This window comes from Halopenitus persicus, assembly GCF_900107205.1.
Taxonomy (GTDB): Archaea; Halobacteriota; Halobacteria; order Halobacteriales; family Haloferacaceae; genus Halopenitus; species Halopenitus persicus.
On the sequence record NZ_FNPC01000013.1, the window covers coordinates 1 to 43,525 of the forward strand.

56 protein-coding genes are annotated in these 43,525 nt (G+C 52.9%); 23 read left to right on the plus strand and 33 right to left on the minus strand.

The genetic code is table 11. From position 1 onward, the window contains the following. A partial coding sequence (locus BLV25_RS15145) for an SDR family oxidoreductase (RefSeq protein WP_143114481.1) occupies positions 1–708 on the plus strand: 708 nt, incomplete at its 5' end. 445 nt (positions 709–1,153) lie between these two features. Here BLV25_RS15145 and BLV25_RS15150 read toward each other — a convergent pair. The 3 genes from BLV25_RS15150 to BLV25_RS15160 form a co-directional block, all read right to left on the minus strand. Further along, positions 1,154–1,396, minus strand: coding sequence for an amphi-Trp domain-containing protein (locus tag BLV25_RS15150; RefSeq protein WP_092734891.1), 243 nt, complete (start codon positions 1,394–1,396; stop codon positions 1,154–1,156). 427 nt (positions 1,397–1,823) lie between these two features. After that, a complete protein-coding gene (locus tag BLV25_RS15155; RefSeq protein WP_143114482.1) occupies positions 1,824–2,594 on the minus strand; it encodes a hypothetical protein in 771 nt (256 codons plus the stop codon). Positions 2,595–2,612: 18 nt separating this feature from the next. Then, on the minus strand, positions 2,613–3,203 hold the full coding sequence (locus BLV25_RS15160; RefSeq protein WP_176819511.1) for an RNA polymerase sigma factor: 591 nt from the start codon (positions 3,201–3,203) through the stop codon (positions 2,613–2,615). Positions 3,204–3,451: 248 nt separating this feature from the next. On the opposite strand from BLV25_RS15160, the gene BLV25_RS15165 reads away from it, so the two are divergent. Both BLV25_RS15165 and BLV25_RS15170 read left to right on the plus strand, forming a co-directional pair. After that, positions 3,452–4,078 (plus strand): rhomboid family intramembrane serine protease, encoded by a 627-nt coding sequence (locus BLV25_RS15165; RefSeq protein WP_092734900.1) that lies wholly within the window; start codon positions 3,452–3,454, stop codon positions 4,076–4,078. A gap of 99 nt (positions 4,079–4,177) precedes the next feature. After that, on the plus strand, positions 4,178–4,507 hold the full coding sequence (locus BLV25_RS15170) for a hypothetical protein (RefSeq protein ID WP_092734903.1): 330 nt from the start codon (positions 4,178–4,180) through the stop codon (positions 4,505–4,507). Between the two features lie 239 nt (positions 4,508–4,746). On the opposite strand, the gene BLV25_RS15175 is transcribed toward BLV25_RS15170, so the two are convergent. Both BLV25_RS15175 and BLV25_RS15180 read right to left on the minus strand, forming a co-directional pair. Continuing rightward, positions 4,747–5,160 carry a hypothetical protein gene (locus BLV25_RS15175; protein WP_092734906.1) on the minus strand — a complete coding sequence of 138 codons (414 nt, stop codon included), beginning with the start codon at positions 5,158–5,160 and terminating at the stop codon, positions 4,747–4,749. Between the two features lie 141 nt (positions 5,161–5,301). Continuing rightward, entirely contained in the window at positions 5,302–5,562 is a 261-nt protein-coding gene (locus BLV25_RS15180; RefSeq protein ID WP_092734909.1) for a DUF7386 family protein, read from the minus strand. A gap of 910 nt (positions 5,563–6,472) precedes the next feature. Here BLV25_RS15180 and BLV25_RS17015 point away from each other — a divergent pair. Then, positions 6,473–7,537 carry a hypothetical protein gene (locus tag BLV25_RS17015; RefSeq protein WP_143114483.1) on the plus strand — a complete coding sequence of 355 codons (1,065 nt, stop codon included), beginning with the start codon at positions 6,473–6,475 and terminating at the stop codon, positions 7,535–7,537. Continuing rightward, complete coding sequence (locus BLV25_RS15185; RefSeq protein ID WP_092734912.1) at positions 7,534–8,238, plus strand: hypothetical protein; 705 nt, start codon at positions 7,534–7,536, stop codon at positions 8,236–8,238. The genes BLV25_RS17015 and BLV25_RS15185 overlap by 4 nt, the downstream gene beginning before the upstream one ends. A gap of 47 nt (positions 8,239–8,285) precedes the next feature. Here the strand turns inward: BLV25_RS15185 and BLV25_RS15190 are convergent, their stop codons facing one another. Together BLV25_RS15190 and BLV25_RS15195 are read right to left on the minus strand one after the other, a co-directional pair. Then, positions 8,286–8,813: a Cdc6/Cdc18 family protein gene (locus tag BLV25_RS15190; protein WP_394327133.1), complete on the minus strand. Its 528-nt coding sequence runs from the start codon at positions 8,811–8,813 to the stop codon at positions 8,286–8,288. A 162-nt stretch (positions 8,814–8,975) separates the two neighbouring features. Further along, complete coding sequence (locus BLV25_RS15195; protein ID WP_092734918.1) at positions 8,976–10,211, minus strand: Cdc6/Cdc18 family protein; 1,236 nt, start codon at positions 10,209–10,211, stop codon at positions 8,976–8,978. A 505-nt stretch (positions 10,212–10,716) separates the two neighbouring features. Between BLV25_RS15195 and BLV25_RS17020 the strand changes: the two genes are divergently transcribed. Beyond that, positions 10,717–10,965: a hypothetical protein gene (locus BLV25_RS17020; protein ID WP_143114484.1), complete on the plus strand. Its 249-nt coding sequence runs from the start codon at positions 10,717–10,719 to the stop codon at positions 10,963–10,965. Positions 10,966–11,015: 50 nt separating this feature from the next. Here the strand turns inward: BLV25_RS17020 and BLV25_RS15200 are convergent, their stop codons facing one another. Continuing rightward, the gene (locus BLV25_RS15200; protein WP_092734921.1) at positions 11,016–11,228 is read right to left on the minus strand and encodes a hypothetical protein; all 213 of its coding nucleotides are present in this window, start codon (positions 11,226–11,228) and stop codon (positions 11,016–11,018) included. Positions 11,229–11,284: 56 nt separating this feature from the next. Between BLV25_RS15200 and BLV25_RS18040 the strand changes: the two genes are divergently transcribed. Continuing rightward, entirely contained in the window at positions 11,285–11,695 is a 411-nt protein-coding gene (locus tag BLV25_RS18040) for a hypothetical protein (protein WP_092734924.1), read from the plus strand. Between the two features lie 714 nt (positions 11,696–12,409). Then, the gene (locus BLV25_RS15210) at positions 12,410–13,648 is read left to right on the plus strand and encodes an RNA-guided endonuclease TnpB family protein (protein ID WP_321166992.1); all 1,239 of its coding nucleotides are present in this window, start codon (positions 12,410–12,412) and stop codon (positions 13,646–13,648) included. 105 nt (positions 13,649–13,753) lie between these two features. Here BLV25_RS15210 and BLV25_RS15215 read toward each other — a convergent pair whose 3' ends face one another. The 3 genes from BLV25_RS15215 to BLV25_RS15225 all read right to left on the minus strand — a co-directional run bounded on the left by BLV25_RS15215 (position 13,754) and on the right by BLV25_RS15225 (position 17,265). Then, positions 13,754–14,584: a hypothetical protein gene (locus BLV25_RS15215; protein ID WP_218128654.1), complete on the minus strand. Its 831-nt coding sequence runs from the start codon at positions 14,582–14,584 to the stop codon at positions 13,754–13,756. A 300-nt stretch (positions 14,585–14,884) separates the two neighbouring features. Further along, entirely contained in the window at positions 14,885–15,979 is a 1,095-nt protein-coding gene (fni, locus tag BLV25_RS15220; RefSeq protein WP_092734930.1) for a type 2 isopentenyl-diphosphate Delta-isomerase, read from the minus strand. Positions 15,980–16,953: 974 nt separating this feature from the next. Further along, positions 16,954–17,265, minus strand: a complete 312-nt coding sequence (locus BLV25_RS15225; protein ID WP_092734933.1) for a hypothetical protein — start codon at positions 17,263–17,265, stop codon at positions 16,954–16,956. 409 nt (positions 17,266–17,674) lie between these two features. Between BLV25_RS15225 and BLV25_RS17030 the strand changes: the two genes are divergently transcribed. Next, complete coding sequence (locus tag BLV25_RS17030; RefSeq protein WP_143114486.1) at positions 17,675–17,935, plus strand: hypothetical protein; 261 nt, start codon at positions 17,675–17,677, stop codon at positions 17,933–17,935. An 84-nt stretch (positions 17,936–18,019) separates the two neighbouring features. On the opposite strand, the gene BLV25_RS15230 is transcribed toward BLV25_RS17030, so the two are convergent. Both BLV25_RS15230 and BLV25_RS15235 read right to left on the minus strand, forming a co-directional pair. After that, positions 18,020–18,355 (minus strand): hypothetical protein, encoded by a 336-nt coding sequence (locus BLV25_RS15230; protein WP_092734936.1) that lies wholly within the window; start codon positions 18,353–18,355, stop codon positions 18,020–18,022. A gap of 148 nt (positions 18,356–18,503) precedes the next feature. Then, positions 18,504–18,926: a hypothetical protein gene (locus BLV25_RS15235; RefSeq protein WP_256335756.1), complete on the minus strand. Its 423-nt coding sequence runs from the start codon at positions 18,924–18,926 to the stop codon at positions 18,504–18,506. Positions 18,927–18,981: 55 nt separating this feature from the next. On the opposite strand from BLV25_RS15235, the gene BLV25_RS17035 reads away from it, so the two are divergent. Next, positions 18,982–19,293, plus strand: coding sequence for a hypothetical protein (locus tag BLV25_RS17035; protein WP_143114487.1), 312 nt, complete (start codon positions 18,982–18,984; stop codon positions 19,291–19,293). A 167-nt stretch (positions 19,294–19,460) separates the two neighbouring features. On the opposite strand, the gene BLV25_RS17040 is transcribed toward BLV25_RS17035, so the two are convergent. From BLV25_RS17040 to BLV25_RS15245, 4 genes are all read right to left on the minus strand, one after another. After that, a complete protein-coding gene (locus BLV25_RS17040) occupies positions 19,461–19,820 on the minus strand; it encodes a hypothetical protein (RefSeq protein WP_143114488.1) in 360 nt (119 codons plus the stop codon). 202 nt (positions 19,821–20,022) lie between these two features. After that, on the minus strand, positions 20,023–20,379 hold the full coding sequence (locus BLV25_RS17045; protein ID WP_143114489.1) for a hypothetical protein: 357 nt from the start codon (positions 20,377–20,379) through the stop codon (positions 20,023–20,025). Positions 20,380–20,804: 425 nt separating this feature from the next. Then, positions 20,805–21,029: a hypothetical protein gene (locus BLV25_RS15240; RefSeq protein WP_256335757.1), complete on the minus strand. Its 225-nt coding sequence runs from the start codon at positions 21,027–21,029 to the stop codon at positions 20,805–20,807. 520 nt (positions 21,030–21,549) lie between these two features. Further along, entirely contained in the window at positions 21,550–22,275 is a 726-nt protein-coding gene (locus BLV25_RS15245; RefSeq protein ID WP_256335758.1) for a hypothetical protein, read from the minus strand. Positions 22,276–22,533: 258 nt separating this feature from the next. Between BLV25_RS15245 and BLV25_RS15250 the strand changes: the two genes are divergently transcribed. After that, complete coding sequence (locus BLV25_RS15250; RefSeq protein ID WP_092734942.1) at positions 22,534–22,824, plus strand: hypothetical protein; 291 nt, start codon at positions 22,534–22,536, stop codon at positions 22,822–22,824. Positions 22,825–22,895: 71 nt separating this feature from the next. On the opposite strand, the gene BLV25_RS15255 is transcribed toward BLV25_RS15250, so the two are convergent. The 8 genes from BLV25_RS15255 to BLV25_RS15285 form a co-directional block, all read right to left on the minus strand. Continuing rightward, complete coding sequence (locus BLV25_RS15255) at positions 22,896–23,879, minus strand: DUF3592 domain-containing protein (protein ID WP_092734945.1); 984 nt, start codon at positions 23,877–23,879, stop codon at positions 22,896–22,898. 71 nt (positions 23,880–23,950) lie between these two features. Next, on the minus strand, positions 23,951–24,124 hold the full coding sequence (locus tag BLV25_RS17565) for a hypothetical protein (protein WP_176819512.1): 174 nt from the start codon (positions 24,122–24,124) through the stop codon (positions 23,951–23,953). A gap of 110 nt (positions 24,125–24,234) precedes the next feature. Then, positions 24,235–25,008, minus strand: a complete 774-nt coding sequence (locus tag BLV25_RS15260; protein WP_092734948.1) for a hypothetical protein — start codon at positions 25,006–25,008, stop codon at positions 24,235–24,237. Between the two features lie 693 nt (positions 25,009–25,701). After that, the gene (locus BLV25_RS18045) at positions 25,702–26,148 is read right to left on the minus strand and encodes a hypothetical protein (RefSeq protein WP_256335759.1); all 447 of its coding nucleotides are present in this window, start codon (positions 26,146–26,148) and stop codon (positions 25,702–25,704) included. A 111-nt stretch (positions 26,149–26,259) separates the two neighbouring features. Beyond that, complete coding sequence (locus tag BLV25_RS15270; protein WP_092734951.1) at positions 26,260–26,808, minus strand: hypothetical protein; 549 nt, start codon at positions 26,806–26,808, stop codon at positions 26,260–26,262. Positions 26,809–26,855: 47 nt separating this feature from the next. Continuing rightward, a complete protein-coding gene (locus BLV25_RS15275) occupies positions 26,856–27,062 on the minus strand; it encodes a helix-turn-helix transcriptional regulator (protein ID WP_092734954.1) in 207 nt (68 codons plus the stop codon). 5 nt (positions 27,063–27,067) lie between these two features. Continuing rightward, entirely contained in the window at positions 27,068–27,496 is a 429-nt protein-coding gene (locus tag BLV25_RS15280) for a DUF2178 domain-containing protein (RefSeq protein WP_092734957.1), read from the minus strand. A 57-nt stretch (positions 27,497–27,553) separates the two neighbouring features. Further along, complete coding sequence (locus BLV25_RS15285) at positions 27,554–28,333, minus strand: hypothetical protein (RefSeq protein WP_256335760.1); 780 nt, start codon at positions 28,331–28,333, stop codon at positions 27,554–27,556. A 310-nt stretch (positions 28,334–28,643) separates the two neighbouring features. On the opposite strand from BLV25_RS15285, the gene BLV25_RS15290 reads away from it, so the two are divergent. Both BLV25_RS15290 and BLV25_RS15295 read left to right on the plus strand, forming a co-directional pair. After that, on the plus strand, positions 28,644–29,105 hold the full coding sequence (locus tag BLV25_RS15290) for a cupredoxin domain-containing protein (RefSeq protein ID WP_092734963.1): 462 nt from the start codon (positions 28,644–28,646) through the stop codon (positions 29,103–29,105). Between the two features lie 240 nt (positions 29,106–29,345). Further along, on the plus strand, positions 29,346–29,774 hold the full coding sequence (locus tag BLV25_RS15295) for a DUF5518 domain-containing protein (protein ID WP_092734966.1): 429 nt from the start codon (positions 29,346–29,348) through the stop codon (positions 29,772–29,774). A gap of 4 nt (positions 29,775–29,778) precedes the next feature. On the opposite strand, the gene BLV25_RS17050 is transcribed toward BLV25_RS15295, so the two are convergent. Together BLV25_RS17050 and BLV25_RS15300 are read right to left on the minus strand one after the other, a co-directional pair. After that, the gene (locus BLV25_RS17050) at positions 29,779–29,958 is read right to left on the minus strand and encodes a hypothetical protein (protein WP_143114490.1); all 180 of its coding nucleotides are present in this window, start codon (positions 29,956–29,958) and stop codon (positions 29,779–29,781) included. Between the two features lie 127 nt (positions 29,959–30,085). Then, positions 30,086–31,198 carry a peptidase gene (locus BLV25_RS15300; protein WP_176819513.1) on the minus strand — a complete coding sequence of 371 codons (1,113 nt, stop codon included), beginning with the start codon at positions 31,196–31,198 and terminating at the stop codon, positions 30,086–30,088. A 120-nt stretch (positions 31,199–31,318) separates the two neighbouring features. Between BLV25_RS15300 and BLV25_RS15305 the strand changes: the two genes are divergently transcribed. From BLV25_RS15305 to BLV25_RS15320, 4 genes are all read left to right on the plus strand, one after another. Continuing rightward, on the plus strand, positions 31,319–31,831 hold the full coding sequence (locus tag BLV25_RS15305) for a hypothetical protein (protein WP_256335761.1): 513 nt from the start codon (positions 31,319–31,321) through the stop codon (positions 31,829–31,831). 115 nt (positions 31,832–31,946) lie between these two features. Then, on the plus strand, positions 31,947–32,333 hold the full coding sequence (locus BLV25_RS15310; RefSeq protein ID WP_256335762.1) for a hypothetical protein: 387 nt from the start codon (positions 31,947–31,949) through the stop codon (positions 32,331–32,333). Between the two features lie 14 nt (positions 32,334–32,347). Further along, on the plus strand, positions 32,348–33,175 hold the full coding sequence (locus BLV25_RS15315; protein WP_176819514.1) for a DUF6159 family protein: 828 nt from the start codon (positions 32,348–32,350) through the stop codon (positions 33,173–33,175). Between the two features lie 2 nt (positions 33,176–33,177). Then, positions 33,178–33,891: a hypothetical protein gene (locus BLV25_RS15320; RefSeq protein WP_092734972.1), complete on the plus strand. Its 714-nt coding sequence runs from the start codon at positions 33,178–33,180 to the stop codon at positions 33,889–33,891. A gap of 440 nt (positions 33,892–34,331) precedes the next feature. On the opposite strand, the gene BLV25_RS15330 is transcribed toward BLV25_RS15320, so the two are convergent. After that, the gene (locus BLV25_RS15330; protein WP_143114491.1) at positions 34,332–35,246 is read right to left on the minus strand and encodes a hypothetical protein; all 915 of its coding nucleotides are present in this window, start codon (positions 35,244–35,246) and stop codon (positions 34,332–34,334) included. A gap of 359 nt (positions 35,247–35,605) precedes the next feature. Here BLV25_RS15330 and BLV25_RS15335 point away from each other — a divergent pair, with 359 nt between their 5' ends. The 3 genes from BLV25_RS15335 (at position 35,606) to BLV25_RS15345 (ending at position 37,857) form a co-directional block, all read left to right on the plus strand. Next, positions 35,606–36,415, plus strand: coding sequence for a DUF7847 domain-containing protein (locus BLV25_RS15335; protein WP_092734982.1), 810 nt, complete (start codon positions 35,606–35,608; stop codon positions 36,413–36,415). 87 nt (positions 36,416–36,502) lie between these two features. Continuing rightward, positions 36,503–36,955 (plus strand): ArsR/SmtB family transcription factor, encoded by a 453-nt coding sequence (locus tag BLV25_RS15340; RefSeq protein ID WP_092734985.1) that lies wholly within the window; start codon positions 36,503–36,505, stop codon positions 36,953–36,955. Further along, positions 36,952–37,857 carry a hypothetical protein gene (locus BLV25_RS15345; protein ID WP_256335763.1) on the plus strand — a complete coding sequence of 302 codons (906 nt, stop codon included), beginning with the start codon at positions 36,952–36,954 and terminating at the stop codon, positions 37,855–37,857. Before BLV25_RS15340 ends, BLV25_RS15345 begins: the two co-directional genes overlap by 4 nt. Positions 37,858–37,901: 44 nt before the next feature. On the opposite strand, the gene BLV25_RS18265 is transcribed toward BLV25_RS15345, so the two are convergent. After that, positions 37,902–38,222 carry a DUF7521 family protein gene (locus BLV25_RS18265; RefSeq protein WP_455429066.1) on the minus strand — a complete coding sequence of 107 codons (321 nt, stop codon included), beginning with the start codon at positions 38,220–38,222 and terminating at the stop codon, positions 37,902–37,904. Continuing rightward, positions 38,219–38,566: an ArsR/SmtB family transcription factor gene (locus tag BLV25_RS15350; RefSeq protein ID WP_080508658.1), complete on the minus strand. Its 348-nt coding sequence runs from the start codon at positions 38,564–38,566 to the stop codon at positions 38,219–38,221. The genes BLV25_RS18265 and BLV25_RS15350 overlap by 4 nt, the downstream gene beginning before the upstream one ends. A 147-nt stretch (positions 38,567–38,713) precedes the next feature. On the opposite strand from BLV25_RS15350, the gene BLV25_RS18195 reads away from it, so the two are divergent. Continuing rightward, positions 38,714–39,064, plus strand: coding sequence for a DUF4870 domain-containing protein (locus BLV25_RS18195; protein ID WP_092734990.1), 351 nt, complete (start codon positions 38,714–38,716; stop codon positions 39,062–39,064). Positions 39,065–39,286: 222 nt separating this feature from the next. Continuing rightward, the gene (locus BLV25_RS15360) at positions 39,287–39,568 is read left to right on the plus strand and encodes a hypothetical protein (RefSeq protein ID WP_092734993.1); all 282 of its coding nucleotides are present in this window, start codon (positions 39,287–39,289) and stop codon (positions 39,566–39,568) included. Positions 39,569–39,619: 51 nt separating this feature from the next. On the opposite strand, the gene BLV25_RS15365 is transcribed toward BLV25_RS15360, so the two are convergent. From BLV25_RS15365 to BLV25_RS15375, 3 genes are read right to left on the minus strand one after another with little or no spacing between them, the layout of a single operon-like run. Further along, positions 39,620–40,483 carry an ABC transporter permease subunit gene (locus tag BLV25_RS15365; RefSeq protein ID WP_092734996.1) on the minus strand — a complete coding sequence of 288 codons (864 nt, stop codon included), beginning with the start codon at positions 40,481–40,483 and terminating at the stop codon, positions 39,620–39,622. Continuing rightward, on the minus strand, positions 40,480–41,412 hold the full coding sequence (locus BLV25_RS15370; RefSeq protein ID WP_092734999.1) for an ABC transporter ATP-binding protein: 933 nt from the start codon (positions 41,410–41,412) through the stop codon (positions 40,480–40,482). The genes BLV25_RS15365 and BLV25_RS15370 overlap by 4 nt, the downstream gene beginning before the upstream one ends. Continuing rightward, complete coding sequence (locus BLV25_RS15375) at positions 41,409–42,272, minus strand: ABC transporter permease subunit (protein WP_092735002.1); 864 nt, start codon at positions 42,270–42,272, stop codon at positions 41,409–41,411. Before BLV25_RS15375 ends, BLV25_RS15370 begins: the two co-directional genes overlap by 4 nt. 422 nt (positions 42,273–42,694) lie before the next feature. Between BLV25_RS15375 and BLV25_RS15380 the strand changes: the two genes are divergently transcribed. Further along, on the plus strand, positions 42,695–43,525 hold an 831-nt coding region (locus BLV25_RS15380), incomplete at its 3' end, for a CPBP family intramembrane glutamic endopeptidase (protein ID WP_092735005.1).

Sequence of the window (43,525 nt, forward strand, 5' to 3'; positions counted from 1 at the left end):
CGAGCAACGGCGATCGAATTCGCTCGACACGGTGCATCCGTCGTCATCGCTGATGTTGACGACGACGGCGCAGCAGAAACCGTCGATCTGATTAGAGACGACGGTGGTGAAGCAGTTGCCGTTCATACCGACGTGACCGATATGGATGATGTCGACGGAATGGTTACAACCGCCGTCGACGAATTCGGAAGCCTCGACTACGCAGTCAACAATGCCGGTATCGGCGGCGCTCAGGCACCGGCTGGCGACCTTGACGAAGCAGAGTGGGAACTCACTATCGACATCAATCTCAATGGTGTCTGGCGGTCACTCCGTGCGGAAGTTGATCAGATGACCAGCCAAGATGGCGGTGGAGTGATCATAAATATGGCGTCCGTCCTTGGTCACGTCGGGTTTCAGAATGCCTCGGCGTACGTGACCGCAAAACATGGCGTCCTCGGACTGACGAAGACAGCAGCGTGGGAATACGCCGATGATGACATCCGTGTCAATGCTGTGTGCCCTGGGTTCATTGCAACAAACATGCTCGATGAAGGCGGTATTACCTCTGATGAAGAACTCCGTCAAGAGATCGCCGGCCGGCATTCACAGAACCGTCTTGGGGAACCAGAAGAGATCGCTTCGGCAGTCGTGTGGCTCTGTTCAGATGCTGCCTCGTTTACGAACGGAGAGCCACTGACTGTCGACAGCGGCTACCGAGGTATTTGAACTGGAGACCCAGATCAACGTCACACGAGCGGCCGCGGTGGAATAGGGTCGAAAGGTGAGGCGATAAAAGACCGAATGGTCGATACTCAGTTCCGGCCGCCTCACCGACTAGCGGTTGTATCGGATCTGGGATGAAAGCCTGCTAAGCCCCCAGAGTGCGTGAAAAGGTACTGGGATAGTCAATGGTCGATGATTCAACAGTGTCTCAGAATTCGTGGCTCTGATTGACCTATCTGCCAAGGACGCACTACCGTGAAAGGTCGAATAGGTATAGCCGGATCCGTTGAAATCCTCAGGCAATGATACGTTTGAAGTGGCACCGGACAGTCCAGGGTACTCACGGATCGCTCAGTATAGGAGACTCACATACCGATCGGTTCGTTGGCCACTCGACGTCTGTCAAGAAAACACGAGATGAAAATTGGACGCAGCACTCCCCGCGGTGCTATTTACTCCACCTGATTTCGTACTCGAGTTCGTACCGTTGTTCGCCGGTTTCCGAATCCGTGAGTCGTTCGAGTTCGATTTCGAATCGAGGACGTTCCGGCACAGTCGCAGTCCGTTCTTCTGCGTCGCCTACTAACGTGACATCTCCGGATTCAATCTGATCGGCAGCATCGCGTAACGCGTCAGCAATCTCCGTTCTCGGCACCCGTTCCTCGGTTTTGAACAGTATCTCTTCGGGCATCAGTTCACACTACGCTCCCGACTGCAATTATAACCACGTGCGAATTCCAAACAGAAGACTATGGCTCTACTGAAATTCTCAGCAAGTGATATATTCTGACTCGGTTGCGGTCGATACAGGGGAACCACCTATCGGTAGGTACTTTGTTCAATTCTCTTGACTTACGATATGGTTTTTCGCAAGAATCTGGTAATGGTCGCCTCTGCCGTGGTGGCCCTCGCTGTTCTTTTCGCCCTACGGGCATTTACGAACTTTGGGGTGGTGTCGAGGTTTGCAATTGTCGCCGTCGCCATAATCGTTACACAATCTGCTCTCGGACGGGTGTATCAGTAAGCACTCTTCAACGACCAGCTTTTTCGGACGATGATTTATCTAAAGAATAGGATGTCAACAGAGCCAGATTTTCGAGATAAAGGGTGCGTAGAACCTAGAACAGATCGTCTGCCAGGTCTCCAAAGATATTTTCCAACCGCCGGACTGCATCTGGCGCAATCCGTTGAGCGGCCATCGGTTCGATGATTCGAGACGCGAACACGGCAGCAGCAAGTTCCTCGTCACTTCCCTTCCGATAATCAACGAATGGTCCATCCGTTTCGATCATCGGACCATGGAGTCGCTCCGAGAGTCTCCTAGCCTGTTCTTTTTCATCCGGCGTTCGGAAGAGCCGAGGTTGCTCTTCGATCCCACTATCCGGACTCCACGCATCATAGAATGCGTGCCCCACTTCGTGTGCAAGCACAATTCCCGTGCGGAACCCAGGGAAGTCGTCTGGGTCTGTCCCGATTTCGATTAAGTTGACCCCACGCCAGTACTTCCCGCGCACAGTCCTATCTTCAAACGCAACATCACGGTTAACGCTGTCAACGTACCCTTCCTCAGTAGCCAACTCGGCAACCTTGCTTGCACGACGCCGCTGTTCGTCAATCGGAATAGTATCTACGAACGGGAAATCGAGCTCCATCATGTTTTCCCGCCACTCCGACAGGGTTCTAGTGACTGGCTCGTTCGACTCTTCATCTCGTTCCCGTTCCGACTCTTCACGTTCGCTATGGAGCTGGCGAGCTTGCTCTAGCGGATCGCCACCCTCTCGAAGCGTGAATGGTGTGTCTTCGTCTCCAAGACGAACAAAGCCGTCATCCAGTTCCTGGATACGATCATCTATTCGATCCGCGAGTGTTGGCGATGGAAAGCGACTCATTCAGCGTCTCCTCGCATCTTATGAGAGGGGCGTAATGTCGCTTGAGGAACTCGCCTCGTCACTGACCCCTGCCTCATCAAAGAAGTCTGGATGAACCTCAGCGAGTTCATCAGCATCGACATAGACGAACTGAACCAAGTTCTCTGCCGCGGTCAGTTTCTCTTTCGCCCGCTGAAGATGCGTATCGACAGTACTTGGGGAGATGTTGAGGATGGCAGCCGTTTCATCACGGCTGAACTCCGCTTTCTCCCGAAGCGCGTATACATGGGCTTGTTTGTGACTAAGCGGCGTCAGATCGCCAAAGTGCCACGCCTGTAGGAGCGCTTTTCCCACGGTCGAGAGTTCAGTCTCTACGTCGGCAGTACTAAATTCTCGAACACAGGCGGACATCAACCGGCTCTCACACTCAATCGTGTACTCCGGTTTGAATTCCTGGTTTTCATAGTGACCGATCAAGATGCTTCCCTGGCCGTGAATGTAGTACGCAGCTAATCCATCGAACTCACCGTCGCCAGTAACGCGTCCAATAAGGACCGCATTCTGGTCCGGAAGCCGTCGAGGAAGACCCTCGAATTCGGTTTCTTCGGAGACGGTTGGCTGATGGGACATCGTCTTGCTACACATTTGTAGCAAAAGGTCAAAAAGCTATCGCCGCTAACCTCACCAGCGACAGAATCGTCTCTCTCGTTGCTGAGTACTGAAGACAATAATAGATACACAACCCTCTCAGACCTAGCCCCGACTGATAATCGGTTTGAGTAACTCCGGTATATTTACTGGTGTGTTCATCTTTTGCGCCTCTATCACGTATCCCTTCCGTGTTAACTTATTTACAGTACTGTAGTGAGGCTGATCATATGGGCGTGGTACTAGGTTGGGTCCGACGCCGGCGATGGACACTATATCTTATTGTGTTTTTTCTGGGGTGGTACGGCTTGCAGTTGAGTGTACTCACGATCTTTGGAGAGGATGTCGCTCAATGGTGGTTCTACTTCGGTAAACCACCGGATACGTTGTCACCGGGAATCATCTTCGGCCCAATCTCACACGATATGTCTAACCTCACTCACATCGGTGGCAACGTCTTTTTTCTTTTCATCGCTGGTGGGTTCGCTGAACCGTACATTGATGGGAAAAAGATTCTGTATGTGGTATTTGGTCTCGGGTATCTTGGAACGTATCTGGCGAATGTGACTGCGTTGGTTCACCAACTATGGATGATTGCTGGTGCTAGCGGGGGTATCCTCGCTTTGTGGGCATATACTGGACTCAAACTACGACACAAAGCCTACGAATACCAGTCGGGGCTGACGTTCTCACGGGACGACCTAGAGCAAATCACTGCAGTGCTTCTAATTCTGGGGACCCCGGTGTTCTTACTACATGAGGCCGTTTTAGCGGCACAGTTTCATAGCGGCCATGTGATCGGTCTGATCTTAGGCTGCGTGTATGTCGGGTATGAAGAATATCTCAAAACACGATGATGAATACGAGTTTGATGTCACTACCGATCCAGAGTCTCTGTTGTCCTTCCGTGTTCATTCACGCCAAGCGTTAACTACTCTCCATAGCAACTATGAGATATGGAATACGTCAACGGTGATGACGTTACGAACAATAAGCATCTGGCAGAGGCAATCGATATGACGCGAGAGGGGAGCGCTCAACCCGGATCTGCTGGCTACGATGAACCAGACAGTGCGGGGGCCGGAATGACGCTTCGTGATTCGTGCTTCCTCGTAGCGATTGAGAAGCTCGAAGAGATCCAGTCCGCGCCTCAGGAGAGTCAAGACGAAATCGACCACGTGTTGCGGATGCTTCGAGAGGAGCGAAACGCGAACAACGAACGCCGTGCTCGTGTTATGGCGGAAGCTCACGAGGTTCTTCAGGATGTCTGGGTGCCGCCGACATAGAATTAGTTGAGCCTTTTCGAACGCACCCTGTACCTGCACGTCTGCATCGTTTTAGAGCATCAACGCGTAGCCTGTGATTGTGAACAGTACAAAGAATAACAGCATCCACGGTGCGGAATGACGTGCCCACGTTGTGAATACTTCTTGTGGGGTGGTATTCGGTGACTGTATGTAGAGGGTGTCATAGAACTATTCACAAGGAGCTGTTTCTACCTAAACAGGGGCCGTCGTCTACCTATTCAATCCTCTACGACCCACCTAGGTGCTTCGTTGAGTTGGACGATCTTGTCGTCATTGTAGTTAAGCGTATCAACGTGTTCCCGTAGGTACCCCCGAGCCCGGGGACTGGTCGTGTCCTGACCCCACTTGAGTTTCGACAGTGGCACGACCTCATAGTCTCCGGTTTCATCGGCCCGCTTGCTTCGGATAATCAGACTCGGGCGCAGAATAGTTTCTCCGCGTTGCTCAGTACGGGCCAACACCACATCACCAGCAACGTACCCTTCATCCTTCTCTGGTTGTTCAATGGTTGACCCAGAGAGTGCGGCAAGACGCCGAATGACGTTGTCGAACGTGTCGCCCGGCCCTTTCATCTGGTTTAGCGCACTCCACGACTCATTCGTGACCTCGATGGTCGTTTTATCGCGTGGCATAGCCGACTGTAGTGGCTACAGAACTATAGTACTGTCGTTGGCGTGGCTACTATGGATACTTATCGTCTGCTGACTCCATCCTCTGTAGTCAACACGCTCTCGTGTCAGTATCTGAGACTTACAACATAGACGGAATAATAGTCATCGCCACTTGGATTCAATAGAGGTTCGGTAGCGAAGTCCGAGTACGGATGTGTTCGCGCAGTCTTTGATTGTTTGCGGTGGGTACTTTTTTCGGGCGTTTTCTATATTCTGATGGCTTTCGATCAGGTGAGTGAGTGCGGCGTCGATAACATCGCTGCGTGGGGGATTATCCGTGGGATCACCTGCAACGATCTGGCTGGCCTGTTCGAAGAGATGTTTCCGTTCATCGTTCAGTTTGAGGCTGGTTCGGTCAGTCATAGATAGTTCCTTTAAGTATTTGAGTATGCACGGGGGGTGCTGTTGCGTCGTTCTGGGGTGAACGAGAGCCGGTTCTTCATAACGGTGGCATCAGCTATCGGTATGATCAGTGGGGAGATAGTCGCTGGCTGGGTCGAATCTATGCACCTGACGTTTCGGTTTGGTGCTTTGAGGTGCATACATTGAGGATTGTGTATACATCTGCGTGTGATCCCGTGGGGTCGGCCTCGAAAACCAGGTTCCTGGTACTTGAACAACCATTTGTGACGCATATATACTGATTCTCCTTGATCCCTGTATAAAGTCGGAAAGTCACTCACAGGATGTACACAGTCACCTGACCGCGTATAGGGACACGGTGCTCTCTTACTAAGCGTTGTGACTTCAGTAAGAGTGCTTTCCGTGCTCGGCTCTACCAACAATCTACATCACAAGAGCGTCAAGAGAATTAAACAAAGTACCTACCGAAAAATGGTTCCTCTGTCTCTGACTGACTCCGTTGGCCGTAGAGGTCAGCGTCTAAACGTGCATCCTATACCCCAACTTGGTAGTTTACCTGCGTACAAATCATAATATGATAAATATTTGTAGAATTCGATTGGTAGGGCTCTTACCGAACCCAGAGTAGGCATCTGTATTCCAATAATTCTGGATAGCGCCTCAGAACCCGGAGAATCCCGTCAACGAACAGCTGACAAATTAGACTCACTCAATTTATACTACTGAACCCTATTGTGGTCAGAGGGATGTTTTGGATTACTGTCCAAGTAAGGTTTTAACCGTGCCGCGGTGACTTAACTAAGTACCAGGATCGTGGTCAGGCGATAGAGGTTCCGTCCTAACTTTATGGGATAGATCCCGAGAGCAACACAGAAAACATACATACCGGATACCCAAACTGAAGATAACCATGGCTCCCTCATCACCCCCAGACGATATTTCAACCTCTGATGAGGATGAGCTACGGGAACACGTTTTGGACGGACTTCGCTTGGCTCTGGACGACGAACTCGCAGGCGGAAGCACGGTAAACCGCCGTGATCTTACAAAGACAGAAGAAGAGAAACTACTCTACTTCGCTATCCGTGATCTCAACCTACCGCTCACGTACAGCTGGTACCTCGCGGGGGTGAAGACAGACTCTGATGCGGGAACTTCGGAACAAACATCTTCCCCGCCAACACCAGGTCCGAATCTGTCGATTGCACCAAGCGCTCACAATGAATCAGGGGATCAGCCTGACGTTTCTTCGGACGTTGAACGGTACAGGGAATACTACAGAGACACTGTTTTCTTTGATGACTATACCCTCAAGGATGTCGTATACACCGGGAAGACCGAATTCCTCTGCGATTTCTACAGAGCCTGTGCAGACGATAAGTATGAGGATCTGTACGTTCACTCCACCAAACTCCGAGAGAAACTTGAACAGATCGATGAGTTAGTTGAAGGCCCCGATCAAGAGACTACTCTAAGTGACTGGGGGAGCGGTAGTGACGATGGTGTCCTTTCCCGAAATGAAGAGAAAAAGTTCCGACGGTTGGTTTCTGAAATCCAGTTAGACATAGCTCGAATGGATGGTTTTGACGAATGTCGTCTCCCTGTACGGAACGCTACAGATGAAATAGAGATTATCCTGACTAAGCTCACACATCTGTCGTCTCTCACCGATAAACAGAAAGAACTCGTGAATAGTCTTGGAGACTTCTTCTATAAGTTCGTATGGCAGTACCCAGCGTTGAAAATATCAAGTAAAACTGCGACAGGCCCGAACGAGGAAGAATTACGGCAGAAGCACGAGGAGAGGTTCTCACGATTCCATACTACGCTTAGTCGGAGAACGCAGGGACTCCGTGAAGAGCGTGTTAAAGTCGGGTTAAGCCCATCCTCGGAAGAATTCACCGCTAATGAAAATAGTGAGATGATGGTGTCTATCCATGAAATGTCCAGGGATTATCTGAGGGGCAATGAATGACAGAGGCAGTCTCGGTGAATGTTGATAATAATATTCTGGTGAATTATCTGTATTCGACGATTCTCGCTGCTGCAACAGATGGAGATGCTGAATTTGAATATGATAAGGGTTGTCGGGAGTATTTCGAGTTACCAGAGATCTATGTAGTCGCTGGTGGGAAAGCCATCGATGAATTCGAAAACCTCTGTGAACGACGCCGGTTGCTGTACCAAGACATAGAGGATTTTATTTTAGAGACCGACAACGATATTTTTGAATACGAGTTGGGATGGGGTGATAGTCATTCCAATTCTAATGACCAGACGCACCTTCGGAAAGGAGTGAAGATGAATATGCATAAGTATGAGAGTACAGCTGAGCAACTCTCAGTGATTCGCCGGTGCTTCCAGCAAATGGGAGAGTGTAAGCGAGTAGTTTTGGATTCCGAACTGGATGAGGCATTTGATCAGTTCAATGATTCTGAATTAAGTACTGAAATCAATCGGCGGTTAGATATTGACCATGATGCCGAAATACTGGTTGATGCCGCCTATATTGAGAAACACCATGGTGTGCAGATACTAGCTTCTACAGACCCGGATATTACGGAAGACGCCCATCAACGAATTGTTTTGCAAGTGATCCACGACATACTTTACCCAGAAATAAATCTCGATATTATAGATCCGAGAGATACAACTGTCCAGACCCTTCTCAGTTAAGTTTGAATATAGAAGATCCCTGTGCATAGATTGCCTTCTGACAAGATTCACGGCACTGGACGGTAGGTCCGGCCACATGTCTTCCCCTCTGCGACTATCAGGTTATAGTGCTCCATTTTAGAGAGGTAGTTCCGAACCATCCGTTTCGTCTTCGGATCAGCCACGCGTTCCGTGTACTCTTCGTACAACTCACTCGGTCCGATCTCCTCGGCGTCCGTGATGACTTCATACAGCGCTTGCTGGTGAGGATTGAGTTTATCGAGGCTTTTCCGGTGAATTTCCGATTTCGCTTCCGGAATCGCTTCCGTAATCACCTCGCGTTTAATCTCACCTACGGCATCTCGGTCTGCATACCGGGCTGCAGTACGAAGAATCCCGATCGCGGTTCGAGCGTCACCGGCAGCTACATCCGCCATAATCTGCAGTTCCGGTGTCTCGACTGCGTCTGGCGATAATCCCCACCGTGCTCGTGCCTCTAAGATAGATACTAATTCACCCTCAGTGTACTGGTCGAACCGTATCCGTTCAGAGCTACTAAATCGACTTCTGAGACGACTGTCCAGATCAGCGAACAACTCTTCTTCTCGAGTATCTGTTTAGCGTCCTCGCTCTCACTGTATTGGCGTTTCAGAACCTCTGTTCCTGAAACAGCGAATGAAAGATCAGTCTTGCCGGTTCACCTGTCGCTCCTGCACTCAACCATCTCCAGAGTTTCCTCGTAACTACAGGGGCACAGGTTATGACCAGCTGTCTGAAACGAATGTTTGGATGTTTACTTCAGGGTTTGGAATCGCTAAGGGATCAACCGAGATATTATTGTTACGAAGGTATCTAACAAACCGGCCGGTGGTTGCTACGGCAGGTTGAAAGATCTCATGAGGCGGTATTGTGACTTCATGCGATGACCAAGTTCCGCCTGCACGGCCGATGTTGTGTTCTTGTGTGCGTACAACTCCTTTTTCTCGTAGATTAGCGATCAGTTGTTGGACCCTTCGCTTTGAGATATTATCAAGATTAAACGATTGACATTCTCTATCGTACTTATCATATAATTCGTCAGTAGAGATTGGCTTTTCATCCATTTTATTGTGAACGGCGATAATAACACAGATCAATTGTTCTTTCGGCGTGAGATCCTGCTTAAATGTGTAATATGTGTTGAGAGCGTCACGAGATTTTGTCGCTGTATCCAAATGAGCTAATGTCACTCTTGACTCATCGTTTCGATACGCTACGTACCCGGCCAACTCAAGCAATTGAAGTGCATCTCTTGCACTCCCTGTTTCCTGAGATATAATTGCCGCACATTTCGGTATTACTGCATCAGCAAGTGCATTTTCCCTGAACGCTTCGTCCGCATGAAGCTTCAAAATTTCCTGTAATTGAGGGGCATCATATGGAGTGGTTTCCAGTATGTTCATATCTGGCCGCTGGAGTACATCCATTGAAATAGACTCAACGAGAGCAGACTCATTACTAATTCCGATTACTCCACATTCTGTCCGGTTTGCTCCGTACGTTGAAATTGACTGCTGTATCTCTTCGAATGGTATTTCACATTCATTGAATTTTTCAAGATTTTCTAATATAATATACCAAACAGTAGATGGATCATCCATTCGTCGTAGAATTACCTTTTCTAACTTATCCTGATGTGTACCACTAGGGTAATCTTCTTCACAAATTCTGCTAGCAAGTTCAACGAATATTTGATATAACGAGGTGTCTTTGTTGCAATTGACCGTCAGAATTTCAATGTCTCTATCAATCTCGTTCTCAAATATTGATAAAAAATGTTGTACGACTGTTCGCTTCCCTGTTCCGTAGTCACCATAAATCAAGAGAGACGGGGCTTGAAAACCATCTATGTACTCTTGAAAGATATTCACTAGCTCAGAGATCGTTTCGTCATGTGCTACGATCTCGTCGGGAGTATACTCATCTCGAAATGGTTGTCTTGTTTTGAATATCATCACTTGTGGTAGATACGAATTAGGGGAATATATGAGTGTGCTATTCAATCAAGTGTTCCATTACGGTTTGAGAGACGACTTTCTTTTTGTGTATTTTAGGTTTGAGTAGAGGAGTGAAGTAGGTATTAATATTATATCCTTGGAACACCCCCACCCCTCATTTCGTTCGTTTCTGTGTTATCGGTGGGGGTAGACTGGCAGTACCGTAAGGACCCCCACCCCTCATTTCGTTCGTTTCTGTGTTATCGGTGGGAGTAGACAAGGGTGTCAAGGTTAGAGGATTGCATTGCGGAAGGCTGCGAAGGCTTTGACCCAGCGATCTACCGATTTCTAGGAGCTATAGTGGGAGAACCGGTTGTAGAAGAGCCTGGTTCGGTATTCCAGCAGGCCGAACCAGGCTTCGACTAGAGAGACTCTATTGAAATCCTCAGCAGATGATAGTTTGTCACCGTCAATCGCTCAGTACAGGGAAAGAGCCAAGCAAAAGCGGCTTGTTTCATCTCATATGAATCAGAGGCGGATTGGAGATATTTTTCTCGGGGTGACGATGGTCTTGATAGGTGTCGCCCCGCTGGGATTCGCCCTAACTGGATGGGGAGACCTGATGGCGGGCAACGGATTCAGTGCAATCTCGGGGAACCTCAAGACACTTGTTGGACTGGTTTCCATAGTCTTTGGGTTAGTTTTAGCCGCAGCAGGCGTCAACGTCGTAAGAAATGGCCGTTCCGAGTCGGACGCACATTCACTCTACTGATTCGGAGAGTATTCTTGCAACTCAGCTAAGAACCGGTGTGTGCAGTAGATTTATGCATCAATATGGTGGACTGCTTCCGGAGAAAGAAGACGTCCAGTGGGTAGAGCGACCCAACTGTTTGGCAAGATTCGGATACGGCCTTGATGGAGAATTTGTTCTTGGTCAAAATCACCGTACACAGTAGCATTTTCATACTCAATTATCTGGTTCTCTGCCAATTCATCTGCAACTTCGTCCCATACTGATGCTGTTGAGATTACCATACTCGATACAGTAGGTTGACAACTGTAGTTTCTTTTGATAACACAGGCGGTACTCAATGCGCAGCTCTCATCGACCGGCTATCTCAGGCGAGAATATCTCTGAAGAAGAGGATTTCAACAGAGCCACTAGAGCCCATTCCCTACGTTTCTCGACGTGGCTCACAGAGATCGAGGTCCTCAAGCGCCCAATTGTTCCACCGTATGCGATCCACGAGTACAACAGGATCGCCGCGACAGCCCTTCAGTACTCGCTTGAGGAACAACAGTGTGTCGAGCTCAGATCGGCCAAGAGGCACCTCGATGTGGATAACCTCGAAGGTGTCCACATCGACTACAGCCCAGACGTAGATCTCGGTATCTTCGAAGTTCAGTTTGGTCTCGTCGATTGCAACCGTCGAATGGTGGTCAAACTCGGGAGCAAACAGATACGCCAATCGATGATACTACTGGCGCACAGCCTCGTATGACTCCCTGACTACCCGCTGGACGCGACGATACGAGAGACCGGCGTGATACAGGAACGCTGCCTCAACGCACTGTTCCGTCGGAGTATCCTCACAGTTCTTGTTCGCGTGCTTTCTCAACTACGCGGTCGAGCATTGTCTGACCACCTATCAGACTGCTTGCCCGCGTTCTCCTTCACGCTAAGATTAATACTCTTTCTCTCTACCTAACTACTATTATTTATTATATCACTAGCATATTATTTATTTATAAAGTTTACTGTATAGGCAATATATATCTAGAAATAGGCTGTAGAGGCCCTATGGATCGAATTTATCTATAACTATCATAAGATCAATGCTACATTTAAATACCTCGAATAAATTCACGGAATCTACAACACTTCGCTATCTCTTGATCATCTTTGCTCGGGTAGAAACGTACGAAATAAGGGGTGTGAGTGAGCGGGTATCAGATGGTTCTTGGAGATCTACCACACCTTGCTAATCTCTTGATCATCCTTGCTCGGGTAGAAACGTACGAAATAAGGGGTGTGAGTGGGCGGGTGTCAGATGAGTGGAAAGGTCAACAGATCGTGCTAACTATTTTCTCCCGGCGTTTGCACAACTCAGCGAAACACGTTGACCGCAAAGCAGTCAATGACCCCGCTCAACAGTACTCTGGTAGGGTTTAGCGTCCGTACGAACCCATAAGGTTACAGTTAATCGACACAAAGTATGCGTATTGTGTTCGAGGACGGCACGCTGCTCTTGGAGAACGCTCCTGAGTCAGTGCCGTATGCTGAGTGGGATGATCGCGTGCGGAATATCGAGCACAAGCGCATCATTACAAGGCCCTGCGAACGTGGGCGCAGGTCAACAGTAGGGACCAAGCGACACTTCACGAATCGGACGCGACTGTTGAAACGCTTGAAGATACAGCGCGCGCCTACAGCGATTTCCATCTGTCGACTGCCGTTGCGATCGAACCCCGCGATTACCAACAAGCCGCCGGGGTACCGGAAACGCGGCGACCGACACCCACGCTCAACTGTGACGTGGAAACAGAACGGCATCAAACACGACGACAAACACGGCCAACTCCGTCTCTCGAAAGGCTGGAACCTCAAAGACGGGCGCTCAGACTTCATTCTCGTAGAGTATGAGACACGACCGGATGTGACCGTTGAGAACATCCAGCAGGTCCGGGCAGTCTGGACCGGCGACCGTTGGGAGCTGCATCTCGTCTGTGAGACAGTAATTCCCGTCGAAGACGCGCCCGGCGACAACACTGCCGGAATCGACCTCGGTATCAGCAACTACCTCGCTATCGACTACGAGGACGGCCCAAGCGAGTTGTACCCCGGCAACCGGCTGAAACAGGACAAGCACTACTTCACCCGCGACGAATACCAGATAGAGGGTGAGAACGGCCCATCAAAGCGGGCGCGTCGTGCCCGCCGGAAACTCTCGCGCCGGAAAGACCACTTCCTGCACACCCTCTCGAAACACATCGTTGAACGATGTATCGAGGAAGAAATCGGCACGATAGCCGTGGGCGACTTGAGTGATATTCGAGAGGACGATGACGGCGACTCACGAGACTGGGGCCAGCGTGGAAACAAGAAACTTCACGGGTGGGAGTTCGACCGCTTCACGCGCCTGCTGGAATACAAAGCCGAAGCATATGGGATACTGGTTGACCGTGTGGACGAGGAAAACACCTCGAAAACCTGCTCCTGTTGTGGACAGATTCGAGACGCTAACCGCGTCGAGCGTGGGCTGTACGTCTGTAACTCGTGTGCAACGACGATGAACGCAGATGTGAACGGTGCGGTGAATATTCGCCGAAAGATAACTCAAACTCCCCCAACCGGGGATATGAGTAACGGCTGCTTGGCACGGCCAGGAGTCTACCTGTTCGATACAACTACGGGTGCGTTCCACCCACAAGAGCAGGCAGACTGCAAACCCTAATATCCCAACGCTCGGGATTCACCCCGCCTGCAAGCGGGTGAGGATGTCAACGTGCAGTACCAGTGTGTAGTAGTTCGCGTGCGTCTAGGATCTGTGGCTGGACTGCTACAGGGTCAGGTCAGTAATTTCCCAGTCTTCAGGGAGATCCTCATCGATGCCGTGTTCGCGGACGAGGGCTCGAATCCGCTGCGCAACATCGTCGGCTAGTTCGAAGTCATACTCTAACTCTTCGTGCCACTCCCAGTAGCGAGGGATCGTCGGCCAAAAATCACTCGCTGCGCCAGCTGGGGCGTCCAGCAAGTGGCGTACTTCGGTGATTTCACCGCTTGGATGCCGGATCGTGTGCTGGATTGCGTCATCTTTCAGGATCTGTTCCAGCAGATCCATAGCCGTATGCTGGTCGGCGTAGAAGGCGTGTTCGAGCATCGGATTCACGACGAAAATATCCGCTGCGGCGTGGTCGTGAACCCGGTCCGCGACCGAATGCTCGGGATGGCCAATCCCCCACCCGTAGGGATGGAGTCCTTCCTTGATGTACCCGTACTCCGCTTCGACATCATCGAGAATCGCTTCGAAGTATTCGAGCGCCTCGACTGGAATTGCCTCGACAGCGTCGCTCACTCGCGTTCGGATAAGATACCGTCCAGTGACATTCTGGATAATCGTCGTCACGTGCGGGAAGTCTTGCGCAGTGGTTGGGTGGTACGCGTCAATGAATTCAGCGAGAAATTCCCACCCATTTGCCCGTGTCGCGTCATCCAATGCAGTGACGAGTGGCTCTCGATAGGTACGTGAGACTTCTTGATACTGGTCAGTGTTGTCTTGCTCGTGGGCAGTGGCCTGTCTCGTTTCGTACGTCGCCATCGCTTGATGAAGCGCGTCGAAGTCATCGTTTTCCACGTCAGCAAGAAGGGAATCCAACTGCTCGCTGTTCACTGGATCGTCGGTTGGAGAGGCGGACGTACTGGATGGCGAACAGTCGTGGAGACGAAGTTGGGTAAGCGTCTCGAATGTGTCGCCACAGTCCTCACACGTATGGCTCATATCCAGCGGTACGGGATCAAACAGAAAAATAGTGGCCACGGGAATTTCTCAGACAGTGCATCTCTGTCCTTGGAAGGAGCTGTTGTGTTGAATAGCGGTATCCTCGTAGATAGTTGAAATCGGACCATCACCGTTAGGCGTTCACAGCGGTGGTCTCAGAATTCGAATGGCCTCACCCCCGCTCAGGGATCGCTATTCAACACGGCACTCGCTACTGGTTCGTTGTTCCACGTACTCGCGTGTTTCTCCTTGCAACACGTATTCCACCTGCTGGAGATCGTCGATCGAACCTGAGCCGGTGACGAACATTGCTGTCTGTAGTTCGGCGATCAGGTCCTCAATTCGCTTGATGACAGCGTCCGACCCGTCAGTGGCTGGTTTCAGGAACGGCTTCGCCAACCCGCCGGCGTTGGCTCCCAAGGCAATCGCTTTTGCCACGTCCAATCCCGTTCGGACACCACCACTCGCAATTACGCAGTCGTGTTCGGCAACACACTCAATTGTACTTGCAGCGGTCGGAATTCCCCACTCTCGAAACAGAGTGCCGATTCGTTTCTGTCGCGGCGCGTTCGCGGCCGCTGCTCGGTAGGCCTCGATTCCGGACCACGTCGTCCCGCCTTTTCCAGCGACATCGATCACATCAACGCCTGCCGCAGTCAGCTCTCGGGCAGTCTCCCCGGAGATCCCGTTGCCCGTTTCCTTGACGATAATCGGCACCGAGAGAGCCTCAGTCACTCGTTTGATCGCAGCTAAACAGTTCCGCCCATCGACATCTCCTTCAGGTTGAGTGGCTTCCTGGAGAAAGTTCAGGTGGACCGCGAGCGCGTCGGCATCGATCATCTCGACTGCCCGCTCGACCATTTCGATGTCATACTCTCGAAGCTGTGCAGCCCCGAGATTCCCGTAGATGAACGCATCGGGCGCAGCATCGCGGGCGACAGTATACGATTCAAGGACGCGTTCGTCGTTGAGTTCGAGGCCTGCTCGCTGGCTACCGAGACCCATAGCGATACCGGTCTCGCTGGCGGCCTGGGCCAGTGCCCGATTAATCTCCGTCGTGTTGTGGTGCCCACCAGTCATACTCTCGATGAAAATCGGGGCAGAGAGGTTGTGACTCAGGAACTCGATAGAAGGGTCGATCGCGTCGTAATCGAGTTCCGGAAGCGCGTTATGAACGAGACGGACATCATCGAAACCCGTACCAGTCGTTTCAACGTCCCGTTCCTGTACAATTTGAAGGTGGTCGTCTTTCCGGTCTTCAGTCTCCGAGGAGTTCTGCGCCGTCATTAGTCGAATTTGTAAAAGGGATGGGAAAACAGTACTGTTGTATCAGTTCAGTTCTATATATTACCGTTGTATAAAAAGTGGAACAAAAGCGTACAGACAGGCGATAATGCTAACGATAAAGAAAGCGGTCGCTAATGGGTCTCCGCTGATTATTAAACCAGTTGCGAGAACTGATACTGCTACAGCATTGACATCCTCCTCCGCGTGAACGCGGAGGAATCCCGAGCGGTGGGAGTTTCAGGTTCGCAACCATGAGTCCGATTTCTTCTTCGGGAACCCGTTTAACCCATCACGAAACGGTGGCTGGCTGGCCATGCCAAATGGCCGTTACTCCTATCCTCGGTGTCGGTGGCTCTCATCTGTTGTTTTTGCCAGCAGGGAGTCGCTGACACGTCGATGGACTTGGAGTTACCTTTGGGCTTGCTCGACCAACGGGCACAGACGAACGCTTCTGGCATTCGCGTTCACCATATTGGTGTTTCGGATATTGTCTCATTGAGTGGCGGGTAGGCCGCCTCCGAAGGTCGTTCGGAATCCGCTCCGTTCCGACCTGACCTTACTGTCATATGGTGGTCTTTGGAACTTCAAAGTACGCATTAGAAACTCAAACTAATCTGTCGAACGTGGATTGATTCCACGTTGTCGGATTCATCCTGCGGCTAAAGCCGCAGGTATTCTCCTTGATTTCGTATAAGTGATGAGCGAATCGAACGAAGATGCGCGAGAAGCTCTGACTGCTCATCCATCACACGTGATACCTTATGGTTGTCTGACATCCACCTTTCGATCTTGGATAGAGGAAGGAGCCGGTACTCAATAGGAGCGGCTACCAACACGGATACACCGCGATGATCGAGACCTATGCCCTCACGATTGGGGTCGAAACCTACGAGTACGACGGGGAATTCTACATTGTTGGGGAAGGGCATAGGACGCCGAGCGAGGTTCTTCAACACGTCGCTGCAAACCACATTCTACTGCTTGATCAAATCGTTGAACTCCTCGACGATAATCTCTCCATCGATCGACCGTTCTTCACACCAGTCAACTGCTTCTTCATCTGTTAGCAGCTGGATCACCTCGCCAGGAGTACGTTGATTGCTGATTTTCTCAGCCCACTTGGTCGAAGCACCGCCCTCAGCATGGAGAAAGTACTCTCCATCAGAGGTTTTGTACAACGTCTCAATCAGGTAGTTGAAATCGCCACGATCGGTGAGCGGCGCGTATCGGGCGACCTGTTCAGCTTGCTCCGTGTCGTAGAGCTTGCGGTTGATGACTTGTTGCATCGCACTAGGTGGTATTTTGTAGTGTTTTAAAGCACCTTGGGACTTTCAGAATCTCATATCCCAAATCGCAAGACCTGAGCGGGGTGAGTTGTTGTGACGACTCCGGTATGAATCCAGAAATCCCAACTGAGATAGGGATGGTTTTACCTGAGAACTTGGAAGCTATCTGTCGGTTTTACACAATTCTGTTGAAGTGTAATGGCTTCGTCGTCGTAGTTGCATTACCTGAGACTATCACCAATATAGGCGTCGGACAGAAAATTCCCGACATCATTACTCCTGTCTAGCAGGGAGTCATAGAACTATTCGCAAGGGTTCTTTTCACACCGTCAAGTTTGAATCACCCTTCAGAACGTGCTTGCGAATATACCACCGGAATCATTTTGTAGATGACAATATCTGTCCTAATATGGATTGGACAACTACTGTCGCTCTCGCTGTCTTTGCTGGTGGCTGCGCACTTGCAGTATATCAGTCACGGAAAGATGACTGGCCAATTAGCCGGAAGGTTGGCACCATCATAGCCATGATAGGCGCGGCCATCGCGTTATTTGTTAGTCAGGTTGTCAGTATCGATCTATCTCCATTTTCGCTTGAAGTAGTTGGAACTCTGATTATGCTCGGTGGCTTTCTCTCTATAATATTCTGGGACTCAGACCAAGAGGTCTAACCAGGATGTGGCTCTGTTGAAATCCCCTTCTTCGGACATATTCTTGTCTGAAACAGTGATCACTGAAGAGTGCGAACACAACCGTTACAAATTATGTTTTGAGGGGTCACAAAGTGCGATGCGTGCCTCGTCGGCAGAGACGCTGAATATCACGACTTCCAGCCCGTGTTTAGTGGCGATGTTGCGTATGCTTTCCGGGGCATTTTCCGGGTCGGCTTCCACAGTATCACCCATCGTTAGCGCGTCGAGAATCCGTATCCAAAGTGGTTGGTTCTCGTGTTTCAATCCTCCCTCGCGTGGGATATTACCGGATACCCACTCTCCGGACAATCCCGGTACGGCCGTATCGCCGCTATCGAACTCGAATCCAGAATAGCCCGCCTCTTTGAGGTCTTGTCTCACTCGCTCCCAATCGGTCATTAGTCGTCCAATTGAGCAATACCGACGTAAAAATGCCGCCCGTACTGGATGATGCGTGCTTCACCTGCATTGACCGCACCCGGGTCAGAATATATCACTTGCTGAGGATTTCAACAGGGCCTGTGGGGTGTATTATACATTAATTTCTTCAGTCAGCCAGTCGCTCATTCACTATCCCATTAACCTGATGCAGAAGCTCAAGGAGCTCGTCATCAACATTCACCCGGTACCGTTCTGGCGAGGAATCTTCAACGGGTTCGAGAACTTCCAGTACCAGCAAAAGATCCAAATGAGAATACACGGACTGGCGACTGACGCCTGACTTGTCGGCTAGTTCCGATTTCGTGAATTCAGACCCTGGTAGTGCATCCATCAGTGCATCAAGGATATAGCCGACGCTTTCGTTCTGAACGAGAATTCGCCATCCACTGGGGTACTCGTCGCGGAGTTCGTCCATTGAGAGATTCTCAACCGAATCGATGGGTGATTTCTGGCTTGGCATAGTGTGTTCGAGCGAGGGGTGCTCTGGTACCCAATCTTGAACGTGGATCGTGTTAAACCTATTGGACATATGTGTTCGACAGGATTGAGTACATATAAATGTCACCGATACTGAAACAACCGTAATGTCGGATGTTGCGGCGAAGTTCGTTTGGAAGTTGGCCCGCCGTCATTCATGGGGATCACCAATTCCAGCTGAACAACTGATTCGATTGGTAGCGGGAACAGAAGATCACAACGAACTCGCTCGTATTCTTGAAGAAGAAGTGCTTGAACTCCCATTTATCGTACAGTCTGTAGATGGAATATACATCCCAAACGGTCAGGACGCACACGTTGAAGCAGGTAACTGGTTGCGACAACAGACGGGTTTCGACGATCTCACAATCAAGGCAACATTGTCGCGGCTGCCTGATGACTGGCCAAATGACGAATGAATGGGTACGGGGAGTAGCAGAGAACTAGCGACACCCTACAAACTCGCGGATACGTTGATCTGACAGAGTGTCATAGAAAAGTTGCCATAGTGTTTATTTCACGAGTTTCACAGCCAAACCAGACATAAGAATCTGCTTGCTTATTTGCCAGAGGCAAACTCGGGTTCTCAAGAGTTGATTCGTTCCGCCCAGATTTTTCGCTCCGCCCTGAATCCAAACCAGAATGCGGTGAGCAATGTTGGAATTGCGACGCGGGTTGTCAGCCCACTCAATGCCATCAGCGACCATGATCCAAGTACGAAGAAATAGCCTGCTGCATTTGTCGAGCTCGTTGCGTCTGAGGTGAAAACCAGAACCGCACCAATCCCGTTCACGCCCGCCAATATCATCGATAGGCGACCAGGAAACACCAGTGAACCGTATGCACCCGCGATACTCAGAACGCTTCCGAGCAGATCGCGTGAGGCAAATGAGTGGAGTTTCAAGCCACCAGCGTCGGGAGAATCTGTGTCTGGGGACTCATTCATAGTAGGACAACTGGGAGTGGAGAATAAAACGTGACTGAAGAGTTTGCTATGTCTGCTCTTTGTATTGACTGTAGATGAGTTGGGGTTCACGGGTAGAGGATTTCAACAGATCCAATACGTGTTTCATTCTCTGTATTTTATACAGTACTTGTAACAAGTTACAGAAAGATCAAGACTGGCTACGGGATGTGTATTTCCTTAGTCACCCGTTTCCCGACTCAACGGAGCGGCGAGCATCATCGATGATTTCGAGGTACTTCCGAGCTTCAGTTATCTCTATATCGGCACTAAGTAGATATGCATCGACATCGTGCGGTGACATATCTGTCTTTTCGGCAGTTAGTTGGCGATCAAAACCTGCGATTTCTCGGAATGCGAACGCCTGGGCTTCTTTTTCGGTGAGAATCTTGGAGCGGGACAACATACTTACCAAGTGTCGTGCCCGGGTGAGCTCTATGTCTCTGTGTTCGCCCGCATCTGCAAACTCGTTTTGCGAGGATTGTCTGTCTTCCCTACCGTTGTCAGTACCGTTCGTTGGTTCAGAATTATCTCGTGTCATATATCGGATTGTGGCCTCTATCGCTCTTTGTTTGCTGTGTGTTCCGACGTGAAGAATCCGCGATCCGGTGAGAGACGGCTGTAATCGCTTGATTTCGGGATCGCATCATATTCTATCACGCTGGGTCGTATTTTGTAGTGTTTTAAAGCACCTTGGGACTTTCAGAAGTTTCACATCCAAATCGCAAGAAGTGACCGGGATAATCGATAGGCTGATTTTCGTGGCGAACCCAGCATAAATGCAGAAATCCCAACTGAGACAGGGGTGATTTTACCTGAGAACTTGGAAGCTATCTGTCGGTTTTACACAATTCTGTTGAAGTGTAATGGCTTCGTCGTCGTAGTTGCATTACCTGAGACGATCGCCGATATAGGCGTCGACCAGGAGTTTCCGACATCATTACTCCTGTCTAACCGAATCCACCGCTATGCTTCGTCGAGAATCTGATCCCAGAGTCTCGACAGATCGTCGATTTGTTGCCACCCATCAGCCTCGTCCACGTCTTTCTCAACGATGGTAATCTCCTTGAAGTAGTCATCCAGTACTTCAGCGCGTTCCATCGCAAGTGGTGGTGAGCAGTAGTCTTCCTCAATCCAGACAGCCTCACCAGTTTCCGGATCGAATCGAGCCTGCTCCAGCGCCCGTGTCATCGCGCGACCGAATGGTTCCATCGCCCCAATCTCGCCGCCGTCGAGGCGTTTACGGAGCTCTGTCAATCGTGGCTGCCGGGCCGGACACGGACGAACCGCTTTGCCATACACGACCATTAGAGCCACTCATTAATCAATTCGTAGCTGGGAACTACAGGTTAGTTGAGGTTGCCCGGACTGCGCGTCGGCGTGTTCCAGATCGGCACTCTCGTGTGGGACCGATGGGGTCTGTTGAAGATGTGGCTACACAGATTGTGTTGATGTCCGTCAGGCACGGGACACCGTCGAATATATGGAGCACCCAGAACGGATAGCGCGTCTAACCTAAGTCCTGGACCCCTGTCGAATCTCCCTCACCAAAGTCAGCGCTTGCTGATCGTGTAGGTTTCCGTTGCCGCTGGTCGTACGTGTCAACCCACTCTTCAATGACCGACCGGGACGTGATGAAGAATTTCTTCCTAATTCACCCGCGAGATCGATCCAGACCCTACCCAGTAAATTGGTTGTCTCTGCCCCACCGTCACACAATTCCCAGTCCGTTTGCTAGCGCAAGGCTGCCGAGGGCTGCTAATCCACCTGCTACCAGTACGTACTTCGGAATCTGGTAGCGAAGACTGCGGCTGAATTCATCGAATCCTTGATCGGAAAGCATCAGCGGTTCTTTGTCACTTCCCTGGAGCACGGGAGTGCCTTGATCGACGGAGACTTCTCCGCAGACCGCCAGCACCTCGCCGTCGAGAATGGCTCTCGCCTCAAAATACTCGTCGTCAGGGATTTCTTCGGGTCCGTCCGCATCGAAGATGTACTCCATAGTGGGAGTGGGATTGACAGTCCAGTGTTCTTCCAGATGGATGTACGGCGATCCCCAACTACGCTTCGACAGCCCGGTCGATACTGTCCACTCAGGAGACACTGTTGTGATGTCGGCGCTGTCGTGGGTCTCGGTCAACCAGTCTGTGTCGATCCGAATCTCACGGCGACCGTCGTCGACGGTAAACGTCCCGGACTCAATCCCGGATTCATACGTAATCAGATTCATATCCGCTCCGGGCTCTTCGGCATCGAGATTATAGTTATACGACTCGGACTCCTTGAGTCGCCACACGTACGCACCAACCCGCTCTTCCTCATCGGTCGATAGAGAGTCGCTTAGTGGCGCTGGATCCCTGACATTCACCGTCCCCTCGATGGCGACTTTCTCACCATCGACGAGCGTTGACGGGGTCCCATCCTCGGATGTTGACACTGATCGGTAGAGCCGTCCGGCAGTAATCGCTCGGTGACCGCACCACAGAGAGGTAGCAAGTAGAACTACCCCGAAGAGAGTACGTAGCGCTTCAATCATATTCATCTGAACCGTTTGAATGTACTTTATACACGCCGAACCGTGATTAGTGCTGGCGTTCGAATGCCTGCGAGCTTAGCCTGGCCTCGGCTTCTGCCCTCCCACGTGTCTCACACAGCATTCACCACCTATTTAGATCTTGAGTGAGGATTACTCTCGATGCCCTCCACAGTCAGCGACGTCGTCTTTAGCGAGCCGTCCGGTCGCCTCAATGCTGCAGTTATGTTCTCTGGAGCACTCGTCTTTGCAGGACTGTACGTGTACTCCAGGATGACAGGTACTGGTTCCGTATTTAGCTGGCATCTTATAATGCTCGCAGGCTTTGTGCTGTCTGGGATTGCCGAATCGCTGCCAGCTGATCGACAGCGAGCAGCCGGTGTCTTCCGTATTGCGGCAATTCTCCTCTTGCTCACGATCCTCGTACCTGGGTTCATCCTTGGTGAGCCGTAGATAGCGGCCAACGTGATCTGAATCCGACTCTCTGTCCGATACAGACTGATTAGATCCATATCGATTGCTGTTCAGAATATCTGTATCTGTGCGAGTGCACCGAGGAAAAAGAGTACTACCAAGAATGCGACTCCAGTCTTTTGGATCCGCTTTCCATAGGCGTCGAGTTCGTAGTTGCCGAGACAGATAGTGACGAGCCGCGTTGGATGTGTGAACGGGCTTGGCGGTCGCGGTTCCGGGATCCGCTCACGGAGTCGCCTGTATTCGGTGAACGACCAGACACTGTAGAGCAATACTGCGATGACCAGCGTGATCGCCGCCAGAAATACCATCCCGAGTAGCACACCGGCAGGGTCCGTCAGTTCGACTTGTAGGTTGACTTGATCGCCACTTCCGGGTCCCGCGAAGAGAAGAATCACTGCAACACTCACTACTGAGGCCGGTAGCACGAATAGTGCTATCTTGAGTAGCCGTATACTGAGGCTGTGGACCGTCCCTCGGTCGACACCGAACAGTGTTTGATACCGCGTCGAGGTGTATTCGTGTTCGGATCGGAGCCCTGTCTCAGCCCCTGGTTTTCGCGCGCCGATTGCGTTGAGCGCGGTGAGGAGCAGACCGAGACCACCGATAGCCATGAATTCGAATGGACTTGTTATCGTCTGTCGCTCAAGGAACCCATCACTCGGGTCGGCGGGATCGACGTATGCCGTCACCGTCTCACCTGCTTCATATGGCTCAATCGCTGATTGGGCGTCCGATCGCGTGTCATACGATTGGCTAATACTACCGGGGAACAGTTGGTCACCAGTATATTGGGTTCCTTGGAACTGGTAGGTGAACTCGATTTGAACGTAGTAATCCGAGCTCCCGCGGCTCTCCGACTGGGTGACGGATGCTCCTTCAATCGTTGCTTCGACCGGCATGGCATCGTCGACCGCTTCGGCCTGCTGAACATAGTCGTACCCGCCGAAGGTGATCCCCGCCAGACAGACGAGCACGATAATAATCGTACCCTTCGTGATTCGAACCGGTGTGCCTCGAACGGTGAACTCCATTTATCTGAACACCGTCACACGTTGTGGATGCAGTTTGGTCGATTGCATCGAGGTCTGATACTGAGGGGGTGCTACTCTGCTTGTTTCAGTATTTGTGGGGTGACGATCACCTCAAGGGCAGCAATTCCGAGTGCCACCCAACGGATTGTGCCTTCAAGGAAGGTGAATGCAATAATGGCGATGACCGCGGCATTAACGAAGCTTATACCATAGCGAATGGCTGGACTGGCAAAGATGGAGGGCATCTGTGTGGTTTGATTAGAGGCTCAATGATATTCTTTTATGTATTCTATCTCAGGGGAATCAACTCTCATCAACAGACGTGTCTTCGCCATCGGTTATCGGATTTTTCTAATTAGCTCCCAATGCTATCGAGTGATTCAGAAACCCCGCTCGTATCGACTCGTTCTGGGTTGTCTCCTTGTAGTTGGAGATAGGCCGCAGCGATAATTCCGTACAACAGAACGAAGAGGATACTGTTGATCGTATTCACGATGAGTTCCCCAATGATTGCTGCGTTGGTAATGTCGAAGAGTGTTCCCACGATGCCACTGATGAACCCGATGACGCCCGCGAAGATTACGAGGACGGAGAGTTTCAATCGATTCCCACGTGAAAGTCCCCAACTCCGTTTGAGTCCGTCGACGAGTCCTTGATCCTCGACGCCGACTGCGAACGTGAAAAACAGGAAACTGACTGCGAGGAATATTCCGGGAATGAACAACATTACAAATCCGATCATAATGGCGGGGCCGACAATGAGTCCGCCGACGAACAGTGAAAGCGTGGCTCGCCCCATTCGTCGCGTGTAGAGGTCACTCGGAAAGCTCGATAATTCTACTGTCGGCCGGGTGAGTGCCCGTGAAAGGACGACGAAATACGCGGAGCTGAGGACGACCGTTCCGACGAACAGGCCACCGGCAACAGTTCCCGAAACTGGGAGCGTCATTCCGAGCGCCGCTTCGATCTCGCCTGCTGGCCCGTCCGGGAAGACGCTAATCACCGCCGTGTTGATCGACGCCTGTGTCAGTAACTGAATTGCGAAAAACACGACGAGTAGTATCCCACCGGTCGGTGTGAGTATTCGCCTGATCCCATCACTGATCGCCCGCCCAAGTTGGAGGGTCATATATCGTTCTGGGTATCGGCAGAGGATAAACACGGGGAAGACTCATATCGGGTTTTGATTCTTCCAGGCTCTGCTCTTGTACCAATGGGTTGGCACACATCAGCATACAACACGTTCTACGGACGCATCAAGATGGAAATCAGCGGCTCTGTTGAAACCCTCTTCTTCAGATAGATTCTCGTGCGAAACAGCTGTTCCCTGAAGGGTGCGCAATGAATACTCCTTTTATGAGTTTGGATGGCTGTCAGGAAGCCGAACCAAGCAGTATGAATGCGATGGTGGCTACGGTCGCAAATACAAGTGCCACGACGAAAGCTGGTAATTCGATTCGAGTTTGGATGATTTCCGCTTTCCGGAGAAGCGGCAGTAGTAGGAGCGCGATTGCAGCCCCAAGAAGCACGGCCCCACCTGCGGCAGGGAGAATCGCTGTGGGAATCCCAGCGGCTGCGTGGAGATACGCAAGTCCCAGTAAGAGGATTCCGAGAATCAGCCCGCCAATCCCTAATAACCCCCTTCCGAGCGTTCTTCCGACGGAATTTCCTACATCTCGAGAACCGGAAGCAACTGTCACAAAGGGAATACTGTAGTGTTCGATAAAATAGGTACCGTTGAGATAATATACTGTACTGGCCGTGACCGGGTTAGAATATATGATTTGCTGAGGATTTCAACAGAGCCAAATCCTCCTGTCTCTCACCCAGTGGGGAGCGCGAGGATAAACGCGAAGAACGCTAATGGGACGACGAAGACTGCGGCGTACCAGAGTGCCACGGTGACGAGTAACAGCCACGTGCCGAGTCCGTAGTTGGTTGGATCCCAATCAATGCCAATCCGCGGTAAGCCGATGACCGAAGTCAGTGGTAGCACACCCACGTATGCAATCGTGAGTACGAACGCCATATTCAGTAGTGCATTCGAGAGAGCGGCACCCTCTGTACTCGTTGTCGTGAAAATAATTCCAGTACCAATCCCGAATGGGACCGACAGCGCGATAGCGACGAGGAGATAGCTTGCAATCGTGGATCGCGCTGGTGGTAATCGGTTGAATAACGAACGGATTCGACTGCTGAGTAGGATCGGGCTCCACAGTACTGCAGCGACGAGTCCGGGTCCGAACACGAGCGAAAGCGTGTCGAACATCGATACCTATTGGATCAACATCCGTATACCTCAAAATCGTACAGGAGACTCAAAACAGATTTTGAACAGCTGTTCTGCTTCGTTAAGCGCGTATTCTTACGGGAGAAAGAGCTACCAATACACGGTATACACGCAGGAATCCCCGTGTTCACGTCGGCATTCTTCACCCGTTTCTTCGATGAATACGAGTCGCTTGACTGGCGCGAATTGTTGCATAACGGCACGGATAATCCCGCGGTCGAATGGGCAGGGATATGGGTTTTTACACTGGATCGTGGCCACTTTGTCGTCGAGTTCCGTGACTCGATAGTAGCCGATCTCACCCCCTCGATGATTCCGTTGGTACGCGATGTTGATCGACTGGAGCGCGTCTTCTACCGTTGAGAGTCCCGTTGGCCACTCGGCTGTCTCGGGAATCTGTTCTCCGATCCGGTCCAGTAGGTGTGGTTCCAACTCTGTAGCGAGTACGTCGAATGCGTCCAACCACGCCTGCTGGGAGTACCATTCGCCTGGTTTTGGATCGTCAATGCCGTTGTCCGCGAGTGCATCCCGAACCTGCTGTTTGTAGGTCTCGGAGAAGCGACTCACCCCCTCAAGCGTTGCAAGGATTGTCTGACCGTTTATCTCCACGTCACGGTCCAGTACGCTGTATTGACTCATTTTCAAGAGCTTGTTATATGTTGTCTGTCCCCATAGTTGTCTGAATCTTACGTCTCCTCATCGTCATCGGGCTGGAAGATGTCCTCGATGTGGCACTCGAAGTGCGCTGCAAGCTTGAAGGCGAGGTCGAGTGATGGGTCGTATCGGTCGCGCTCGATGGCGTTAATGGTCTGTCGGGTGACGCCGACTGCCTCGGCCAATTCACCTTGACTGAGCCCTGCCGCCTCGCGCCGTCGTGGAAGGTCATTCTCCATGATGATTACCGTCGCTTGACGATTCCGTATGCGACACCCCACAGTAGAAAGAGTCCCGAAGCAAGCAGTATCGCACCGGTCACTTCCGGTGGTGGCTCGATACGTCCCGCAGCTTCAAGCACGTAGATAGCTGGGATAACAGAAAGTCCAAGCACGAACAAGACGCCGAGGGTCAAGCCGCTTGCACGGTTGTACAGTTCGGTGTCACGCTCGTCTTGGAGCGGTACGTCGGTCAGTTTCGGAGCGAGGAATGTAATTCCGCTGCCAATCCACGCACCCCCACAGTAGATGATCGTACCGAGGACTTCTCGTCCCGTGACTAGTCCGGCGAGTAATCCGACGATCGCTATAGCGAGGATGGCGTACACGACGCGGTAGTACACGCGGCGCGCTTGCCCCGGTTCATCCGTTTTGGGCGTTAGCGTGTCAAACATCCTTTACAGTAAAGGATGCTTTACATCGTAATGAATGTTGTCCTATTGAATCGGTCTTCATACCGATCCGGCAAGGACGAGAAGCCCAAGCGCAACCGCTAATCCCAGCGCCGCGACGACCAAATCAATCGCCCATCGAAGCAACCAGTCTCGCACCCGCGCTCCCTCGGGGCGAATACCAAACCGGACCGAGAAGTGCCGAACGATCATGACCCAGGTGACGAGGACGAACCCGAACAGAAACGGCCACACCTCGATCCCGAGGCGAACCTGCACGACGTAGACCGGGAGTACGCCGATCAAAATCGGCGTTGTTGCGAACCGGGCCACAGCACGGAGCGGTCGGCGCTCCGGCGTCGGACGATCGCCAGGCGTCAATTCAGGGACTGACACGCCACACGACCGAAAACCAGCCGCAATTTCGCGTACCTGTCCGCGCGGTATGAGGATCCCTTCCGGCTTCGTGACAGTAGGAGACTGATAGCGAAGTCGAGCGGCAACTATCGGGCCGAGCGGAATCAATTGGAGGGCATCCACCGTGTCGAGGTCGATCGTCCGTTCATCGATGCCGGTAGCGGCTGCGAACTGTGTCGTCTCTGGATCGTCGAATTCAGGCCTGATCGTTACTGTTTGCTTCTCGGAGTTGAGCCGGTAACGGTTTGTCTTGAATCCCGCACTCGAAAACCACACCATCAACCACAGGCACGCACAGACGATCACGTACGCGATAGCTGCCCGAGAGCCGAAGACGGTCATTGAACCGAGAACCGCAAGCGGGAGCACGATGAAAAAGCCACCCCAGATCACAGGGTGCATCGTGACGATGAACGCCGCCATCCGGTGTGGGAGCCGACGAATCCCGTGTAGGTCCGTCTCCCAACTGAGACCAGAATCTACTCGCTCGATGTGAGTGGAGGGCATATCGGACCACTATCGGGACATCGAGTTAGAAGTAGTGGTGCAGTTATTATCTCGCCGTTCTCATAGTGGCCGCCAGATTACCCTCGTTGATCGACGCTATCTTCCAATTCTCGCTCTGTACTTCACGTCATCGTCGCTATCACAAACTACGAAACCGGAGCCAATCTGGGAAGCACGAGCTCACGGTATGCGAAGAATTCTATGATACCCTCGCTATACGGCTCATATGACGCGGCGACGGCGTTTCCTGACAGCAGTCGCAAGCGGGACCATACTGGGGCTAGCGGGCTGTAACTCGGGGACCTTCGGACCGAGCGAGCGCCAGCTCGACGCTCGACGGACGGACCTACAGGAGCGAAACGACGCGGTAGTCGGAATGGTGACTCCCGACAACACGTTTGAGCCCGCGACAGTGACCATCGGCGTCGGCGAACGGGTTGGCTGGATAAACGACTCCGAGTGGGGCCATACCGTCACGGCCTACGAGGACGGTATCCCTGATGAAGCTGCATTTTTCACGACCGGGGAGTACGACACGGAGCGGGCGGCGCGAGATGCGTGGCCGGACGGTGACCTTGAAGTCGGTGAAACATACGAACATACCTTCGAGGTTGCCGGCGAGTACGACTACTTCTGTGTCCCGCACGAGGACGAGATGGTCGGCACAGTGATCGTCAAGAACGAGTGATTGTTTGGGGGGTCGTGAGCCGGGCCGCACGACGCTAAGGTGGGCACTGGCTGGCGACCACACCAGCGGAGAGCGTGGCCACGAGCGTTGTGTACCCAACAACTATTGGACTGTATCAACTGGTTTCCTGTTGCATTTCAAGAATTGAAGCTATTATCTGACCGTAGATTCGAATAGATAGCTTCGAGATCAGTTTGAGTCAGCGGAGCGAATATATGCTTCTTTTTTGAATTAGGTAGTATGGATCTAGATTGGTTGTTCGACGAGGATCTGCCAACGTATGTGTATGCGGTTTTCGGCGGCGTGGTCGGTATTCTAGTGGTGACAGTACATAATCTGTTTATCGGGTCAGAATCGTATTATCACCTCTCTGGAGTGATTGTCGGCAGTGGTTTCGCCGGGTTTCTCGCCGCGAACGGCTCGGGGCATTTCAAGAGAGCGGGTATGGGTGCCGGTATCCTCGGAACAGTTCCTGCCTTTGCGTGGTCGTCTGACTTTCTACGAGGCTGGTTTATCACGTCGGTTTCCGAAGGTGGGCAGATATTCGCGGTCGTGCTTCTGTGTTTTCTTATTCTTGCCACGGGGATGTTGGGGACACTAATCGGCGTATTTGGCGGTTTCTTCGGCGGATGGGTCGCTAAGAAAACCAATCCCGAGATCAGGGGGTAAGATCTCAAAAATAGGTTCCAAGACTTATTCCGATTGCAGTACCGGCGGCGATTTTCGCCCAGGTTTGCCAAGACTGCGAGCTGAAACTATAAAAGAGGAGTCCCACGGGGACTGATCCGAGCGCCGCCGCAGTCCAATCTGGAAAATACTGGAATGGATCCGCCAAGAGGTAGAGTACAGTCATCACGACTCCACCAATGAAGGCTAAGATCCGGTCCCACTGAAACTCGGACCAGTTTGGTCCATCATATGGTGTATCCATTTTGAGTAGGTCACGCTTGGAAGGCATACTTAGAACCCTGTTTTCTGGCTTATCGACCACTGCCTGAGCGAAGCCGATCGATTCGATCCCCGAGCGCCACCTTGATAGAGAGCGGATTCGGGACTCGCCTTCGTGTTGGTTCTAAGGCGTGTACGTCGGCGTATTCGATGAGCGCATCAGCGACGGTTGTCCGCCCGGCCTGTTCGGCAGCGTACTCGTCAGCTGCGCGGATTCGTCGACGGGCAAGCCAAAACCCGATAAGAACCACTCCAAGTGAGAGTCCGAGTAACGGCCACTGTGGTCCGATACCGATGACGGACGCGATGAGTGCGATACTCGCAACGAGGACAGTACCAAGCCTGATCTCGAAAACATAGGTCCGGAGTTTCCCTGCCTCGATTGCAAGCAGCGCAGTGGCTGTCTCATCGTCGAATACATCGAGAAATGTACTTGTGACGAAGAGGCGTCGGTAGTTTGGTGGCCCGCGAACGATTGTACTCGCCGTTTCTTCGTTTTCAGTATCGAGGATTCGGGCGTCTCGAACGCTGAGACCGGCCCGTGAACGGAGTTGTTCCAGTCTGTCCGCACGTTCTCCAGTTGGTGTCGTCGTCGAACGAAGTAGCGGGATTACCCATGGGGATGCGTACAGCAAACCAAGTATGAGAACGATGAGTGTGAGAGCTGGGGCAAGTAGTGAGGATTCAAGCGAGAACACTTGCAACGGTGTGAGTATGACCGTGAGAAGGACGCTAAGTCCAACGATGTACCGTGCCATCTTGCTGATCGCGGTGCTAGTGGAAAGTTCTAGATCACGTACTTCGCGGACACCACGTACCGTCGGGAGATACGAAACGAGCCAGATACAGCCGGCCGCGAGGAACGTGACGAACTGCGAGAGCACTCCGTCCAGCAGTTCCGGACTAGCGGGGAGCGCCGTGAGGAACGCGGCCCCGGATCCAGTGAGAGCGAACACGCCGTAGGAGAGTAATGCGTACGGGAATAGCACGGCTCCATACAGCAACCTGTACTTTCCGACGGGGTTTCGAAGCCGGCGAACCACGACGGTACCGACGAGTCCGATGAGGCCGCCGATGAGCGCAAGCCCAACAAATGCGGCGATCGCGGCACTAATCGAGGGCGGCGTGGCTTGGAGGGCAGCCATACTGGTGTCTTCCTGAAACACGCACTAAAATCACCGCGGTTGATAGGAAACGATAGCCGTTTCTCAAAACAGGTTTTGAACGTTCGAGATATTGACATCGCCTGCTCTTTGATGCTACATATGGCCCTCCACCAGACACTTAGCTCGTGTTCGAACAGCACCAATAGACGCCGATTCCTCGCCGCGTGTGGCGTTGGATTCTTCGGCAGCACTGCTGGCTGTACGACGATCGTGAACAGCCTTGCCGATCTCGCGTTAGGCGATGTCAACCTCTTCAACGAAACTGAAGATGTCCTTACCGGTACTGTGACCATCACCGGTCCGGGAGATGAGACTGTTCTCTCAGAATCGTTCGATTTACCACCAGAATCGGATGACGACGATACTAACGAGAACAACGACGAAGACGGCGTGACGGCCTACGAAGACGTGTGGACTGTGCCTGGCACCTATGAAGCCAGTGTCGAATTGGATGGTGATTCCGAAGTTCAGGGAGAATCCACTGGATCAGAGTCAATCTCGATTGAGGACACGTCCGAGGAGATGCTCGCTATCACCTTCGGTATGGAAGAGGTCGATGACCCGATCGACTTTATCGTTGGCGAGTCGTTGAGCGACTTCGCACAGGCGTGACCGATACCATCTGGATTACCTACAAAGCGCTGCGAAACTCCTCTGTTCGTTCTCATTCAAGCCCATTTTGACTCTTCCAAGTTTTTATACGTGCTATTGTTGAACCCTGCCATATATGCCCTCCATCACGCGACGAAAGACGATTGGCCTGCTCACAGGATGTGTTGCACTCGGTGCAATCGGCAGTGCCGTGGCACATACGACACAGAAGAACGCGCCGCATCTGATCGTGAACAATCAAACGGAGCGCGAACTGGACATCACGACGGTCATCCGCACTGTTGAAGATAGCGAGGTTCTCGTCGACGACACGGCAGCCATTTCGGCGAACGGCGATCGCGGATACACGGGTCTCGCGTCCAATGAACCACTTGACGTGACGATTCACACGGAAACCGGGTTGGAGAACACCTATCGATGGGAAGAAACCGATCCAGAGAACGCGTTGTCAATCGGAGTCTCTATGGACGAAATCGGCTTTGTCGTTGCAACGCCGCCCTAAATTGGTGAGTCAGTATGGCCTCGAAATACCGACGCGGGTTCGACATTACCCGTGACAGCCTGCGTGTGTTCACCCGCGAACCGAGTCTGATACTCCTGCCGGTGTTGAGCCTTCTCGCCGTCGGGAGCGCCTTCGCCGTTCTCACAGCGATCGTCTTCCAGCAGGGGCTCGTCGAGTCGCTTGTCACCAACGATCTCTACCAGTACGGAGCGTTGTTTTGTGCGATTGCGATCTCGTCAAGCGTAGCGACGTTCTTCAACGCCGCCGTGGTGCACTGCGCGGCCCAACTGTTCGATGGTAATCCGACATCCGTCCGGGACGGGCTCGCCGCAGCGTGGCGTGCCCGCCGTCAGATCGCTGTGTGGGCCGTCGTCGCCGCGACGCTCGGCACGGTTCTGTACATCCTCGATGAGAAGTTCGGCGTCGTCGGAAGCCTGACGCGAGCGGTCTTCAATCTCGCGTGGGCGCTGCTGACGTTCTTCATCGTGCCAGTCATCGTCCTTGACGAGCGACGGAGTCTGCGCCGCCAGCTCCGGCGAAGTGGATCGCTTTTTCGAGACACGTGGGGTGAAAGCGTCTCCGCTACGCTCGGCGTAAGTTTCGTCTTCCTGCTCGTTGCGTTGCCTGGCGTCGCACTGGGTGCGGTGGGGTTCTTCGTGCTCGATGGTATACTCGCTACCGGGGCGCTCGTCAGTGGTGGCGTGATCATCGTCGCTGCCATCGTTGGCTCGCAGACGGCATCTGCAATCGTCCGGACCGCGCTGTATCGATACGCGACGACGGGTGAAGGGGTCGGCCCGTTCGAGAATCGGGACCCGGACACGGTCTTCCCCGAGAGCTGACGATGCCGATCTACGACCGGCGTCCTGCTTCGGAGTACGAGGTCGTCGATCGATGGGACAACGGGATCGGGTGGCTCGCACATCCGAACGAAACCGGTCGCCGGACGAGTCACGCCGTCCTTGGAGAGAACGGCGGCGTGTGGCTCATCGATCCGATCGACGCGCCACGAATTGATGACGAGTTTTCGACGCTTGGGGACGTACACGGCGTGATCGTCTGTTCGAACTACCACGTCCGTGACGCGGACGTGTTCGCGGCGCGTCACGACGTACCAGTGTACTGTCCCCCGTGGCTCTCTCGGGCGACATCTCAACTCGGTACTCCGATCGAACCGGAAACGAGTACCGTCGGTACGTCCGGATTCGAACTCCGTCGTTGCCGTCCGTTCCCGGGCTGGTCTGAAGCAGTTGCGTATCGTGGATCCGATGAAACGCTCTACGTCCCCGACGTACTCGGGACTTCACCGCTGTTCACTGTGGGTGAGGAGCGGCTCGGGATGTATCTCTTGTGTCGGTTCGCACCACCACGGGCCGTGTTCGAAGAGCTGTCTCCACAACGAATCCTCGTCGGACACGGCCAAGGAATCTTTGAGAACGCCTCGCCCGCTTTGAGGACGGCCCTTGATGGAGCGCGTCACCGCTTGCCTGCAGCGCTTCGATCCAACGGATGGGGACAAATCCGGGCGCTGACAGCGGCACTCGGTGATCGGAGCTAAATCCGATTGCTGTTGAACTCTTATCCTTCAGGCATATTTCATCCGAAACAGCTGGTCGCTGAAGAGTGCGAACACAACGGTAGCTACTCCGATTCGGAAGGTGTTACCCTATCAATGCCAGCGTAGAATATCGCCGTCAACGCGACAGTTAGGATCAGTCCAACAACGATCGGCAAAAGGCCAGTCGGGTCGGGAGTAGCGATGAACGCGACAGAAAACCCGACAGATAATCCGAGTAAGACGGATGCGAAACCTCGAACGAACCAGCGCATATCCACCGATTCCATCGGGTACATCATAAGATCGGTGGGACAGATCATTGGTCGACAGCTGTTCTATCACCACTCACTGCTACTCGCTCCGAGGATATCCTGTACAGACCGCAACCAGACCAAAAGCTATCAGCTGGTGAGGACTTCAACAAGTCGTCGAATTTTCGCTCAGGGATAGACAGCTAACTCGAATTCGTACCAACTCCCGTCGTAGACCGCGTACATATTCGGAAACGTCGTATACTCTGTATACTCGCTGTGTTCCTGCACGTGGTCGGCGGCGTTGAGCTGCGTGAGAACTGTGTCGAGTCCGTCCGACATTGGTGGTGACTCTTCATAGAACCCCGAGACTGGTCTCCCGTCCGTCGCCGTGTCGAGTAGCTCTGTCGCCTCACTTGAGAGCGAACCCGTCGAAAAGTCGACTTCGAGAACGGTGTCGCGGACGTGTTGCTCGTATTCCGATCGGGATCTCCCAATCTGCTCGGCTGTGAACGTCCGTTCGGTCACGGGGATGGTATTCTGCTCGGCTCGTGCCTGGAACAGATGGTCGTTGTGTTGTAGATACTCGAACGGCGGCGACGGGACGAGATCGCTTGCTTCGGTATCGAGGTGGTGGTGATACGTGACGCCGCGTGAACCAGGCTTCTGATCACCGACATCGATCGCCGGGTCTCGATCCGCCGCTGCGGCTTCCATCGCCTGCTGGAGTATCTGCTGGTCACGATCGGACAGTGACGTGACCGGTACTGTGACCGGATCAGTACTGTCGGGCTGTTCCGCATCCTGTAAGTCGAGGTAGAACTCCCACCAGTCTCGTTCGACAGTACGAACCGTCTCGACATGGATCCGGTAGTACCGATCGCCGTCCGTAGCGAACTGAGGACGTTCCCGTTGCTCGGAGCCGAAGTCGTACTCGTGAGCCAACTGGTAGTTCAGCACCGTAACCGAGCCACTCGCAAGCAGTTCGTCGTAGACGGTTCGCTTGTACTCGTCAGGGTAATCGATAGCGAACTGGGCTCGGTGTCCTGCTGGGTCTGTCAGTAGGAACGCCTCGTACGGATCCTCTGTCGGATATGCACTCAATCGAAAGCGACTATCACCTGACGAGAGACAGCCAGCAACACTCGTGACGCCCGCTGCCCCGAGTGTCGTCAACAATGTCCGTCGAGTATATTGCATACTCATTTGCCACGTCTACTGCTCATCGATGGGGTTCGAAACGGTTCTCTCTCACAGAACTGGTCGAAGAATATACGATACTGACGTAGTATCACGAGTAGCTAGTCATCGCTGGGCGGGATGCTTCAAGACCCCGGTAGCTCAAATCGAAACTGTGCTTTGCGTCGTGTCCGCGAAACAGGCGGTAGAAGGTCTCAAATGGTTAAATGTGGTTTTGATGCTCCGTTCGACCTAATATATGACAGGGGTAACCCGTAGATACGATGGTCATCGTCTCCGCATTCAAAGATGGATTCACCGCCCTCCGCGCGAATCCGATCCTGCTCGTCGCCGGCCTTCTTGTCGGAGCGGGCAGCCAGCTGCAATACGTTGATCACCTGATTGAATCACCGCTTCTCTCGGCTGGCGTGTCGCTCGCCTGGCTGATCGTCTTCCCGTTCGTTATCGGCGGGTTCATCGGCACTGCCCAAGCTGCGATCGACGGCGCAGACGCATCCCTCACTCACTTTTTCACTGTAGCCCGGACTCATTACCTTCGGCTTCTCCTTGCAACTGTGGTGTTCGTGCTCCTCGTGTTTGGAACCGCGATCGGATTTGGGCTCCTCGGGTTCATCCTCGGTATCGGAGCGATGGCGCTCGCCGCGATTCACGAGATGGCTGCGTTCGCAGCAGGCGTCATCTCTCTGCTTATGTGGCTTGTGTCGATCCTCGTTGTCATTATGTTCGTGCAGTTTTACGACACGGCGATCGTCATCGAAAACGCGAGTGTCACTGATGCGTTTCGGAGAAGTGTTGGGCTCGTTCGCTCGAACCTGAAAAGCGTCACTGGATTCTCCGTGGCGTGGCTCGTCCTGCTGAACGTCTTCTTCATTCCCGAATACCTGATCCAGTTGACGATGACAAATGCTGGCCCAGCTGACGTATTACCGATCGAGCTCAGGATTCCGATCGCTGTCCTGCTTCCCATCGGGATCGCTTTTTCCGCGGTCGGCTTCGCGTACTTCTACACGGTGTACACAGCCTACTATATGCGATTAATCGCTGCCTCAACTGATACTCAGGACTCAGTATGACCATCCACCAACAATTACGTACGAGAGTTTCGAACAGCCACCGAACAGATCCCCGCGATCGCCACCCACAGAAACTAGCCAAACCCTATGTCACGGATCCTCCCGACACAAACTGACGCAACCGTCGAACGAAGCGATACTCCGGCCGTCCTGAGTCTCGACGACGACGGGACGCGAGACGTGATCGAAGCATTGTCCTCCGAGACCGCCTACGAGATCTTTCGACTGCTCAACGAAACGCCGGCGACGCCGTCACGGATCGCTGACCAGCTCAATCAGAGTGTGCAGAACGTCCATTATCACTTGGAGAATCTCGAATCGGCCGGCATAATCGAAGTTACCGACACCTGCTATTCGGAGAAAGGTCGAGAGATGAGCGTCTACGTCGTTTCTGAAGACCCGACACTGCTCTTTCTCGGCACCGAGGACGATCGACCGGGTCTCAAACGCGCGTTCAAATCCTTCGCCTCACTGCTTGGTCCACCGTCGATCCTGCTTGCCGCCGGTGAATCCATCTCCCGGTTCGTTACTGCCGAATGAGCGAACATACCGACACACCGGTCCGAAGAGCTTCTACTGCCGGCGACCCAACCACGGCTGACGTGGCACCGACGATCAAAGCCCGAGACGATGTCGATGGCTGTGGCTGTCTTGATTGCCGCAATATCGAGATACCCGCAACTCGTCGAAGCGTCCTCGATTCGTTAGTCTGGTCCGTTCGTCTGTTTCGATCCTATCCGTCAATTGTCGTTTTCGCGGGTGTGATCATTTTGGCCAGACGGCTTCTCGAAACGGACAGTATCAACGTGCTTCCGATGCCTGTAATCGGCGTGGTTGAGGTCCTGACGGCGTTTGCGTTCATCATCTTGATCCGTGCCTACGTGGGAACGATCGTCGCCGGCGAACTGACCGGCGAGCCCGTCACGAGACGTGAGGGATTACATCGAAGCCTCGCTCGGACGCCATCACTCGTCGGAGTCGTCATTCTCACCGTGGTTTTGGTGATGACAATTCCGTTCCTCGTGGCACTCCCACTCTTCCTTATTGTCGGTGTGCTCCCGGTCACGCCGGTAGATATGATCAGTTTCCCCGTCGCTGCAGCGATCGGTGGAATCACCTTTGCCGTGCCGTTTCTGTTTCTCTTGTACAAATTCTGGTTCGCACTTGAGGCGTGTGTCATCGGCCAGTACGGCCCGCTCAAATCATTCCGCGTGAGTTGGCGCATCACGACGAACTACCGAGGGAAATTCGTGCTTATCGGGGTGATCGTTATTGGAAGTGCAGCTAGCCTCTTTCTCCCAACATATCTCCCCGAGATGGGGACGAGTCTGGCCTCGTTGAACCCCGTTTTGAACGTCATCTCATCGAGTGTCAGTGAACTACTCTCAATCGTGTGGGCAAGCGCCTACGCGCACATCTACGTCCAAGGTGTCGTATCGTGAGCCGAGGCTTATGCCAGAGATTCAATTCCCTTGAGTAGACTCAACTATGCTTTTTTAGATATACTGGAAGTACGTGGTGTCCAGAGACCATATAATATCAAACATAGTCCGATAGTCTGATTGATAGCACTAACAGCATAAAACGTAACTTCGTCTGCTATTGGAATTATGATTACGAATAATAACAGGAATGGCGTCAAGAGTACCAAAACAAAACCAGCAGCAATGAATAACATCGGTCGTTGACCATTCCGAAGATAGCCACGTACAGCAAGATACGCAGTACTGATACCGAGTACAAGGGCTACGATAGAAAAGGCCAACCCAACAACTGCAACTGGGTGTGATAAACCAGTCTCTATCATTGATCTCTCACTTGGTTTATGAATTCGCTAAAACGGTCGGTCATCTTTTCCCGTTTACTGATAGTCACATCAGCATTCTCTTCAGAGATACCAATCACAATCTGAGTTGGATCGGCGGTATAAGTCTGGAAATGATGGCCGTCTTCGTCATATTCCATTTCTGTATCTAAAAGTCCATAAGATGAGAGTTTGTCTGTCCGACGATAGACCGACTGTGGTGATATATCACACACATCACTCAATTCATCAGCTGACATTGGCCGTTTCATTGTTTCTTGTAGAATTTTTCTCGAATGTTCGTCACCTAAGATCTTCAAGACATCACTCAACTCCTCATCGGTCATTGTCTCTATATTGCATTAGGCGCATTCTACTCGCTATTGTCATTCAGACCCACATTGGGACAGATAATAAGTGGTAATTCACAGTTCGATAACTTGGAACCGTGCCTGACCCTTCTTTTTGTCTTAGTGACTATAAACAGTGTACTCATGACAGCGAACGTTACTGAAAGGAAGAGTCATAGCAATCAAAATACCACTATTGCAGCGTTAGTTCATATTGCTGGCCTTTTGTTTGGCTTTTTTGCTATTGCTCTTGTATATTTAGCGTCCGATAATGAGTTCACGAAATCGAACGCGGCTAACGCATTAAATTGGCATATCCCTATCTCTTTGGTAGCGATCTTAGTCGCTATAATTGGTCTCGGAGTAAGTGAACTCGCCGGTGTAGCAATGGCACTACTCATAGCGACGGCAACAATCTGCTTTGCGGTAATAGCATGTATAAACGCGTATCAAGGCCGAGCGTGGCAATATCCGATAGTCCCTCAGATAATCTGACACCGCGTAAAGAGTGCTGTGTTGAATAGCGGCTTCTGAACCGCTGTGAATTGAGGCCAATCTGGAGATCAGTAGCAGTAGCCACTCATAAACCGACTCAACTTCCGACCACTTTTGATCAGCACTGCTAATCAACAGAGCAGTAAAGAGAAGCATAGACGAAACCCCACTATGCGACGGTCCATTCGGTACACCCTTTCGGCTGCTGTCGGGATCGGAGTGATGGCACTGACGTTTGTCGTCGACAACGGTCATCTCGGCCTCGTGGTGATGATTCCACTCCTATACGGGACGACGACGACATTCGCGCTCAACAACGTAGAGACGATTCGAACGATGTTTGGCGAGGGAACATCACGGAAGATTGGGATGCTTGGCGGGGGAATTGGTGCGGGAAGTACGGCCGGCCTGTTCCAGCAGTCGTTCGCGGCAGGAATCGCGGGCTACGGACTATTCGTCTTCGGGATGGTACTAGTCACCGCAGAGCTCGACAGGAACCAATGACCCAGCCACCCCACATACCTTCGGACATCCGGCAGAGTCAGACTAGAAAATCTACAAGTCCCGCTGACAGTATCGACCCACTGCGAGTATGAGGAGCGTGATAGGCCACGCGAACAGCGCGCAGAACGAAACTCCGTCGGAGAGGACGAGCCCACCGAGCGGAGCCTGCGGGCGAGCAGTTGCCATCACCCGCGGGATAGCGACGAGCTGATTGTGGGTGCCCGCGACGAGGAGTTGGTATGGTTGGACGAGTAATCCCGTTCGGAGCACCGACGGGACACCCGGGTCGACTCCGAGGAACGCGAAGACGAGAAAAGGACCTAGCGAGAGAGCGACCGCCTGAGACCGCGCCGCGACCAGTGTCGAGACGGCCACCGTTGTTCCGGTCAACGACAGTGCAAACCCCACCGAGACGAGAAGGAACAAGCCGTAGCTAACCGGATCGGTGACTCCGAACTGAAACCACGACGTTAGCGCGCCCGCGACCAGACCGAGTACCACGACGCTTCCCACAACAGCCGACCGGGCAAGGAGCTTTCCACCGACGACAGCACGACGCGAGACCGGGAACGTCTGGATCGTCCGGAGTCGACCCGCCTCACTATCGCCGGCGAGCGTTCCAGCTGTGAGTATGACAACGACGAGCGGGAGCAGAAGTGTCAACGCGCGCCCGAGTGTGAACAGAATGATCGCGGTTGATGAGAGGGAGCCACCGTTGGGGACCAACGCGAGGACCGTGAGCGGTTGTCCCCCTGGTCCAGGCGGAGCAGCCTGCCGAACGATACTTACAATCGAGCAAACGAACAGGACGGCTACGGTTGGGACCGTCCAGCCACGCCGGAGCCACAAGAGTTCCTGTCGGGCAACGTGACCCACCTGTGTCGCCAGTCGACGAGCCGACGAGCGGTCGATCACTGCTCGTCTGTGTAGGCCTCAAACACCTGTTCGAGACCAGGAAGAGATTTTTCGTACGATTCAAGTCCCACGTCCGAGCGTTCGAGTGCGGCGATGACACCGGCGGTTCCCTGCTCGGCCTCACACCGCACGACAAGTACGTCGCCATCCTCATTCACTCCAGTCACGCCGTTAAGCTCTCCAAGGAGATTGTGGGCGCGGTCGATCGATCCAGTAAGCCTGACGCGGAGCGTCGCCTCGGTCTCGACGGTGCGCCGGAGAGACTCCACAGAATCCTCTGCGACAAGCCGGCCATCATCGATGATGCCGACCGTATCACATACCGCTTCGACCTGGGCGAGTTGGTGTGTTGAGAGTATGACGGTCGCGCCACGAGCGTGCTCCTCTCGGACGATGCGCCGCAACATCTCGATTCCGTGGGGGTCGAGTCCGGCCGCCGGTTCGTCGAGAATGATCAGGTCGGGTGCGCCGACGAGTGCCATCGCTAGTCCCAGCCGCTGGCTCATTCCGTGCGAGTATCCGCCTGCGGTGCGGTCGGCGGCGTCAGCGAGTCCGACCCGCGCCAGCGCCTCGTCAGTATCGATCGTCACGCCATTGGCGCGGGCGGCGGCGTCAAGATGTTCCCGGCCGGTCAGGCGCTCGTACGGCGTGAACCCGTCCGGCAAGATACCGATTCGCCGGCGGATCTCGACCGGCGAGGTACGAACGTCCATTCCGAGAATACGTACCGTCCCCCCGGTAGCGTGGACGAGCCCGACCAGAGCGTCGATAGTGGTCGATTTCCCTGCCCCGTTCGGGCCAAGCAGTCCGTATACTGATTCGGCCGGAACCGTCATCTCAAGCCCTTCAACGGCTGTGACAGAGCCGAACCGTTTGGTGAAACCGTCTGTTATGACTGCAGGTGTACAATCGCTGGATGCGTCTGTCATCGGTCAAGGTCCCCCCGTTCGTAGCCGACGGCCCCGAGCAGTGTCGGCACCACCACCCATACACACAAAACAAGGATTCCAGCCACCATAGAGCCGAACAGCGGTCGAACGTCGCCCGTCGAGTCCGCCAGCGCCTGCTCGAAGAGCGTCATCCAGTCCTCATGCAGGCCGGCCAGTGCGACGTGGAAGGCGGTCCGAGGCGCAAACAAGCCGGCCTGTATGAACTGCGAAGAGAGGACCCCGCCGAGGACCAGCAGGCCGACGGCAGCAACGACACCGAGTAGATACACCGCGATGGGTTCGGTCCGAAGCGTCGAGACCATCGCGCCGACGGCGACACCGCCTGCTGCATGGAACGTTAGGAGAACGGCGAAGCCGAACACCACCGCCCAAGATAACTGAACCCCAGCGAGAGATGCAGCGATGACGGTACAGATCGTGAGAACAGCGACGACGACTGCGATAACCACGACCCTGGAAAGGACCAGACCAACAAACACACTCGGCCGGCTGTACGGGAAGGTCTGAATCGTCCGTAGCGTTCCCTCAGCACGTGGCGTCGTGACAGTACCTACGCCGAGGAGAACGCCGGCACAGAGCAACAGCGGACCAACAAAGACCGAGGTGGCAGCGTCAAGGAGCAGGACGTTCTGGCCAGGAGCGACGACCGAAAACACGCCGTCGTTTCTCAGCGACGCGTCCGGGGGGTACGCCGAGATAGAGAGGTTGTGGACGCTCCAGAACGTACAGAACAATGTGAGACCAGCGAGCGTTCCGACCGTGCCGCGCGAGCGACGGTGTCGGCGGAATTCGAGTCGGATTATATTTAAGAGTACAGTAGCGATGTGCCGACCGTTCATATTTGGAGAAGATAGACAATCAGTAAATTAGTTACTGCTCAGCGGTAGTCAGTGTTATTCTTGCTTCGAGAGCGGTGTCCGAGCAGTCGCCAGAGTGGTTTACGACATATCGTGAGAGTAAGGTTCAGTTGCTCTGTTGAAATCCTATAATTCAGACATATTATTGTCTGAAACAGCCGATCGCTGAATAGTGCGTATTGACCGCTGATGTTTTTATCAAGAGAGTTATGTTGTGAGCGGTTTGCTGAATGCAACGCGCAACTGTAGCATAAACTGGAGACAATCATCAAGCATCGGTGCTTGGTCAATACTGCACGCGTATCTCATATGGGATCACTGGCCAGTTTCAACGCAAGATGAGCGACCGATGTTATCGTAGACTGTCAGTACTATTTTATCCACCGGGCAGGAAAAGTAGTGGTATGAGCCGGGTGAAACCGGTGATTCGGGAACATCCCTGCTCTAGCTTTTTCTTTCTCGCGTTCCTCTGGACCTATACGTACGATGCCATCATCTACATGGCTGTCGGACCTTCGCCCGGCCTGTTGCTGGGCGAACTCCCCCGTACGTGGGGACCACTTATCGCCGCAGTGCTTGTCACGTGGCTCCTTGACGGAAACCTCCGTGAGTGGGCCGGCCAAGTCACGAAGTGGCGCGTCAAGCCGCGATGGTACGTCATCGCCATTGGCTTACCGTTTCTATTCGCAAACGGACTTGCCGAAAGCGGCATCCATCTTATTGCCGGTGGGTCGATAGAAGTGCTCCCGTCCCCGTGGTGGCACTATGTTCTGAATTTTGTTGTGGTGCTGTTCTTCGCGGGAGCCCTCGAAGAGTTCGGCTGGCGTGGGTTTGCCCAACCGAGACTTCAAGAGCGCTACTCCGCATTCGTCGCTGCACTAGGCATCGGCGGTATCTGGGTCATCTGGCATCTCCCGCTGTTTTATCTGTTTGACTTTGCGGCGTACGACACTGCCGCTCTCTGGGGGACATTTGGGGTGTGGCTTATCGCCCGGTCGGTTGTGTTCGCATGGATCTACAACAGCACTGGCGGGAGTCTACTCTTCCCGATGCTGATGCACGCCCTCGGCAACCTCCCGCAAGTGATGGTTCCAGCGACAGAACTCGACGGCATCGGGCAGTATTCCGGCGAAATCTTGTTAGTACTGTTCTGTATCGGCCTTGTCGTCGCATATGGCCCGTCGTACCTGGCGGCCTCACAGCCTGATCCACTCGTTCCTGGCGATCCGGCAAGA

Excerpts from the sequence above, each read along its gene's own strand:
- BLV25_RS15225 (WP_092734933.1), bottom strand. The coding sequence starts at position 17,265 with ATGCAACAAGTCATCAACCGCAAGCTCTACGACACGGAGCAAGCTGAA.
- BLV25_RS15230 (WP_092734936.1), bottom strand. The coding sequence starts at position 18,355 with ATGACCGATTGGGAGCGAGTGAGACAAGACCTCAAAGAGGCGGGCTAT.
- BLV25_RS15305 (WP_256335761.1), top strand. The coding sequence starts at position 31,319 with ATGGCCCTCCACCAGACACTTAGCTCGTGTTCGAACAGCACCAATAGA.
- BLV25_RS15165 (WP_092734900.1), top strand. The coding sequence starts at position 3,452 with ATGGGCGTGGTACTAGGTTGGGTCCGACGCCGGCGATGGACACTATAT.
- BLV25_RS15370 (WP_092734999.1), bottom strand. The coding sequence starts at position 41,412 with ATGACAGACGCATCCAGCGATTGTACACCTGCAGTCATAACAGACGGT.
- BLV25_RS15275 (WP_092734954.1), bottom strand. The coding sequence starts at position 27,062 with ATGGAGAATGACCTTCCACGACGGCGCGAGGCGGCAGGGCTCAGTCAA.
- BLV25_RS17565 (WP_176819512.1), bottom strand. The coding sequence starts at position 24,124 with ATGCCCTCCATCTTTGCCAGTCCAGCCATTCGCTATGGTATAAGCTTC.
- BLV25_RS15250 (WP_092734942.1), top strand. The coding sequence starts at position 22,534 with ATGCCCTCCACAGTCAGCGACGTCGTCTTTAGCGAGCCGTCCGGTCGC.
- BLV25_RS17040 (WP_143114488.1), bottom strand. The coding sequence starts at position 19,820 with ATGAATGAGTCCCCAGACACAGATTCTCCCGACGCTGGTGGCTTGAAA.
- BLV25_RS18195 (WP_092734990.1), top strand. The coding sequence starts at position 38,714 with ATGACAGCGAACGTTACTGAAAGGAAGAGTCATAGCAATCAAAATACC.
- BLV25_RS15345 (WP_256335763.1), top strand. The coding sequence starts at position 36,952 with ATGAGCGAACATACCGACACACCGGTCCGAAGAGCTTCTACTGCCGGC.
- BLV25_RS15280 (WP_092734957.1), bottom strand. The coding sequence starts at position 27,496 with ATGTTTGACACGCTAACGCCCAAAACGGATGAACCGGGGCAAGCGCGC.
- fni (WP_092734930.1), bottom strand. The coding sequence starts at position 15,979 with ATGACGGCGCAGAACTCCTCGGAGACTGAAGACCGGAAAGACGACCAC.
- BLV25_RS15320 (WP_092734972.1), top strand. The coding sequence starts at position 33,178 with ATGCCGATCTACGACCGGCGTCCTGCTTCGGAGTACGAGGTCGTCGAT.
- BLV25_RS15270 (WP_092734951.1), bottom strand. The coding sequence starts at position 26,808 with ATGAGTCAATACAGCGTACTGGACCGTGACGTGGAGATAAACGGTCAG.
- BLV25_RS15195 (WP_092734918.1), bottom strand. The coding sequence starts at position 10,211 with ATGATATTCAAAACAAGACAACCATTTCGAGATGAGTATACTCCCGAC.
- BLV25_RS15200 (WP_092734921.1), bottom strand. The coding sequence starts at position 11,228 with ATGGTAATCTCAACAGCATCAGTATGGGACGAAGTTGCAGATGAATTG.
- BLV25_RS17045 (WP_143114489.1), bottom strand. The coding sequence starts at position 20,379 with ATGACACGAGATAATTCTGAACCAACGAACGGTACTGACAACGGTAGG.
- BLV25_RS15335 (WP_092734982.1), top strand. The coding sequence starts at position 35,606 with ATGGTCATCGTCTCCGCATTCAAAGATGGATTCACCGCCCTCCGCGCG.
- BLV25_RS15150 (WP_092734891.1), bottom strand. The coding sequence starts at position 1,396 with ATGCCCGAAGAGATACTGTTCAAAACCGAGGAACGGGTGCCGAGAACG.
- BLV25_RS15255 (WP_092734945.1), bottom strand. The coding sequence starts at position 23,879 with ATGGAGTTCACCGTTCGAGGCACACCGGTTCGAATCACGAAGGGTACG.
- BLV25_RS15350 (WP_080508658.1), bottom strand. The coding sequence starts at position 38,566 with ATGACCGATGAGGAGTTGAGTGATGTCTTGAAGATCTTAGGTGACGAA.
- BLV25_RS17020 (WP_143114484.1), top strand. The coding sequence starts at position 10,717 with ATGAATCAGAGGCGGATTGGAGATATTTTTCTCGGGGTGACGATGGTC.
- BLV25_RS15240 (WP_256335757.1), bottom strand. The coding sequence starts at position 21,029 with ATGACACGGGCGCTGGAGCAGGCTCGATTCGATCCGGAAACTGGTGAG.
- BLV25_RS15160 (WP_176819511.1), bottom strand. The coding sequence starts at position 3,203 with ATGTCCCATCAGCCAACCGTCTCCGAAGAAACCGAATTCGAGGGTCTT.
- BLV25_RS15295 (WP_092734966.1), top strand. The coding sequence starts at position 29,346 with ATGGATCTAGATTGGTTGTTCGACGAGGATCTGCCAACGTATGTGTAT.
- BLV25_RS15290 (WP_092734963.1), top strand. The coding sequence starts at position 28,644 with ATGACGCGGCGACGGCGTTTCCTGACAGCAGTCGCAAGCGGGACCATA.
- BLV25_RS15285 (WP_256335760.1), bottom strand. The coding sequence starts at position 28,333 with ATGGCGGCGTTCATCGTCACGATGCACCCTGTGATCTGGGGTGGCTTT.
- BLV25_RS15185 (WP_092734912.1), top strand. The coding sequence starts at position 7,534 with ATGACAGAGGCAGTCTCGGTGAATGTTGATAATAATATTCTGGTGAAT.
- BLV25_RS15300 (WP_176819513.1), bottom strand. The coding sequence starts at position 31,198 with ATGGCTGCCCTCCAAGCCACGCCGCCCTCGATTAGTGCCGCGATCGCC.
- BLV25_RS15170 (WP_092734903.1), top strand. The coding sequence starts at position 4,178 with ATGGAATACGTCAACGGTGATGACGTTACGAACAATAAGCATCTGGCA.
- BLV25_RS15310 (WP_256335762.1), top strand. The coding sequence starts at position 31,947 with ATGCCCTCCATCACGCGACGAAAGACGATTGGCCTGCTCACAGGATGT.
- BLV25_RS17030 (WP_143114486.1), top strand. The coding sequence starts at position 17,675 with ATGGATTGGACAACTACTGTCGCTCTCGCTGTCTTTGCTGGTGGCTGC.
- BLV25_RS15155 (WP_143114482.1), bottom strand. The coding sequence starts at position 2,594 with ATGAGTCGCTTTCCATCGCCAACACTCGCGGATCGAATAGATGATCGT.
- BLV25_RS15180 (WP_092734909.1), bottom strand. The coding sequence starts at position 5,562 with ATGACTGACCGAACCAGCCTCAAACTGAACGATGAACGGAAACATCTC.
- BLV25_RS15360 (WP_092734993.1), top strand. The coding sequence starts at position 39,287 with ATGGCACTGACGTTTGTCGTCGACAACGGTCATCTCGGCCTCGTGGTG.
- BLV25_RS15260 (WP_092734948.1), bottom strand. The coding sequence starts at position 25,008 with ATGACCCTCCAACTTGGGCGGGCGATCAGTGATGGGATCAGGCGAATA.
- BLV25_RS18265 (WP_455429066.1), bottom strand. The coding sequence starts at position 38,222 with ATGATAGAGACTGGTTTATCACACCCAGTTGCAGTTGTTGGGTTGGCC.
- BLV25_RS15235 (WP_256335756.1), bottom strand. The coding sequence starts at position 18,926 with ATGTCCAATAGGTTTAACACGATCCACGTTCAAGATTGGGTACCAGAG.
- BLV25_RS15315 (WP_176819514.1), top strand. The coding sequence starts at position 32,348 with ATGGCCTCGAAATACCGACGCGGGTTCGACATTACCCGTGACAGCCTG.
- BLV25_RS17015 (WP_143114483.1), top strand. The coding sequence starts at position 6,473 with ATGGCTCCCTCATCACCCCCAGACGATATTTCAACCTCTGATGAGGAT.
- BLV25_RS15340 (WP_092734985.1), top strand. The coding sequence starts at position 36,503 with ATGTCACGGATCCTCCCGACACAAACTGACGCAACCGTCGAACGAAGC.
- BLV25_RS18040 (WP_092734924.1), top strand. The coding sequence starts at position 11,285 with ATGCGCAGCTCTCATCGACCGGCTATCTCAGGCGAGAATATCTCTGAA.
- BLV25_RS15175 (WP_092734906.1), bottom strand. The coding sequence starts at position 5,160 with ATGCCACGCGATAAAACGACCATCGAGGTCACGAATGAGTCGTGGAGT.
- BLV25_RS15375 (WP_092735002.1), bottom strand. The coding sequence starts at position 42,272 with ATGAACGGTCGGCACATCGCTACTGTACTCTTAAATATAATCCGACTC.
- BLV25_RS18045 (WP_256335759.1), bottom strand. The coding sequence starts at position 26,148 with ATGTTCGACACGCTTTCGCTCGTGTTCGGACCCGGACTCGTCGCTGCA.
- BLV25_RS17035 (WP_143114487.1), top strand. The coding sequence starts at position 18,982 with ATGTCGGATGTTGCGGCGAAGTTCGTTTGGAAGTTGGCCCGCCGTCAT.
- BLV25_RS17050 (WP_143114490.1), bottom strand. The coding sequence starts at position 29,958 with ATGACTGTACTCTACCTCTTGGCGGATCCATTCCAGTATTTTCCAGAT.
- BLV25_RS15210 (WP_321166992.1), top strand. The coding sequence starts at position 12,410 with ATGCGTATTGTGTTCGAGGACGGCACGCTGCTCTTGGAGAACGCTCCT.